The sequence below is a fragment of the Streptomyces sp. NPDC107521 genome (assembly GCF_055598485.1).
This window is the reverse complement of sequence record NZ_JBVKAT010000015.1, coordinates 171,475-216,368: the sequence shown is the minus strand read 5'-3', so window position 1 is coordinate 216,368 and position 44,894 is coordinate 171,475. Positions and strand designations below refer to the sequence as shown.

Sequence of the window (44,894 nt, the reverse complement as noted above, 5' to 3'; positions counted from 1 at the left end):
CCACCCGCTACGACAAAACCCGTGAATCATACGAAGCGGCACTCACTATCGCGTCACTCCTGATGTGGATATGACCCTTTGAAGACAGGCCCTAGCCCACCGCCTGGCAGGCCCGCTCCGTCTCCTCGAACGACTCGGCGACCGCCCGATCGATCCGGTCCCCGGCCCGCACGTCCACAACCCGCCCCCGGCCGTCTGACAGCCGCACGAAGAAGTCGGGCGCGTGCCAGCGCCGCCGCTTCCCGTCGTGCCAGTGCGGCCAGAACGGCTGCGACGCGATCCCGACCACCTCGGGATCGCGGTCCAGCAGGATCAGCCGATCCCGCTCCGACCATGACTCGTAGCCCACGTGGGCGCCCACCGTGGCCGAGTAGTACAGACCGGCGAAACTGTCCCCACCCTTGGCCCAGCGGAACTCCCGGACCGGATCGGCCGCCTCGAACCGACGGTTCCAGCCCTGGCCCAACGGCAGCCGACGGCGCTGCCCGGACTCGATAAACCCCAGCTCAAAGGCCGACAGGACGGCATCGCCGTACGCCAGCGCGGCACTAGCCACGGTCTCCCCCACCAGACGAGACCCACCGATCAAGATCAAGTGGCAGAAACCTACCGGTCGACAAGATCACTTGGCAAACGAGCAAGATCCCTTGTCAGAGGTCACCCGGCCCGGTCACGTCAGCGGTGACAAGGCTTACAGCTCCCGCCGCAATCGCCACTACCTGCGACGACGCCGCATCAGGCACACGATTCCCGAGCCGGAGGACCAGCGGGCCAACCGTCGGCGCAGAGGCAGCGCGGGCGGCAGGCCCGCCGGGTTCGACCGCGAGCGCTACCGGCGCCGCAACGAGGTCGAGCGGACCATCAACCGGCTCAAGAACTCCCGTGCTGTCGCGACCCGTTACGACAAACGGGCCTACGTCTTCCACGCCACGGCCGCCGCCCTGGGCGTCCGGGCACGCGGCCGGGACATCACCGCCCAGGCCATCCGCACGGCGTACGAGAAAGAGCGGAGCATCGTCCGCAACTGGTACCTGCGTGGCACCCTGCACGCCATCCCCAGCAACGACGCCCGCTGAGTGGTGCCATTGCTGTCCCCTCGGATTCTTGCCGCAGCCAACCGCCGCTACCAGCAGCTGGGTCAGGACGACGATCTGCGCCGGCGCGCCGACCATCTCATCCGGCGCGCTCTTGCCGCGCACGGACGACTCACCCAGGCCGAGCTGACCGAGCACCTCACCACCCTCAGCCGCTGCAGTGCCGCTTCACGCCGTAACGGGGCTGGAGATCGGCGACACACTCGAGTTCACCAGCGCGTCTCCCCGGCGAAGCACTTCGCGGCTTTCCGAAGAATCTCGCGTTCCTCCTCCAGTTCACGGACGTTCTTCCGTAGGTCGGCGCTCTCCGCTGTCCCCGGTGCCGGCGGCTGAGTCGGCTCCTGCGCTCGCCGTCCTGGGGACGGCTTACCCCGGCTGCCCTCACCCAGTTCCGCAGTGTCTCCGGGTTGATCCCCAGATCGGCGGTGACCGACCTGATCGTCGCCTCTGGCCGCGACTCGTACAGCGCGACCGCGTCCGCTGTGAACTCCGGCGGGTAGTTCTTCATGGCCAACGAGATGTCCGTTTTCACGTCCTCAGGATCCAGTGTCTCGTGTGCCCAGCATCAGGGGTCAAGGCCCAGTTGTTGTTTGGGGGGCATGTGTGGGGGTGGTGGGGGCGGTTGCAGGGGTGGCAGGGTCTGCCGTTGCCGTTGCCGTTGCCGTTGCCGGGGGGTCTGCATTCGCCGGTCGGGGTCGGTGTCGGGGTCGGTGTGGGGGTTGGTGTCGGTGTGGGGGTGGGTTCGGGGGTGGGTTCGGGGGTGGGGGTGGGTTCGGGGGTTGTTTCTGATGTGGGTTGGGGTGTGGGGCTGGGTTGGGGTGTGGCGGTCGGTTCCGGTGTGGGGGTTGGGGTGGGTTCCGGGGTGGGTGTGGGTTCGGGTGTGGGCGTGGGTTCGGGGGTGGGTGTCGGTTCCGGTGTGGGCGTCGGCGTCGGTTCCGGTGTGGGTGTGGGTGTTGGCGTCAGCCCTGGTGTCGGCGTCGGTTCCGGCGTGGGTGTGGGCTCCGGTGTCGGCGTCGGTTCGGGTGTGGGGGTTGGGGTGGGTGTGGGCGTGGGTGTGGGCTCCGGTGTCGGTGTCGGTGTCGGCTCGGGTGTGGGCTGGGGTGTGGGCTCCGGTGTGGGTTCGGGGGTGGGGGTCGGTTCCGGTGTCGGTGTCGGTTCTGGTGTGGGTGTCGGTTCCGGGGTTGTTGCGGCTGCGGCTGCGGCTGCGGCTGCGGTGGCGGTGGTGGGGGTGGTTGCTGGGGTTGTGGTGGGGGTGGTGGTGGGGGGTGTGGGGCGGGCGGCGGGTTGGTTGGGTGTGTGGGGTGTGGTGTGGGTGGTGGGGGGTGGTGTGGGTGTGGGGGGTTGGTTGGGGGTGGTGTGGTTGGTGGTGAGGGCGAGGGCGAGGGTGGCTGCGGTGATGATGGTGGTGGTGGTGAGGGTGGTGGTGGTGAGGGTGCGGCTGTTTTTCCAGGGGATTTTGGAGGGGGGTATGGATACCGGGGTTGCTGGTGCTGCGGGGGTTGCTGCCGGGGCCGGGGCCGGGGCCGGGGTGGGGGCGGGGGTGGGTGTGGGGGTGGGGGGTGGGCCGGGGGTTGCGGGTGCGGGTGCGGGTGCGGGGTTTGGGGTGGTTGGTGGGGGTTGGGCTGTGGGGGTGTGGTTTGCCGGTGGTGTGCCGGTGGCCGTGCCGGCGGTGGTGCCGGTGGCTGTGTCGGTGGTTGTGCCCGTGCCGGTGTCCGTGCTGGTCCCGGTACTTGTGTGTGTGGCGGTGTCTGCGTTGGTGTTTGCGGGGGGAGTTGCGTCTGGGTCGGTGCCGGTCGTGTCCGCGTCCGTGCCGGTGCCGGTAGCAGTGCCCGTGCCCGTGCCCGTGCCCGTGCCCGTGCCCGTGCCCGTGCCCGTGCCCGTGCCCGTGGCGGTGCCGGTGGCGGTGCCGGTGGCGGTGCTGGTGGTGTCTGGGGGTGCGTTGTTGTTGGTGTCTGTGCTGGTGTTGTTGCTGGTACTTCCGCTGCTGCTGCTGCCGTTGGTGTTGGTGGTGGTGTGGAGGAGGTAGGCGGTGGCGGTGGTGCCGAGGTAGATGGGGGGGATGGTGGTGCGGATGGTTGCGGTGAGGTCGGTGAGTTCGTGGTGGAGGGCGGTGCAGGTGGGGCAGGTGTTGAGGTGTTCGCGGATCTGGGTGTTCTGGGCGGGGGTGAGTTTGCCGCGGGTGTAGGCGCCGAGGCGGGTGGCGTGTCTGCGGCAGGTGTGGTTGCCGGTGGTGGTGATGTGGGCCTGGAGGTAGGCGGTGCGCAGGCCTTCGCGGGCGCGGTAGGCGAGGGCGGAGACGCTGTTGGGGCGCAGGCCGAGGAGGGGGGCGACGCTGGCGGGTGGTTCGCCTTCGACTTCGGTGTGCCAGAGGACGGCCTGCCAGCGTTCGGGCAGGGAGTGGAAGGCTTCGGTGACGGCCTGGTGGTCGAAGGCTTCGGTGGCGGGGTCGGGGGCGGGTTCGGCGGTGTCGTGGCTGTCCCAGGTGTCGGTGAGGATGGTGCGGCGCTGCTGGCGGGTGACGCGGAAGGCGCAGTGGCGGACGGTGCGGACGAGGTAGCCGCGGAAGAATTCGGTGGGGCCGGAGCCCTTGCGTATGGCGGCGAGGACGTTGGCGAACGCCTCGGCGACCAGGTCGTCGACGTCCGCTTCGCGGGTGGCGTACTGCCGGGCGCACAGGGCGGCGGCCCTGCGGTGGCGTGCGTACAGCGTTTCGTAGGCGGTGCTGTCGCCCTCGCGGGTGGCGGCGATGAGCCGGGCGTCGCTCGGCTCGTCGGACTCTTCGGGCTCCGGCGGGGGGAACGCGGTGTTGTCGCTCATGAATCCTCTACCGCGGCGGTACGGCCCTGGCCGGCCGGACACGGCGCTTACTGACGGTTACCAGTGCGCAACACATTAGATAGAGGGACAGTTGACACGTCAACAGATGTAACCAGGTACATACCTGCAAGTGATGAGATGGCGTGCGCCGCCGCCTATACCCGGAAATGATGTCATCCCAGGTGCCGGCGGGTCTCTGACCCGGTGTTTCTTCCTTTCACGGCGGGGGGTGGTGTGTCGACCGTGTCATAGATCACGTCGATCGGACCGTTCTGTCGCGTCATGGTTCGGGGGCCGGTGTCTCGGGACGGTGCCCGGTCAGCCGGCCGGGTGTGTCGCAGGAGAAGGAAGCCGCGGTTGAAGAGCGAACGTGCACGGGCACCTGTCAATTCGGTCCTGCCCTCGGAGGAGTTCCCCTTCCCGCTGGAACAGGTGGGGGACGTGTCGTTCAAGGAGCCCGCCCCCGCCCCCGCCCCCACTCCCGGCCCTGGCGCCCCCACTCCCGGCCCCGGCGCCTCGGGGGCGGCTTCTGGTGCGGGTGCTGGTCCTGTTGCGGGGTCTGTTCCGGTGCGGGGTCCGGCCGGGGGCGGGGCTGAAGGCCCGTCACCGGTCCCGCGGGCCGGTGACGGGCCCGTCCCGCACCGCCCCCGCGTCCCGGGGTCCGGCACGCAGGGCCCGGACGGCGCCCCGCGCGTTCCGGGGTCCGGCACTCGCGTCCCCGGCGGTGCCCGCCCTCCGGGAGCGGAGACGGGCGGCCCTGAGGGCGGCGCGGGCGGTCCGGGTGGCCCGGAGGACGGCTCCCTCGGCCCGGGTGGCCCGGACAGCACCCTCGGCCAACTCGGCCAACTCGGCAGGCTCGGCCAGGGTGGTCCGGGAGGCGGTCCTGACGGTCCGGATGATCCGGGCGGTCCGGGCGGTCCGGCGGGCATCCGGCAGGGTTCTGACGGTCCGCCCGGTCCGGCGGGTGACTCGTGTCCACAGGTTCCGCAGGACGGGCCGCGGGGCCCGGGCGGCCCGGAGGCCGGTCGGTACGAGCCGGGTGTCCTGGAGGACGGCCCGGGGGAACTTTGTGCCCGGGAAGGGCGTCCGGGCAGCCCACGCTCAAAGGGCGGTCCGGGGGACGGTGCGCCGGGTTCTGGTGGTCCGTACGGCGGGCCCGGCCCGGGAGATCCCGGAGGCGCTCCGCACGGGCCGCGCATCCCGGAGGGCGGTCTGTCCGGTCCGCAGGACGGTCCGCACCCGCATGTCCCGCAGGGCAGGTCGCAGGGTCCGCGTGCCGCGCAGGGCGGTCCGTACGGGCCGGGTGTCCGGGAGGGGCGTCCGGACGGCCCGCGTGGCTCAAAGAACGGTCCGCTGGGTTCTGGCGGTCTGCACGGCGGGCCCGGCCCGGGACATCCAGGAGATGCCCTGCATGGCCCGGGCATCCCGGAGGGTGGTCTGCGCGGTTCTGGCGGTCTGTCCGGTCCGCAGGACGGCCCGTACCCGCAGGTTCCGCAGGGCGGGTTGCAGGGGCCGCGTGCCGCGCAGGGCGAGCCGGGTGTCCGGGAGGACGGCCCGCAGGGGTCTCGTGCCTCTGGGCGTCCGGACAGCCCGAGCGGTCCGGAGAAGGGTTCGCAGGAGTCCCGTGCCCGGGAAGGGCGTCCGGACAGCCCACGCTCAAAGGGCGGTCCGGGGGACGGTCCGCCGGGTTCTGGTGGTCCGTACCGCGGGCCCGGCCCGGGAGGCCCCGGAGGCGCTCCGCACGGGCCGCGCATCCCGGAGGGCGGTCTGCCCGGTCCGCAGGACGGCCCGTACCCGCAGGTTCCGCAGGGCGGGTTGCAGGGTCCGCGTGCCGCGCAGGGCGGTCCGGGTGAGCCGGGTGTCCGGGAGGACGGTCCGCAGGGGTCTCGTGCCTCTGGGCGTCCGGACAGCCCGAGCGGTCCGCAGGGGCCCCGTGCCCGGGAGGGGCGTCCGGACGGTGCGGTGGAAGGTCCGCAGGGTTCTGGCGGCCGGCGCATCCCGGCGGGTGACTCGTGTCCACAGGTTCCGCAGGACGGGCCGCAGGGCCCGGGTGGTCTGGAGGCCGGTCCGCGTGGTCCGCGCGTCCGGGAGGGTGTCCCGGACGGCCCGCGCGTTCCGGGGGACGGCCCGTCCGGCTCGTCCGTCGGGGAGAGCGGTCCCGGTGGCCCGTACGGTTTCCGCGGTCCGGGGAGGGGCCCGGGCGGGTTGCCCGGCGCATACGCCCCGGAGAGCGGCCCGGGAGGTCCGGAGGGTCCGGAGAGCGGTCCGCACGCTCTGCCCGGTCGGAGCGGTCCGGCTGCGTCCCGTGTTCCGGGGAGCGGTGCGGGCGGGCCGCGGGTTCCGCGCGTTCCGGAGGGCCCGCGGGGTCTGCGGGGCGTGGAGGGCGGTACGGGTGCTGTGCCCGGCCCCGGTGTCCCGGGGGACGGCGCGGACACGGTGAGTGTTCCGCGTGTCCCGGGCGGCGGCGGGCGTGGTCCGGGTGTCCCGGGCGGCGGCCCGCTGGGTCCGGGTGCCCCGGAGGGCGGTCCGCACGGTCTTCTCGTCCCGGAGGACGACGGGGCCGGTCCGGCCGGTCCGGAGGGCGGTGTGCAGGGTCCGCACGCTCCGGACAGTGGTGTGCAGGGTCTGCACGTCCCGGACAGCGGTGCGGGCGGTGTGCGGGGTCCGTATGCCGGGGAGGGCGGTCCGCAGGGCCGTCGTGTCCCGGGGAACGGTATGGCCGGTCCGCGGGGCCTGCGGGGCCCGGGGGCCGGTCCGGACGGTGCGGGGGCAGTGGTGGACGGCGCGGGTGGTCTGCGCGGCCGGCGTGAGCCGGGAAACGACGCGGGTGGTCATGACGGCCCGCATGAGGCGGGGAGCGGTGTGACTGGTCTGCGTGGTCCGGGTGTTCTGAAGGATGACCCGGACGGCCGCCGTGGTCCGGAGGACGGCCTGTACGGCCCCTACGGCCCGCAGGACGGCCCGGACGGTGTCCAGGGCCCGGAAGGCGGCCCCGACGCCCTCCACGGCCCTCAGAGCGCCCCCGGTGGCCCCGGTGGCCCCGGTGGTCCCGGTGGCCCCGGTGGTCCCGGTGGTCCGTACGGTCCGGGTGAGCAGGGGAGCGGTGCGGGCGGTCCGCAGGCCCCGGGAAGCGTCCCGCACGATCAGGGAGGTGTCCCGGACGCTCTGCACGGTCCGGGGGGTGTCCCGGAGGGTGTTCCGGGCGGTTTCCATGACCCGGACGGTGTCCAGGGCCTGAACGGCGGCCTGGGCGGTGTCCGGGGCCCGGACGGTGTCGTGGGCGGTTTCCGTGACCCGGACGGTGTTCGTGGTCCGGACGGTGTCCTGGAGGGTGTCCGGGGTCCGGAGGTCGGTTTCGGTGGTGTCCGGGGCCCGGAGGGTGTTCCGGGCGGTCTCCATGACCCGGGTGGTCTCCATGACCCGGGCGGTCTTCACGACCCGGGTGGTCTTCATGGTCTGGGTGGTGTCCGGGGTCTGGGTGATGGTCCGGAGGGTCTGCGTGGTGGGGAGGGTGGTCCGTCCGGTCCGTTCGTGGTGGAGGCCGGCCCGTATGTCCAGGGTGCGGGGGCTGGTGGGGGCGGGTCCTGGCTGGGGGAGGTGACCGACCGGCCTCCGGGCACCGGCACCGGCCCCGGCCCCGGCACCGGCACTGGCCCCGGCATCGGGCCGGGTGTGGTGCACGGTGCCGTCGGCGGTCCCGTGGCCGGTCCTGACGGCGGTGTTGCCGCTGGTGCTGGCGGTGTTGGCTTTGCCGGTGCCGTCGGTCCTGCCGGTGCCGTTGGTCCTGCCGGTGTCGGCGCACGTGCCGGTGCTGCCGGTGCCGGTGTCTACGTCTCCGACGGTGCCGGTGGTGTTTCTGCCGGTGCCGGTGTCCCCGAGGGTGTCCCCGGCGGTGCTGATGCCGGTGGTGCGGGTCCGGTGGGGGTGTCCTCGGCGGTGCCGCGGCGCAGGGCGCCGCGGTCGGGGGGTGTGTCGGAGGTGCGGGAGTTCCGTGCCCGTCCGGTTCTGCCGGGGATGCTGGCGCTGTTGTGCGCGGTGCTGTGCTGTGCGGTGCTGGTGGCCCTCGCGGTCCGGCCGCGGGAGCTGGTGCGGTGGGAGGGGATGCCGCAGGCGTCGCCGCCGCTGCTGGCCGGGCTGGCGGTGGTGGTGCTGCTCGCGGTGGGGGGCCTGCTGCGCAACGGGGAGGGCCACGCGGTCGTGCTGACCCGGTGGGGCCGTTACCGGGGCACGGTGCGCCGTACGGGGCTGGTGTGGGTGAATCCTTTCGCCAGGCGGCACCGGGTGGATGTGCGGCTGCGGCACTTCCGGGGGGAGGGGGTGTCGGCGGTGGACCGTGTGGGGCATCCGGTCGTGGTCGGTCTGCTGATCGTGTGGCGGGTCAGGGACACGGCGCGGGCGGTGTTCACCGTGGATGATCATGAGGAGTTCCTGCGGGAGCAGGCGGTGGCGAGTGTGGCGGAGGCCGTGTCGCTGCTGCCCTGTGACCGGTTCGGGAGTCCCGGGCCGACGCTGCGTGACGGTGCGTGGTTCGGTGAGGAGGCGACGCGCCGGCTGGCGTCGGAGATGACCCCGGCGGGTCTGGAGGTCTACTCCGTCCAGCAGCTCTCCCTGGACTACGCGGCGGAGGTCGCCGACGCGATCCACCGGCTGCGCAGTGCGGAGCTCAACGCCGAGCTGCGCACCACCGTCATCGGCGACGCCGTCGACATCGCCCGTGCGGCCCTGGAGCGGATCAGGGCCGGCGAGGGCGAGGGCGGCGACGCTCCCTCGGGCCGGGACGCCGAGTTCCTGCGCCTGCTCGTACTGTCGCTGCTCAGCCCGAGCGCGAATCCGAAGGAATGGGGAAACCAGTGGCCCAGTCACCGAAGTTCGTCGAGCTGAACGCCGCCGAGGACTGCGGGACCTGCGAGTTCTGCACCGCTTTCGCGCAGCGGGAGAAGGGGGCCGGGCCCGTGCGCACCGCGGCTCATGCCCGTGCCTGCCGCCGCCGGACGGCGGGGGCGCTGCTGGCCATCGCGACCGGTGTCGTGGGCATCGAGGCGGGCACGGCCGCCCCGGCCAGCGCGCTGCCCGCGCCGAGCCGTGAGGGCTGGGACGGCACCCGTTACTGGTTCCAGTCCGGTGGCCAGTGGCGGTGGACCAGCCATCAGAGCGTCTACCTCCAGCGCACCGGCCGCGGCACCGCCCCCGCACCCGCACCCGCACCGGCCCCGGCACGCCCGGGGTCGGGGGGGAAGGTGTCGGCGGACGCCTGGCTGCCCGCGCCGAGCCGGGCGGGCTGGGACGGCACCCGTTACTGGTTCCAGTCCGGTGGCCAGTGGCGGTGGACCAGCCATCAGAGCGTCTACCTCCAGCGCACCGGCGGCGGGGGCACCGCCCCGGGCACGGGCGGCGGCGGGGGGAGCGGCGTGGTGCCGCCGAAGGCGGACTCGGGCTCGCTGGAGCCCGCTCTCTCCTACGCCCTGGCCCAGCTCGGCAAGCCGTACATCTGGGGCGGCAACGGCTACCTCGGCTACGACTGCTCCGGTCTGGTGCAGCAGGCCTACCGTCGGGTGGGGATCCAGCTCCCGAGGGTCGCCTCCGACCAGTACGGGGCCACCACCCGGATCACGGCGGGCAGCCTGCGCCGGGGCGACCTGATCTTCTGGTCCTCCAACGGCCGCCAGTCCGGTGTCCACCACGTCGCCATCTACCTGGGCGGCGGACGCTACGTGGAGGCCCCCCGGCCGGGCGTGAACATCAGGATCTCCTCGCTGTCCAACGGCTACGCGCCGAACCTGTTCGGCCGTCCCTGACCGGTCCTGGGCACCATCCGGGCCCGACCGCGTCATGAAGGAGCGGGTGGGGCCTCTCTTCAGATGTCACACACGGTACGGCGGCACCCGCCGCCCCGAGGAGGAGGCCCCGCCTTGCCCACCCAGCCCGTCCAGCCGCCCCAGCCGGCCCAGCCCTCCCGGCCGCCCAGGCCCTCACCGCCGCGGGAGCTGACACGACGCCAGGAAGAGGTGCTCTGGCTCATGCTGACCGGCGCCACCGCCGACCGGATCGCCCAGGAACTGGGCATCAGCAGAGCCACCGTGCAGACCCATCTGCGCGCCATCTACGCCGCCTTCGGCGTCCGCAGCCGCGCCCCGGCCGTCATCGCGGCCATCGAGCGGGGCTATCTGCCCGAGAGCCTGGACCGGGGCTGGAGCCAGGACCGGGAACGGGTGCTGCGCGCGCTGCGGCAGGCGTGGAGCCCCTGCTGGGTCCATCCGGCGCACACGCCGAGCTGTGCGGTGTGCGTCCGGGCGGCGACCCTGGGCCATGCCATCACCCTGGTCCGGGACCCGGGGGCGCCGGCCCATCCGCCGCCCGCGGCCGGCCCCCCGGGATCCGCCGCCGCCCCCCGCCCGGCCCCGGCCCGCCACCTGAGAACCCCGCCCCCGCCCAGAGCGGCCCCCGCCGCGGGCAACGGAGCCCCCCGGTGACCGCACACCCCACCCCCGCCGCCCCCGGCACCACCCCCGCCCCGGACACGGCCACCACTCCCGCACCGGACACGGTCACCATCGCCGCGCCGGGCACGGTCACGGCGGCCGCGCCGGTCACCACTCCCGCCCCGGCCCCGGTCACCACCCCGGCCACCGCCGCCGCGCCGGTCACCACCCCCGTACCGGCCACGGCCGCCATCGCCGCGCCGGGCACGGTCACGGCGGCCGTACCGGCTGCTGTCTCCGCACAGGCCCCGGCCACCGCCGTCGCTGTGCCGGGCGGCCCTGCCGCGCCGGACACCACCCCCGCCCCGGCCCCGGCCGCCATCGCCGCGCCGGGCACCGTCACTGCAGTTGCGCCGGCCGCCGTTCCCGCACCGGTCACCGCCGCCGCTGTGCCGGGCACCGCCACGGCGGCCGTACCGGCCGTCACCTCCGTCCCGGTCGCGCCGGTGACCGCCGCCGCTGCGCCGGGCACTGCTGCGGCGGCCGTACGGTTCACCGCTGCCGGGCCGGCCGCCGCCGTTCCCGCACCGGCTGCCGTCACCGCGGTCGTACCGGCCGTCGCTTCCGTCCGGGCCGCGGTGGCCGGTGCCGTGCCGGTCACCGCGGCCGGGGGCGGACCGGGTGCCGCCCTGGCGCCGGCGGTCGGCGTTGTGCCGGTCACGGCGGTCACCGTCCCCGTGGCGGTTGCCGGTCCCGGGCCGGCCGCCGCTGCCGGGCCGGCCGCCGCTGCCGGGCCGGCCGCCGCTGCCGGGCCGGCCGCCGCTGCCGGGCCGGCCGCCGCTGCCGGGCCGGCCGCCGTTTCCGTGCCGGTCATCGTTTCCGTGCCGGTCGTGGTGGCCGGGGCGGGGGTGCTACGTTCCCCGGCGTCTCAGGCGGGCGGGGAGGCTGGAGCCGGGGGCCGCGGCCTCGGCGGTGAGCAGCCGGCACAGGACGCAGCCGTCGAGGTGGGCCCGGATCTCCGTGGCGTGGTGCGCGGTCAGTTCGTGCCGTGCGTGGGAGAGGGCCGTCAGGTAGGACAGGTGGCTTCCCCGCGCTTCCACGGGGCCGGTGCGGCGCAGTCCCCGCCACAGGTAGGCGTCGGCCAGGGTGTCGAGGGCGGCCTGCAGGAGTGCGGGGGAGTGGCGGGCGGGGGGTTCGCCCTCCACGCAGACCGCCCAGAGCACGTCGGCGTGGTGGGAGGGGAGCGAGGCGAGCACGTCGTAGGCGAGGAGGGTCTCCTCGGCGCCCGGTCCGCCGCCGGTGACCTCGCGGTGCAGGGCGCGTCCGGCGGCGGACCGCCGCACGCCGACCCGGACCTCGCGGTCGAAGTCGAAGGTGCGGTCCTCCGGCGCGGTGTGCTGCAGTGCGCCGACGGCGCGGCGGCAGGCGTGGAAGAGCAGGGCCTCCGTGATCTCGCGCTGGGCCGGTCCGAGGTAGCGCCGGACGATCCGCTGCCCGGGCCGGGCCGCCCGTGCGCACAGCCGGTGGACGGCGCCGGGTTCGCCGAGCCGGGCCCGGTGCAGGAGGTCGGCCCGTTCGGGCGGGAGCGGGGGCAGGAGGGGCGGTCCGGTGGACAGCGCGTGCGGGAACGGGTCGGGGCCCAGCAGCGGGGGTCTGGGCAGCCGCAGGGTCTCCGGCTCGGCGGGCGCGGGCCGTACCGTGACACCCCGCCGGAAGGTGGTCCAGTCCCAGGTGGCCCTCCCCGCGGACCGTCGGACATCGCTCACGGCCACCCCGCCCCTCCCATAGGCATTCCCGGGGCCTGACGAACCGGAGCCCCGACCTTCCAGAGCCCCGCCCCCCGTTCCCATGACGCGGTCCCGGCCGCGTCCCACGTCACACCGCCCACGTCACACCCCCCTCCCCGGCCACGGCCCCACCCCCTCCCCGCACACCACCCCGCCCGGACCGGGCCCCTCGGACCGCCCCCGCCGGCCCCCTCGGACCACCCGAACCGGCCCCCCGAACCAGCCCCCGGAGCGGCCGGACGGCTCCCGGGCAGGACCCGGACCCGGAGAAACGCAGGGGAGGGAAGGCAGGGGAGCGGAGGGCAGGGGAGCGGAGGGCGGAGGAGCCTCCCCGCCCCCGGCCCTCACCCCGGTTCCGGCCAGCGCCCGGCCCGGTCCCGGCCCGCGCGGGCACCGCCCCCCGGCCGGCCCGCGTGAACACCGCCGGCGTGCGCACCGGGCACGGCACCCACGGACCCCCGCCCTTTCCCGCCGGGGCCTGCGCGTCCCCTGACGGCGGCCGGTCCTCTCCCCGAGCCGGCGGACGGCGGCCCGGCCCCCGGGGGCGGGCATCCGAGCCGGAGGACGCTGCTTCCCGGGGCGGCGAGCGACGGCCCGTCCGCCCGGCAGCGCCCCGGGCCGGTGGCCGGCGGTCCGGCCCGGAAGGCGGGCGCCCGCTCCGGAAGGGCAGCCGGCCCGGCCCGGTACGGCGCACCGGGCCCGGACACGGCCCCCCGCCCGCTACGGGGCAGAGGCCCGGCCCGAGGACGTCATCCCGGGTCCGGGGGAGCAGCGGGCCCGGCCCGTCGGCCACCCCGCCCCCCAGAACGGCGCCCGGACCGGGACAGCCCCTCAGGGGCCCCGGGAGCGGTGACCCGTCCGGCACGAGGGCGGTGCCCCCCCGGCCCGGGGAGGGCTGCCCCCGTACCCCCAGGAACGGTGGCCGGTCCCAGGGGCGGCGGCCCGTCCGGTGCCGGTGAACGGCCCGCGCCGCGCCCCGGGACACCCGGCTCCCGCCCGGACACCCGGCTCCGCCCGGACATCCGCTTCCGCCGGGACGACCGCCCCCCCGCCGGGATACGCCGGAACCCTGCCGGGGTGCCCCCTCCGCCCCGGTGCGCGGGAGTCCCCGGGGTGCGGGAGTCCCCGGGGTGTGCCGGAACGCCGCCGGGGTGTCCGGCCCGGCCCGGCCGGACGGGATCTCCGTTGGACGGGAGCCTGCCTGCCGGAGGGTTCGGTGGTGTCCGCTCCCGTCCGGTGCGCGGGGTGTCCCGTGCGCGGGAGCCCCGTCGGGGATGCCCGTCCCGCTCGGCGGGCGGGGCCCCGGGGGTGCCTGGCCCCGCCCGGCTGCGTGTCCCGGGACGGCCCCGGTCCTGTCCGCCAGATGTGCCCCCGGGTTGCGTCCCCCGGGGCTCAGCCCGGCGGGCGGGAGGCTGAGGGTGCGGCCCGGCCGCTCAGCCGCCGGGCCGACGGGGCCCCGGGGACGCCCTGCCCCTGCCTGCCCTTGCCCTTGTCCCGGTCCCCGGTCCGGCGTGCGGGATGCCGGGTGCCGGGTGAGGGTGCGGGTTCTCTGTCCGTGGGGCGCGGTTCGGTCCGGTGGGCGGGGTGTTCGGGCTGTGCTGCCGGTTCGGGGGCGGGCGTGGGGAACCCCGCTCGCGCCGGGGGGTTTTCCGGTGTGAGCGGGGTTCCTTGTGAGCGGCGGCCGTCGTCCCGGTGTGCGGGGGGTCCGGGGCGGCGGCCCTTGTGCGGGGCCGGTCTTGGGGGCGGCCCTGGTGTGTCAGGCCTGCTTGGAGCGGCGGCGGGCCGCCACGACCAGGCCGGTGCCGGCGGCGAGCACGACGACGGTGCCGATGACGAGCGGGACGGTGCCGCTGCTGCCGGTGGAGGCGAGGTCGCCGTCGGGGGCGGCGGCCGGGGTGCTCTGCGAGGGGGCGGGGGAGGCGCCGGGGGCGGGGGACTCGGAGGTCCCGGCGCTGGGGGTGGTGCCGTCCGACGGGGCGGGGGAGCCGGGGACGGCGGGCTCGGAGGCCTCACCGGTCGGCGTGACGGTGTCGGTGGGCGGCGTGGTCCCGGGGGAGGACGGCGCCGGCTCGGTGGTGGTCGGCGCCGGCGGGTCGGACGGGGGCGTGCCGGGCTCGGGCAGGCAGCCGGTGAACGGGTAGTGGTGGGTCTCCGCGCCGCCCGTGCCGCGCAGCGAGGCCACCCACACCGAGCCGTTGACCGGCGCGGCGCTGCCCAGGTCCAGGTGGGCGCCGGGGGCCAGGACGCTGCCGGGCCAGGCGGCCCTGCTGCTCTTGGCGATCTTCGTGGCGTCGGGGAAGTTCCAGAGGAGCTTGGCGCGGACGGCGCCGTCGGCGGCGCTCTGGAGCTTGTCGTCCAGGACGAAGTCCTGGCCGCCGGAGAGGAAGAAGCCGGTGGTGTTCGCGCCCGCCATGTCGTAGGCGCTGCCGCTGACGTTGACGATCGTGGTCGATCCGGCCGGGACCTTGAGGTAGATGTCCCTGGCCTGCTCGAGCTGGGCGGCGCTCACGTGGAAGACGTTGCGGGTGGTGTCGGTGCCCTGGAGGGTGAGGCGGGCGCCGTCCGGCGTCACCGTGGCCCCGGCGGTGGCGGGCAGGGCGGACAGCGCGGAGGAGTGGGCGCGCAGCTTGGCGAACTCCGCCTCGAAGTCGATCAGGCCGTCGTTCCGGCTGAAGGAGCCGTCGTGCAGGCTGACGGGTGCGCTGTCGACCTTGCCGCCGACGGCCGCGTTGCCCTTCATCACGACGGTGGACGACGAGCCGCTGACCAGGTCGCCGCGGACCACGAGGGAGGCCCGGCCGGGCAGGGCGGCGACCTGCCCCGCCGTCAGTTCGTTGGCGACGCTGAAGCCGCCGCTGAAGTCGGCGTCGCCGCCGACGGCCACGGCCCCCTCCGCGTCGGGGGAGTGGACGTTGTCACCGAGGACGAACTCGCCGTACTTGCCGGCGACACCGAAGGCGTCGGTGGCACACCCGGCGGAGTCGGCGGGTGCGGCCACGGCGGCCGGGACGGCCGTCAGGCCGAGGACGAGGGCTCCACCGAGCGCGGCGGCGGCGGCGGTTGCGGATATGCGCATGGGACTGGGTTCTCCCGCGGAGTGGCTGAGAAGATTCTGTGGCAGCTTTGGCCATGGATTTCACACAATGACACATTGGTCAAGACCAGTGCCCCATGGGCTGAGAGAGAGCCAGAAAACAGAAGGTTGCCCCTTATTACCGCTCTTGTGGGGTTGACAACCGGTGTGCGCAATGGATGACCCGTGATGGCCGAACAGGCGTCAGAACTCCGATAAATCCCCTGTGACCTGCGATGACCCTTCCGGGGAGGGTGCTTCGGCGCCCGGTTCCGGCCCCGGCCTCCCGGAAGCCCGGTTCGGAGGGTGTTGACCGGGTTCCAGGGCTCCCGTCACACTCCGTTATGGATTCATCTCATCTGTTTGTGGAGGACCCGAAAGCGGCGCGGGAGACCAGGCGGGGGAGCGGCGCGAGGGCAAGCGGGTATCCGGCCAGACCCGCCGCGCACCCGCCCGGGCAGCCCGCGGGACCGCCCGGCCCCGCCGCGCAACACACCCCGGCTGCCCACCGGTTACCAGCGGCAGCCGCGGACGCGGCATGGCCCGTAGCCGTAGCCGTAGCCGTAGTCATGTCGTGGCCCGTGGCCCGTGGCCCGTGGTCGGCCCGGTCCTGGCCGTGACCGTGACCGCAGCCGGCCGCGGCCGGTGCGGGGCGTGCGGCCCGGGCACTTCGCGTGGTGTGCCGGCTCCGGCCGCTCCGGCCGTTCCGCCCGGCCCGGGCTGTTCCCCCCGCCGCCGTGCTCCGGGCCGTCCCGGCCGTCCGCCCGCCGCGCCCGCGCCCGTGGGCGCCCGTGTCCGCGCCCGTGCGGCGGGGACGGGAGGCGGGGCGCCGGGCGGTGGCCGCCCGGGCGGTGGCCGGCGTGCCGGCGGTGGGCGCCGGGTGGTGACGGTGTGCCGGGCGGTGGGCATCGGTGGTGACGGGCGGTGGCGGGCCGGAAAGGGAGGGACCCGGGCCGGAAAGGGAGGGACCCGGGCCGGAAAGGGAGGGACCCGGGCCGGCCGTGGTGGGCCGGCCCGGGTCCCGGGGTGAGGTGGGGCGGGGTGGGGTGGTGTCAGATCATGCGCTGTCCCTTGCGGCGGGCCTCGGCCCATTCGCGGAAGAAGCTGCGGCTGATCACGAACAGGACGACGGCCACGAGGACGGGCCAGATCAGGACGTAGGCGCTGAGGGCGAAAGTGGTCACTGGACCTCCGGTCCGTTCTCTCTCACTTGCTGTTCGCGGCGGGTTCGGCCGCGTCGGGTGCGTCTGCCGCCGGCCGCGGGAGGGCGGCCCCGGCGGGGCTGTCGTCGAAGTCGCCGGTGCGGCGGGCGATGACGGCGAAGTCGAAGCGTTCGGTGTTGCCCGCGGACATCGCCCAGCAGATGACGGTGCTCACCGAGTAGGCGACCAGGGACCCGGACAGGGTCGCGTACTCGTGCAGCGAGCCGATCGCGAACGGTGCGGAGACGGCCGCGGCGAGCACGCCGACGATCTTCGCGGGGCGGACCCCGAAGAAGCCGAAGACCATCAGGCCGAGGACGACGCCGATGCCGATGACGGCCAGCACGTCGACCGTGATGCCGAACAGGCCGCCCGTGGGGATCCAGCCGAAGCGCACCGGCAGGAACACCGCGAGCGCGGCGAGCACCGAGGTGGTGAACGCCCTGCTGGTGACCTTCTCCCAGTAGAAGCTGGCCAGCACCGGGAAGACCAGGGCGCCCCAGAGCGCGCCGACGAACACCAGCAGGTCGAGGATGTTCAGGCGCAGGCTGGCGAAGGCCACGGCCGCCGCGGTCGCCAGCACCATCGTGATGCGCCCGATCAGCAGCATCGTGCGCGGGTCGGCCTTCTCCCGGCCCGCGACCGCCTGGCCGTAGATGTCGGTCATCGCGATCGAGGACAGGGCGCACAGGTCGGCGTCCGCGGTCGAGGAGAGCGCCCCGACGATCATGATGAAGAACACCGCCAGCAGCACCGGCGACAGATAGGTGGCGGCCATCTCCGGGATGAGGTTGTTCAGGTCGCCGCCGGTCGGCTCGAAGCCGGTGTAGAGGGCGAGGACCCCGAGCATGCCCACGCCGATCACCATGGCCCCGTAGCCGACGGTCGCGGTGACGAAGGTCGGCTTGATCAGGCTCTGCTTCACCGCGAACAGCCGCTGCGCGATGGTCTGGTTGCCGATGGCGTAGGCCAGGACCGCGGCGATGTAGGGGGCGCCCTGGTTCATGAACGCGTCGCTGGAGAAGAAACTGCCCTGCTGCGGCGTCAGGTTGTCCGCGCCGCTCTCGAACGCCGCCGGGAAACCGGCCGCGAAGAAGATGACCGGGACGATCACGGCCACCGCGCCGAGCATCGCCACGACCTGGATGAAGTCGGTCAGCACCGAGGCGCGGAAACCGGACCAGAGCGTGTAGAGCAGCACGCCCGCGGCCACCGCGAAGACGCCCTGGGTGAAGGTGAACGGCGACAGCAGCGAGATCAGCACGCCGCCGGCGATGAAGTTCGACATCAGGCTGATGAGGCTGCCCACGACGTTGGACCCGGCCAGCATCAGCTGGCTGGAGCGGCCGTGCCGCGCGTACATGACCTCGGCCAGTGTGTGCGCCTTCGGGGCGACCGAGCGGATGCGCCTGCCGAAGGGGTAGATGAACAGGATCATCAGGGCGCCCCAGAGCCCGTAGTGGATGGGGCCCGATATGCCGTAGGTGTAGCCCGACGTCGCCGACGCGTACATCGAGGCCGCCCAGATCCAGGTCGCCGTCATGCTCGCGGCGGAGATCCCGAAACCGATGTTGTTACCACCGGTCATGTACGCATCGGCGTTCTCGTCCTTCCGTCCGATGCGGGCCGAAATGAGAAAGGTCCCCCCGTAGAAGAGGACCAGCAGACCAACAATCACCAGGGCGCCGAACTGGGCTGTCTCCACCCCGCGCAATCACGCCACCTCCTGACGGTTCATGGAGCCAGGCAGCAGCCGCGCAGGCCGGCGCGCCGGCCGGGGGACCCGCGGGGCTGTCCCGCGCACACGGGCGGCAGGGAAACGGCTCCGGCGCCCCGGAACGGCGCTGTCGGCGCCGGAACCGGGGGCGTTCACGAAAAGGCAGACCCTTTGAGTCCGCAAAGCTTCGGCAGCCTAACATTTTTTCAGGCCATCGGGGCGGGCGGCCGGCCGCGGGCCCATGGACGCGACAACTCCGCGTTGTGCAGGGACGACAGGGAACGGGTGTCCGCCGCGGGATCGCCCGCCCCGGCCCTCTCCGAGTGAATTGCCCGTTTACAGCCCCTTCTTCACGGATCGCAACCGCGACGTGCGAGGAAGGCGCCGCCGGCCCGGCCCGGTTGGTCCGCCCCGCGCGGCACGGCCCCGTCGCACCGGCGCGGCCCGCCCCGCCCGGCACGGCGGACCCCTTGCACGGACCCGGGACCGGCCCCCCCGGGGGGCGTGCCGCCCGGCCGCTCCCGGGGAGGGGAGGGGCGGACGTTTCCGGCCAGGAGAACGGGGGAGGGAGGGGGAAGGGGGCCCGGTCTGCGCCGGGCCGGGAGGGGGATGCCGTGAAACGGCGCTGGGTGCGCGTGCTGGTCGTCGCCCTGCCCGCACTCGCGCCCGCGGGACTCGCCGTCGCGGCGCTCACCGTGCTCGTCACCGACGGCCCGTCGGCCCCGTTCTGGCTGCCCGCCAGGAACTCGGACAACACCTCGACCGCCCGGACCGCGTTCCTCGTCTACGCCCTTCTGACGGCCTTCGGGCTCATGCTCGCGCGGACCCTGGTGAGCGGCGTCGACCGCCGGGAGGCGGAGAGCCCCGGCGGGGACCCGCCCCCCGGCGGCACCGGCCCCTGACGCAACCCCCGCCGCCCCGCGGCCCGCCCCCGCACACACCGTGCCCGGCCCCCGGATCAGGCCCGCCCAGGCCCCGGCCCGCCCCCGGCCCCGGACGCTGCGGACCACGGGCAGCCCCGGGCCCCGGACGCCCCGGTCCCGTAGCCCCGGACGCCCGGGACGCCCCGGGGGCCCCGGACGCTCCGGCTCGCGGACTTCGCGGGCACCTCGCACCCGGGCACCTCGCACCCGGGTGCTCCGGGCTCCGGGCTCCTGGCAGGGGATGCCGGGCCCCTCGGCGCCGGGACGTCCCGCCCCCGGCGGCCCCGCCCCTGTCCCCGCCGGTTTCGGGTCGCCCGGCCCCGTGCCCCGGCCGCCGGGCGTCCGCCGCCTCCCCGGAGGGGCAGGGTGCCGCTGGGCCCGGAGGGTCACGCGGTCATGTCGTCCTCGGCGGTCGGCAGCGGTTTGATCCCTTCCCACCAGGGGTTCGTCCATCCGCACACACCGCACGAGTACCGGCCGTTGACCCCGGCGATCACCGTGCCGCACTGCCCGCACTGCGTGTGGGTGATCTCCTGGCCGGCGAGGAACGCGGCGGCCGCCTCCGCGCCCCGGGCGCCGCAGCCGGCCCGTGACGTCCGTCTTCTGCTCACCCGCCCGACCCTACGCGCGGCTCCCGTCCCGGCGCAGGCGATCGCCCCGCCCGGCACCCCCGCCCGCCCCGCACATCCGGCACACCCCGCGCCCACCCCGCCCGCCCCCGTACACCCGGCCCGCCCCGTGCCCCCGGCACACCCTGCGCCCGCCCCGGCGCACCGTCACACCGGAGCCGGAGCCGGAGCCGGAGCGGGCGACGGCGCACCCCAGCCGCGCCCGTGCACTCCCGCGCCCGTGCACTCCCGCGCCCGTGCACTCCCGCGCCCGGGCGCCCCCGTGCACCCGGCACGCCCCCGCTCACCCCGGGCCTCTGCCCGCCCCGCGTCGGCGAGCCGTCACCCCGCCATCCCGGCGCCCACTGCCCGCCGCCCCGGCCGCCCGCCCCCGGCCCCGCGTCCGGCGTCCGTCCCCGCTCCCGGCGTCCGTCCGGGGTGCCCGCTCCCGCCGCCCGCCGGCCCGTGCCGGGTCCTCTGGGGGGGGGGAGGGGCCGCGTGCACCGGCACCCGCCGGTGCCGCCCGTTCCCGGTCCGCGTCCGGCGCCCGCCCCCGGCCCCGTCCCTCCCGGCGTCCGTCCGGGGTGCCCGCTCCCGCCGCCCGCCCTCCGCTTCCGTCGGCGGCGCCGTGCCCCCCGGGGGTCCGCGCGTGCCGGGACCCGTGCGCGGGCCGGGATTCCGGCGGGTGCCCGCAGGCCGGCCCCGGGGCCGGGCGTGCCCGACCGAGGGGGGTGTTCCGTCCCGTTCCTCCCGGTGCGCGGAAGCGTTGACAGGTACCGCACCCCCTCCTAGTATCGCCCCCATCGATATCGCCCTAAGCGATACATGACGAGTTCTGAGGTTCACCGCGCCGCCCTTGCCGGCCGCGGGAAACAGGGCCGCCCCCAGCGTCATTCCAGCCCTTCCGAAAGGGATGCTCCATGGCTCTCGTCATCGTCGTCAGCGCCTTCGCGCTGGTCCTCGCGGCCGCCAGCCTGTTCTCACGCAGATACGTGAAGTCCGGCGAGGACTTCTACCTCGCCGGACGCCGTATGCCCTGGTGGGGGATCGGGCCCACCATCGCGGCCGGCCTCTTCGGCGGGACGTCCATGCTCGTCGTGGCCGGCAACTCGATGAGCTACGGCGTCAGCGCCGTCTGGATCCTCGCCGTGCCGTCGTGGATCGGCGCCTTCGTCGCCACCGTCTTCTTCGCCAGGAAGGTCCGCGGACTCAAGGGGGTCGCCTCCGTCCCGGACATCGTCGCCCTGCGCTACGGAGAGGGCACCCGCACCGTCTTCACCGTCGTCACCATCTTCTTCTACGTCGGGTTCACCACCTCCCAGCTCCTTGCCCTGGGCGTGTTCGTCAACGGCTTCACCGGCCTGCCGCTGCTGCCCGCGATGGGCGCCACCCTGCTCGTGGGCCTGGTGCTGGCCGGGGCGTCCGGGTTCCTCGGCGTGGTCATCACCGACGGCATCATGTGCGTGGTCCTCGCCGTCGGCGTCGGGATCCTCGCGGTCAGCGGCGTGCGGTGGGCCGGCGGCTGGTCCGCCATCACCGACACCCTGGCCGCGGACAGCCCCGGCCACCTCGACCTGTTCTCCCCCTCCGTCACCCCCGGCATCGCGATGGCCTACGTCGCGGCCTTCGGCCTCGCCCTCGTCCCCCAGCAGGACATCCTCCAGCGGTTCGCCAGCGCCCGGGACGCCGGCCACGCCCTGCGCGGCGGCCTGTTCGCCCTGCTGATCTTCATCCCGCTCTACCTGTTCCCCGTCGTCGCCGGCCTCGCCGCGACCGTGTGGCTGCCCCGGCAGGGCCAGGACGGGCTGCCCGCCGAGTCCCTCGTCTCCTGGACCGCCAGGACCATGTACTCGCCGTGGGTGTCGGCCTTCCTGTTCCTGGCCGTGGCCGCGGCCATCCTGTCCACCCTCACCACCACCATCAACTCCTGCGCCCTGAACATCACCAAGGACATCTACCTCCGGGCGACCGGGAACAGGGCCTCCCCCGCCCGCACCGTCGCCGTCGGCCGGATCTCCACCGTCCTGGTCGGCCTGGTCGCCCTGCTCTTCGCCACCGCCTTCGACTTCATCCTCGGCGCGCTCTACCTCGCGTTCTCCATCGCCTTCGCCGGCATGCTCGTCCCGTTCGTCGCCGCGTTCCACTGGAGACGCGCCAACGGCCACGGCGCCTCCTGGAGCGCCCTGTCCGGCAGCGGGTTCGTCATCCTCGACTTCGCCCTGCGCGAGCTGGGAGTCCCGGTGCCCTGGCCCGGCGAGCCCTACTCCCTGCTCATCGCGTTCTGCATCTCCCTGCTGGCCCTGGTCGCCGGGAGCCTGCTGACCGCGCCCCCGCCCGCCCGCACCGCCGACGGGTTCATGCGGCCGCGGCCCGCCCCCGCCGAGTGACCGGACGCCCCGCCCCCTCCCGCCTTTCCCTCCCCCCCTTTCCTTCCCCCCTTTCCTTCCCCCCCTTTTTTCTTCTTCCGTCCCCGTATCCGCCCGCCGCAGACAAGGACCCGCCATGGGCGTGCCACTGAGCCCCACCTACCGCAACGGACAGGTCTCCTTCTGGCGCGGGAGCGCCGGGCAGGCGTCCCCCCGTCCCCCGCTCGAGGGCGACCTCCAGACCGACGTGGCCATCGTCGGAGCCGGCTACACCGGCCTCTGGACCGCCTACTACCTCAAGACCGCCAGCCCCGGCCTGCGCATCGCCGTCCTGGAGGCACGCCACGCCGGATACGGCGCCTCCGGCCGCAACGGCGGCTGGCTCTCCGGCGAACTCGGCGGCTCACGCGAGCGGTACGCCGCCGAATCCTCCCGCGACGCCGTCCTGCGCATGCAGCGCGCGGTCATCGACAGCATCGACGAGGTGACCGGCGTCGCGGCGGCCGAGGGCATCGACGCCGACATCACCCGCAGCGGCCTGCTCTACACGGCACTGACACAGAGCCAGCACCACCGGCTCGCGGACATGGTCGCCCACCGGCGTACCTGGGGGAGCACCGAGGACGACCTGCGCCTGCTCACCGGCGCCGAGATGCGCTCCCGGATCACCGTCTCCGGCGCCAGGGCCATGGCCTTCAGCCCGCACGGCGCCCGGATCCACCCCTACCGGCTCGCCACCGGACTGGCCGCCGCCGTCGAACGCCTCGGCGTACGGATCTACGAGAACACCCCCGTCCACACCATCGCCCCGCGCACCGCGCGCACCGCCCACGGCACCGTCAGCGCCGACTACGTCCTGCGCGCCACCGAGGGATTCACCGCCGGCCTGCCCGGAGCACGACGCCAGTGGCTGCCCATGAACAGCGTCATGATCGCCACCGAACCGCTGCCCGAACACACCTGGCAGCGCATCGGCTGGAACGGCAGCGAACTCCTCGGCACCCAGGGCCACGCCTTCCTGTACGCCCAGCGCACCCGCGACGGGCGGATCGCCATCGGCGGCCGCGGCAACCCCTACCGCTTCGGCTCGCGCACCGACACCGACGCCGCCGCCCGCCCCGGCGACGTCCGCGCCCTCTGGACCAGCCTCACCGCGATGTTCCCCGACGTGGGCGACTCGGCCGTCGCCCACTCCTGGTGCGGCGCCCTGGGCGTGGCCCGCGACTGGTGCGCCACGGTCCGCCTCGACCACCGCAGCGGCCTCGGCACCGCCGGGGGCTACGCCGGACACGGCCTGGCCATGGCCAACCTCGCCGGCCGCGCCCTGCGCGACCTCGTCCTGCGGCACGACACCGACCTCACCGCCCTGCCCTGTGTCGGCCGCACCGTGCGCACCTGGGAACCGGAACCGCTGCGCTGGATCGGCGTACAGGCCCTCTACGCCCTGTACCGGCGCGCCGACCGCAACGAACTGCACGGGCCGGACACCTCGCGCCTCGCCCGGATCGCCGACGCCGTCTCCGGCCGCTGAACACACCGAAGAGAGATGAGACAGACCGTGGGAAACAACCGCATCGAGGCCATGTTCGACCGCGCCGAGGCCGCCGCGGAACGCTCCGGCACCCGGATCGAGCGCCGGGCCGAGGCCCTGCTGCGCCCGGGGGTGCCGACCTTCGCCGAGGTCGACCGCGTCACCCTCGGCGGACTGCGGGACTACGACGCCGTCTTCTACGGGATACCGTTCGAGGGCTTCGTGGTGAAGGACCCGCGGACCTTCTACCCGCAGGGCACCGCACCCGCCCCCGGCCACGACGTCTACTCCCGCCCCGGCGCCCACGAGGCACCCGAGGCGATCCGCCGGGCGTCGATGTTCTACTCCGTCGACCACTCGAACTGGCTGCTGCCCGAACGCGGCCTCGCCGTCGGCGACCACCTCAGGGCCGGCGACCTCGGCGACGCGCCGATCGGCGACCAGAGCCCCGAGGAGATCCTGGAATGGCTCCCGGGACACATCAGCGAGATCACCCGGGCCGGCGCCGTGCCCCTGATCCTGGGCGGCGACCACAGCGTGTCGCTGCCCGCCATCGCCGGCATCTTCGCGGCGACGGGCAGGAAACTCGGCGTGGTCACCTACGACGCCCACTACGACCTGTCGTGGTACCCCCGGTACTGGGCGGGCTCCCAGTGGGCCCGCGCCATGGAACTGGGCGCCCTCGAACCGGCCAACCTCGTCCACGTCGGCATCCGCGGCGTGCGCAACTCCCGCTTCTGGCACGCCGCGGCGGCCGAACTGGGCACCACCGTCCTGACCATCGACGACATCGAACGGCGCGGCATCGAGGAGGTGAGCGTCGAGGCCCGGGAACGGGCCCTGAGCGGCTGCGACGCCCTCTACGTCTCCATCGACGTCGACGTGTTCGACCCCGCCGCCCTGCCCGCCCAGAAGTACCCGGAAGCCGGCGGCCTGACCACCCGTGAGATGCTGCGGTCCCTGCGCACCGTGCTCGGCGACGGACGCGAACTGGCCGGGTTCGACTTCTCCTGCCTGGGACCCGCCTACGATCACCAGTACCACGGCGCGGCCGTGGCAGGACGGTGCTACATCGAGGTGCTCGCGGCGCTGGCGGCGGGCCGGAAGGGCTGAGGACGCCACGCATGGACCACAACGATCCGTCCGCGGTCGGCAGGACGATCCGGTCGCTGCGCGTGCGGCAGGGCATCACCATGGTGCACCTCGCCGGACGCGCCGGGATCTCGCAGTCCTACCTCAGCGAGATCGAGACCGGGAAGGCGTCACCGAGCCTCACCACCCTCTTCGCCCTCGCGGAGCAGCTCGGGATGACCCCCGCCGGCCTCCTGCGCCCCCCGGTGCGCGAGGACGAGATCGCCGTCGTCCGGGCCGGTGAGGCCGCCGACGCCTACCCCGTCAGCGACACCACCGGCCACGTCCGCTTCCGCGCCGTCCTGCGCCACGGGCCCCTGTCGGTGTCCGAGTTCGCCGCCGCCCCCGGCGACGACCTCACCGGCGACTTCAGCCACAGCGGCTACGAGGCCATCTACGTGGCCCACGGCAGCCTGAACGTCACCCTCGCCGGCCGCGAACCCGTCCTGCTCACCGCCGGCGACACCATGTCCTACCCCGGGGAGATCCCGCACTCCTGGCAGGTCGCCGGAACCGGACCCGTCCGCGTCCTCCAGGTCCTCGACACCCCCGCCGCCCACCCCCCGCACTGACACCGCCCCCGCACGAGCGGACGAACAGGGCCACGCAGCAGCGGCGGGGGGAGCGGGCGGGGGAGCGGGGGTCAGTCCTGCGACAGGAGGTCCCGCTCCAGCGCCCGCGCCTCGGTCCGCAGCACCTGCACCACATGCTCCAGGTCCCGCGGGTCGTAGCGGACACTGGGCAGCGACACCGACAGCCCCGCCAGCGCCGTGCCGTCACGGTCACGCACCAGCACACCCACCGCCACCAGCCCCCGCTCCGACCGCTCCCTGTTCACCGCGAACCCGTTGCGCCGCAGCCGCCGCAGATCCGCCCGCAGCCGCACCGGATCGGGCTGCCCCTCACCCGGCCGCTCACCCCGCCCGGCCGGGAAGACCTGCTCCAGCTCCTCCTCCGACAGATCCGCCAGCAGCAGCATCCCCGCCGTCGTACGGTGCGCCGGGAAGACCATGCCCTCCCGCGACCCCACCCGCAGCGCCTGCCGGCACTCCACACTCGCGATGAACCGCACCGTGTCCCCGGTCCGCACGATCAGATTCGTCGTCTCGTCCAGCAGCGCGACCACCCGCTCCAGCCGCGGCAGCGCCGCCGCCCGCAGCCGCGACACGAGGGACTGCGAATGCGCCGCCAGCTCCAGCACCGGACCCGCCCGGTACAGACGGTCCTCGTCCTGCACCGCGAAATCCCGGTAGACCAGCATCGCCAGCACACGGTGCGCCGTCGACCGGGCCACCCCCAGCCGCTCGGCCAGCCCCGCCACCGTCGTACCGCCCTCCATCTGCAAGATCGCCGCCGCCCGCAGCGCGTGGTCCACACTGGCGATGGGATACGGCGGCGGCGTCCGCAACGGCTTGTCCACCGGCAACCACCTCCAGGATTCTGCCCACCAGAATAGCCGTGTCCTCCCAGCGGACACGAGGCACGCTGGCCCTGTGACTGACTCCTCCCTCACCCCAGACACAGCCGCGGGCTCCCCGGTCCGGCTGAGCGCCGTCGCCGCGGAAGGTCAGCCCGAGGTCAGCCCGGCCCTCGAAGAGCTGTACCGGGGCTTCGAACGGGAACTGCTCGTCCCGCTGTGGACCGAGATCGGCGACCTCATGCCCGCCCACCCCCGCTCCCGCGCCGTCCCCCACCTCTGGCGCTGGGAACGCCTGCGCGCCCTGGCCGAGCAGGCCGGCGACATCGTGCCCGTCGGCCGCGGCGGCGAACGCCGCGCCATCGCCCTGGCCAACCCCTCCCTGGGCGGCCGGCCCTTCGCCACCCCCACCCTCTGGGCCGCCATCCAGTACCTGATGCCCGGCGAGGACGCCCCCGAGCACCGCCACACCCAGCACGCCTTCCGCTTCGTCGTCGAGGGCTCCGGCGTGTGGACCGTCGTCGGCGGCGACCCCGTGCCCATGAACCGCGGCGACTTCCTCCCGCAGGCCGGCTGGAACTGGCACGCCCACCACAACGCCACCTCCGAGCCCATGGCCTGGATCGACGGCCTGGACATCCCCTTCCAGTACGTCACCGAGGCCCAGTTCTTCGAGTTCGGCCGCGACGAGATCACCGACGCCGAACGCACCACCCCCGCCCGCTCCCGCTCCGAACGGCTCTGGGCCCACCCCGGACTGCGCCCCCTGTCGGCCGCCCCCGCCACCCCCGGCAGCCCCCTGCTGTCCTACAAGTGGCAGTACACCGACGCCGCCCTGCGCGACCAGCTCCTCCTGGAGAAGGAGGGCCACGGCGGCACCGTCGAGCCCGGCCACGCCGCGGTGCGCTACTCCAACCCGCACGACGGCTCCGACGTCCTGCCGACCATCCGCGTCGAGTTCCACCGCCTCGCCCGCGGCGCCGAGACCACGCCCGTCCGCGAGACCGGATCCTCCGTCTACCAGGTCTTCGACGGCTCCGGCACCGTCACCGTCGGCGACCGGACCTGGACGGTCACCCGCGGCGACCTGTTCGTCGTCCCCTCCTGGCAACCGTTCTCCGCCCGCTCCGAAGCCGGCGCCACCGACTCCGACTCCGCAGCCCTGGACCTCTTCCGCTTCAGCGACGCGCCCGTCTTCGAGGCGCTCAAACTCGACCGCACCCAGAAGGACGTCTGACATGAAGCTCGCCACCCTCCGCACCGCCGACGGCACCCGCGCGGTCCGCCTCGACGGAGACGTCCTCATCGAACTCGGCCACGCCGACCTGGGCGAACTCTTCGCCCGGCCCGACTGGCGGACCCTGGCCGCGACCGCCTCCGGCCCGGCCCACCCGGCCCACGGCGCCGACTTCGCCCCCGTCGTCCCCGCCCCCTCCAAGGTCATCTGCGTCGGCCACAACTACACCAACCACATCAAGGAGATGGGCCGGGAACTGCCCGAGTACCCGACCCTCTTCCCCAAGTTCGCCGACACCCTCATCGGCGCCCACGACGACATCGCCAAGCCCGCCGAGACCGACGCACTCGACTGGGAGGTCGAACTCGCCGTCGTCATCGGCGCCCAGGTCCGCCGCGCCGACGAGCAGCAGGCCGCCGACGCCATCGCCGGCTTCACCGTCATGAACGACATCTCCGCGCGCGACTGGCAGTTCCGCACCATCGAATGGACCCAGGGCAAGATCTGGGAGGCCTCCACCCCCGTCGGCCCCTACGTCGTCACCCCCGACGAGGTCGGCGGCGTCCGCCCCGCACTCCAGGTCACCACCACCGTCGACGGCACCGTCATGCAGCAGGACGACACCGGCACCCTCCTGTTCGACCCGGTCTTCCTCGTCCAGTACATCTCCACCGTCATCACCCTGCGCCCGGGCGACATCATCGCCACCGGCACCCCCGCCGGCGTCGGCAACGCCCGCGACCCCAAGGTCTTCCTCCTGCCCGGCCAGAGCGTGACCACCGAGATCACCGGCCTGGGCGCCTGCGTCAACAAGGTGGTCGAGGCGTGAGCACAGCCCCGCGGACCCACGCCCAGGCACAGGAATGGGCCCGCACCGGCACCGGCCTGTTCCTCGGCGCCGTCGCCGCACTCGACGACGACGCCTTCCACCGGCCCAGCGCCCTGCCCGGCTGGACCCGCGCCCACCTCGTGGCCCACCTCGCCGCCAACGCCGACGCCCTGTGCAACCTCGTGCACTGGGCCGCCACCGGCGAGAGGACCCTCATGTACGCCTCCGCCGGGGAACGCGCCGAGGGCATCGCCAAGGGCGACACCCTCACCCCCGGCGAACTGCGCACCTGGCTCCAGGAATCCGCACAGCGCCTGGCCCGCTCCCTGGACGCCCTCACCGACGACCAGTGGCGCACCGAGGTCCTCACCGCCCAGGGACGCACCGTCCCCGCCACCGAACTGCCCTGGATGCGGGCCCGCGAGGTGTGCGTCCACGCCGTCGACCTCGCCACCGGCACCGTCGCCTTCACCGACCTGCCCGACGGCTTCCTGACCGCCCTGGTCCACGACATCCGCACCAAACGCGGCCTGACCGACCTGCCCGACGGCCCCCTGCCCGACGTCACCGCCTGGCTGGCCGGCCGCCCCCACACCCTCGCCGACGCCCCCGCGCTCGGCCCCTGGCTCTGAGAGGTGAACCCCGTGACCCACCCCGATGTCCTCATCGTCGGCGGCGGCATCGGCGGCCTCGGCGCCGCCTACTCCCTGACCCGCCGGGGACTCACCGTCCGCCTCCTGGAAAGCGCCCCCGCCTTCGGCGAGGTCGGCGCCGGCATCCAGCTCGCCCCCAACTGCACCCGCATCCTCGACGACTACGGCCTCCTCGACGAGGCCAAGAGCCTCGGCGTCGTCCCCGACGCCATGGTCATGCGCGACGCCGTCGACGGCGGCGAACTCACCCGCCTCGACCTGCGCGACCTCGAGAACCGCTACGGCTACCCCTACCTCGTCATCCACCGCAGCGACCTGCACGGCCTGCTGCTGCGCGCCTGCCGCCGCGCCGGCGTCGACCTGGTCAACGACGCCCACGTCACCGCCTACGAGAACACCGACGGCGGCGCCCGCGTCACCCTCGCCTCCGGCGCGACCCACGAGGCCCCCCTCGTGATCGCCGCCGACGGCCTGCACTCCGTCGCCCGCAAACTCGTCGCCGACGACCGGCCCGTCTCCTCCGCCTACGTCGCCTACCGCGGCACCGTCCCCGCCGACCACCCGCGGGCCGCCGCCACCGACCTCAGCGAGGTCGTCGTCCACGTCGGCCCCGGCTGCCACTTCGTCCACTACGGACTGCGCGGCGGCGAGATGCTCAACCAGGTCGCCGTCTTCGAGTCCCCCAAGGCCCTGGCCGGACAGGACGACTGGGGCACCCCCGACGAACTCGACACCGCCTTCGCAGGCACCTCCGGCTTCGTCCGGGACGGCCTGCCCTTCATGTGGCGGGACAAGTGGTGGCGGATGTTCGACCGCGACCCGGTCATGACCTGGGTCAGCGGCCGCATCGCCCTCCTCGGCGACTCCGCCCACCCCCCGCTCCAGTACATCGCCCAGGGCGCGATCATGGCCCTCGAGGACGGCTGGGTCCTGGGCGAGCACGCCGCCCGCAACCGCCGCGACGACGGCACGGTCGACTGGGAACGCACCCTCGCCGCCTACGAGGCCGTCCGCCCCGAACACTGCCGCCGCGTGCTCACCACCTCCCGCGCCTGGGGAGAGCTCTGGCACCTCGACGGCCTCGCCCGCGAACAGCGCAACACCCTGCTGCGCGCCCGCGACACCCACGACTACTCCTTCGTGGACTGGCTCTACGGCCCCACCGCCCTGACCCCGGACCAGGAACCGCCCATGTTCACGCCGATCCCGCTGGCCTCGGCGGACACCGGCACCGGACAGCGGCCCCCGCAGGCCGACGCAGCCTGACCCCTCCGCCGCCGCCCGCCCCGCCCCCCCCCGCCCGCGGGCCGGGGCGGGGCGGGAATCCCGGCAGGCCCGGGGAGCGGCCCCGGGGACGGGTCCCCGGGCCCGTCCCCGCCACCGGCCGCCCGCAGGACCGCCGCGCGGCCACCGCGTCACGGCCACCGCGCCACGGCCCGCTCCCGCATCCGGCGGACGCCGCCGCGCCCCGGCGGGACGGCCGCCTCCAGCTCGTCCGCCCCGTGGGCGCGGCAGACCCCCAGCGAGGGGACGGCGACGACGTACCACACGGCCGGATAGGTGTCACCCGGGTCCCAGCCCGGTTCCGCGTGGATGACGGTGCCGGTGTGCGGTTCCCCGGTCACATGGACCGCGGAGCCGGAAGGGTGGCCGCTCTCCAAGCCCCGCCGGGCCGGTTCCGCGGCGAAGCACCGCGCCTCCCGGCGGCGGAACCGCAGATGCCTCTCGTGGTCGTAGACATCGGCATGGGTCCTGCGCAGGTGGATCAGCGCGAGGACGAGATCACGCGCCTCGCGCCGGCCGCCGGGCACGGCCGCGGCACCCGCCGTGACGGTCTCGAAGAGCTGCCTCTCCAGCGAGGCCCGGGACCGCCCGTCCAGGGACGCCGGCCCGGCCCCCGCCGCCGCGGCGGTGCGCGCGGGAACGGACGCCACGTCAGAGCCTGATCTCGTACACCGCGCTGCGCGGGGTCTCGGCCGCGCGCCGCCAGCCGGTGAACCCGGCGGTCCCGGCGAGTGAGCGCAGCGCCTCCTCCCCGGCGTGGTTGCCCAGCGCCAGGGGCCCGCGCTGGGCGACGGCCGCGGGCAGGCACAGCGCCGTGGACAGGCTCATGAACAGCCGTCCGGTGGGATGGGTGTTGCGGGCCGGGTCGGCTTCCGCGTTGGGCTCGACGAGCATGACCGCCCCGTCGGGCTCCAGGATCCGCCGGGCCCCTTCCAGGGCCCCCAGCGGATCGCCCATGTCATGGAGGCAGTTGAAGAAGGTGACCAGGTCGTACCGGCCGACGTCGGCGGCGTCGAGGCCGGCGGCGGCCAGGGTGCGGAAGGAGGCCCGGTCGTCGAGCCCGCGGTCCTCGGCGATGACGCGCGCATGGTCGACGGACGGCTGGTGGCAGTCGTAGCCGTGGAAGACCGAGCGGGGAAAGGCCCGGGCCATCAGGAGCGTCGAGTAGCCGACCCCGCAGCCGATGTCCGCGACCCGGGCCCCGCTCTCCAGACGCCGTGTCATGCCGTCCAGGGCGGGCAGCCACTTGTCCACGATGTTCGCCCGGTAGGCGGGGCGGAAGAAGCGGGCGATGGCGCGGAACATCTGGGGCGGGTACTCGCCCCAGTCCACGCCGCCCCCGGTGCGGAAGCAGTCGGCGAGCCGGTCCTCGACGTGGTAGAGCGTCCTCAGGGAGGCGAAGATGCCCACCCCCGAGGTGGGCGCGTCGGAGTCCGCGAGGACCTCGGCGTGCGGGTCGGGGAGCAGGTAGGCGGGCCGCCCCCCGGCCGTGTCCCGCGTCTGGAGGACGTATCCCGAGCCGACCTGGGTGTGCAACCACTCCTGGACGTAGACCTCGTGCGTGCCCGTGCGGGCGGCGAGCAGGGCGGCCGTCATGGGGCCGCTGCCGGCCAGCGCCCGGTACAGGCCCAGGCGGTCACCGAGGGAGACGGCCAGTCCGGTGGCGGCCGTCGCGGCGTCCCCCAGGACCCGGTCGAGGAACTCGGCCGCCCCGGACGCCGCCCCGGACGCCGGGGCGGCACCGGCCGCGGCCGGTGCCGCGGGGCGGGGCAGCTCCCGCGAAGCCGTCTCCTCCTCCTTCCCGGCCGCCGGCCCGCCCGGCTCCGGGACCGCGTACAGGGCGGGTTCGGCGAGCTCGGCCAGGGCACGGACGAAGGTGTCGACCTCGTCGGTGGTCGTGTACGCGTAGAACGAGGCCCGGGTGGTGGCGGGCAGCCCGAAGCGCACACAGGCGGGCCGGGCGCACAGGTGACCCACCCGGATGGCGATGCCGCGGGCGTCGAGGAACTCCCCGATGTCCTCGGGGAACCGGTCGGGCAGGGCGAAGGAGAACACCGGCCCGCGGTCGGCGGCGTCGCCCGGACCGACGATGCGCAGGCCCTTGACGGACCCGAGGGCGTCCAGCGCATGGGCGGTCAGACGCTCGCCGTGCCGTGCGATCTGCCGCATCCCGACGCGGTCCAGGTAGGCGCAGGCCGCGCCGAGCCCCACCGCCTGCGCGATGACGGGGGTGCCGGCCTCGAAACGCTGGGGCGGTGCCGCGTAGGTGGAGCCCTCCATGCTCACGGCGTCGTTCATCTCGCCCCCGGTCAGGAACGGGGGAAGGGCACGCAGCAGGTCCTCGCGCCCCCACAGCACCCCGATCCCGGTGGGCCCGCACATCTTGTGCCCGGAGAACGCCAGGAAGTCGACCCCGAGCGCGGTGACGTCGACGGGGAAGTGCGGCACCGACTGGCAGGCGTCCAGGACGGTGAGCGCGCCGACCTCCCTGGCCCGCTTGACGAGCACGTCGACCGGGTTGACCGTGCCGTACACGTTGGACTGGTGGGTGAAGGCGAACACCTTGGTCCGTTCGTTCACCACCTCGTCGAGTTGGCCGAGGTCGAGGCGGCCCTCGGGCGTGATGGTGAGCCAGGCCAGCTCGGCACCGGTGCGGCGGCACAGCTGCTGCCAGGGCATGAGATTGGAGTGGTGCTCCATCTCCGTGATCACGACCCGGTCGCCCGGCCCCAGGGCCAGCGAGCGCAGGTCCCGCTCGGAGCGGTTCGCGTTGCCCAGCGCGTAGGCGACGAGGTTGAGGGCCTCGGACGCGTTCTTGGCCAGGACGATGTCCTCGGCCCGCGCTCCGACGAAGGCGGCGATACGGGCCCGGGCCGCCTCCAGCAGCCAGGTCGCCTCCCTGGCCAGCTGGTGGTGGCTGCGGTGCACGTTGGCGTTGTGGAGGGTGTAGAAGTCCCTCTCCGCGTCGAGGACCAGCCGCGGCTTTTGCGAAGTGGCCGCGCTGTCCAGGTAGACCAGGGGCCGGCCGCCGTTGACGGTGCGCTCCAGGATGGGGAAGTCGGCACGGACGGCCTGCGGATCGAAACCGGCGCCGTGCGGGGCCGGCCCCGCGGGCGCGAGCGCGGTGTGCGCGGTACAGAGACAGCCGGGTGTTTCGGCGGGATCGGGCGTCATGGGTCCTCCCTCGGTCTTCACGAGCCCTTCCAGTGAGTCCGACCCCCTTCCCGCGGCGGAAGGCCCGGGCACGGCCGGGGCGTGAACGCGTTGAATCCCGCCCGCGCCGGACGGTCCGCCCGCGCCGGACGGTCCGGCCCGCCGCGGCAACGGCCGCGGTCACGCCCCGGTCAGTACCGGGGCGGCCGGTCCGGGAAGGAGCGGCCCCGCTCGATCAGCTCCACGGCCTGGCGCTGCCGCGGGAAGCTGCGGGCCTGCCGGAGCATCCGGGCCAGGGCGCGCCCGGCCGCGTTGGAGCCGGCGACATGCGGATAGTGGTCGAGGAAGACGTCCCAGTGCGCGCAGGCCGCCTCGAGCCGGCCGTCGGCCACCAGCGCCTCCGCGAGACGGGCCTGGGTGAGGGCGTAGGAGCGGTGCTGGCCGGGGTCCCGGTGCTGGACGGAGGACCGGAAGGCGTGGACGGCCTCCTCCGGGCGCCGCAGCACCTGCAGTGTGCGGGCCCGCCGGTACTCGATTCCCGCCCGCGGGTAGGACGTGAACGCGCCGCCGCCGGGGCCGTCCGCCCGGCGGTGGGCGTCACCGCTCGCCTCGAGGTCGCTCAGCGCGCCCTTCTCGTCGCGGCAGGCCGCGCGTGTGTGGCCGCGCTGGGCGAGGACGAAGGCCGTCACCGCCGGGTCGTCCCGCCCCGCGTGGCGGACGGCGGAGTCGGCGAGGCTGTGGGCCCGGCGGATGTGGCCGAGGCTGAGGGCCTGGGCGCTCATGACGCGCAGGGTGATCGCGTAGCCGGCCCGGTCACCGCTCTCGCGCGCCAGCTCCAGGGCCAGCGTGTAGTACTCGTGGGCCAGGCCGTGGTGCGCGGTGTCGGCCGTCATGGAGCCCAGCAGGTGCGTCAGCCTGCCGCAGTGGCCCAGCACCCGGGGGTCGGCGGCCTCTCCCGCCGCAACGGGCGCCAGCCGGGCCGCGTTGTCCGCCAGACAGGCCGCCAGGGCCGAACGCAGGCGGGCACCGCCGTGGGTCCGCACCAGACCGGCGAAGAGCTCCACCATGGTGCCCAGGAACTGCTCGTCCGCCGACGGACGGGAGGTGTCCCGCGGGCCGGGGCGGGGCGCGTTTGGCACCCGGCCCGGGGGAGGGCACGCGGCCGGCGCGTAGGTGATGCCGATGAGGGACGCCCGCTGCCCCGGGTCGGCGTCCTGGCCGCACAGCGCGACGAGCCGGGTGATGCCTCCGCCCGCCTCCTCCCCGGCACCGGGCGGGGGCACGTCGGCGCCGGGCAGCCCGCCGGGCCGGGTGAGGCCGGTCTCCTCGGCCGGGATCAGCCGGCCCGCCCGGAGACTGAGCGCCTGGGCGACCAGATCGGGCACCGGATCACGGGGCCGCGAACCCCTGAGCCAGTGCGCCACGGCCGTACGGTCGTAGCGCAGCCGCAGCCCCTGGGCCGCCCCCAGGGAGTTCACCGCGCGGGCGAGGTCCGCTGCGCTCCAGGAAGTGGCTTCGAGGAGGACGGCGAGTCGCCCGTTGGGAGCGCGTTGCGGCATGACGGTCCCCTTCCGCCCGCACAGGTGACGTACCCGCACCCGTACATCCCACTGGATACGCGAACCGGACGGGCGGCGCACCGCCCACGCCCATATCCGGTCACGGCCCGGCCGCCGCCCCCGGGCCGCCCCCGGGCCGGGCCCGGCCGCCGGCCTGCGGCGGGCGTGCGCCGGCGCGGGGGGACGCCGTCCGCGCCCCGGCCGCGCACGGGAAAAACGACGCAAAAGAGCGCATGCCCGGGGCATATCCCCGACGGCCTCCGCGCAGCCCGCGCGACCGGCCCGCCGCCGGGCACCGCACCGGCGGGCCGGCACCGGGCGTGAACGCGTTGAACGCCGTCCGGGCACCCCCGGGCCGCGCGGACGGCAGCGCCGCGGGCGGACGCCCGGACCGCTGCGGGACGTCTCGTCCTCCGCGGCACCGCGTGCTACAGGTGGCTGATGGACGATCCGTTTGCCCTGAGCCCGGTGCGGGCGGCCACAGACCCGGCGGACCCCGGCACCACCGACGCCCCCGGCGTTCCCGATGCCCCCGGCGGCCCCCGCCCCGCCCCGGCCGGGACGGGCCCCGTGCGCCCGGACGCACCTCCGGACCCTCCGGACCCTCCGGACCCTCCGGACCCTCCGGACCCTCCGGACCCTCCGGACCCTCCGGACCCGGCGGCGGACGGCACCGTGCCGGCCGGCGGGCCGCTCCCCGTCCGGTCCGGCACCGGGGATCAGACGCCCAGCACGGCCTTCGCCGTCAGGAAGTAGATGATCAGACCGGTGGCGTCCACCAGCGTCGTCACCATCGGCGCGGAGATGACCGCCGGGTCGATCCGCAGCCGCCGGGCCAGCAGCGGCATGGTCCCGCCGATGGTCGCCGCCCACCCGCACACCACGATCAGCGTGATGCCCAGCACCACCGCGATCCCCCCGCCGACGAACACCGCCCCCACCGCCAGCCCCAGCACCGCCAGCAGCGACCCCAGCACCAGACCCACCCGGCACTCGCGCCAGACCACCTTCATCAGGTCCGAGCCCCGCACCTCGCCCACCGCCAGGGCCCGCACACAGGCCGTCGCGGCCTGCGCGCCGGCGTTGCCGCCCGCCCCGATGAGCATGGGAATGAACAGGGCGAGCGCGGCCACCTCCTCCAGCGTCGCCTCGAACACCCGGGTCACCCCGACCGTGAGGGTCGCCGCGACCAGCAGCAGGCTCAGCCACAGCGCCCGGTAACGGGCCAGCTGCCACACCGAGGCCGCCATGTAGTGGCCCGCCCACGGCGCCGCCCCCGCCTGCCGGGCGACGTCCTCCGTGTCCGCCGCCTCGATGACCTCGACGGCGTCGTCGATGGTCAGCAGCCCCACCAGCCGGTCCTCACTGTCCACGACGGGCAGGTTCAGATCGTTGGTCTCCTGCATCAGCCGGGCCGCGGACTCGGCGGAGTCGGTGGCGTACGCGCAGGCCGGCTCGGTCACCACCAGATCGCACACCATCGTGTCCGACGGGTTCAGCACCAGCTCGCGCAGCTCCACCACACCGGTCAGCCGCCGTCCGGAGTCCACCACCGGAAGCGTGTACACCGTCTCCGCCTCCCGGCCCTTGGCCCGCACGGTCCGCAGCGCCTGCGCGACGGTCAGCGCCTGCGGCAGGGCGACCACCTCGGGGGTCATGCAGCGGCCCACGGAACCCTCCGGATAGCCCAGCAGCGCCGAGGTCATCCGGCGCTCGTGCAGACTCAGCCCCGCCAGCACCCGCTTGACGACCTTCGCGGGCGCCTCCCGCAGCATCCTGGCCCGGTCGTCCGGCCCCATGCCCTCGATCAGGTCCCGGAAGGAACGGTCCCGCAGCCCCTCCAGGATCGGCTGCTGGTCGACCGGCTCCAGCTCCTCGAACACCTCCAGCGCCCGGTCCTTGGGCAGCAGCCGGAACGCCACCCCGGCGGTCACCGCGTCCATCCGCGCCAGCTCGTCGGCGATCACATGCGGCGCGCGCCGCTCCAGCCACTCCTGCGCGGCCTCCAGACGCCGCTGCCCGACGGCCTCCCGCAGGGACTCGGCCGGCTCCGCGCCGGACTCGGGGGAGGGGGACGACTGCGACATGACGGATCCTCGGGGGGACGTTGCCGGACGGGGGACACCGGAACGGACCGCGTGCGCGGCAGGGAACCGCCCCCGCCCTAAGGCAGCGGGCGCCGCACGGCACACGGACCGGGAGAATCACCGCTCATCGCGGTACCACCTCCTCGGCTCCGGAACCCGTCAACGGCACACCCCGCCCCTTGACGGGCGACGCGTGCGCACACTACCGCGCACGGCCCGCCGCGGGCGAAGCCGCCCTCACCCGCGCACCGGGCGGCCACCCCCCGCGCCCGGGACCGGCCCGTACCCGCCGCCGCGCCCGCCCGCGCCGTCACGGCCCGCCGCCGCGCGCCCGGGCGAACCGGGACGGGGGCATCCCGAAGACCCGCGTGAACGCGGCCGTGAACGCGGCGGGGGAGGCGTAGCCGAGACGGGCACCGACCTCGCTGACCGGCGCGGTCCGCAGCAGCGGCACCGCCGCGAGCAGCCGGACCCGGCCCCGCCAGGCGGCCGGGCTGTCACCGGTCTGCGCGCGGAAGCGGCGGGTGAGGGCCCGCTCGCTCATGGCCGCCCGCGCGGCCCACGCGGCATTGGTGACCCCGGCGTCCGGCCCGGCCAGATACGCGCGGCACAGCGCCGCGAGAGCGGCGTCCGCGGGAATCCCGACATGGAACGGGAGCGGGGTCAGCCCGGCGATCTCGTGCAGGAGGAGGGCGGCCACGCACCCCTCCCGCCCGGACAGGCTGTAGTCGGCCCCGAACCCGTCCGCCGCCCGCAGCAGTTCCCGCAGCAGCGGCGGAACGTCCACCACCGTGCACACGGCCGGCCACCAGGGGACGGCACCCGGTTCGACGTACAGGCTGCGGGTGCTCACCCCCAGCATCCGCACCCGGTGCCGGGTGGCCGCCGGGACCAGCACGGCACGCTCGGGCGGAACGGTCCAGGTGCCCTGGGCGGTCTCCACGACCATGACCCCGGTGGCGCCGTGGAGGAACTGGGCCCGCCGGTGTTCGTGCCAGTCCAGCAGATGACCGGGCGGATAGTCGGTGCCGACCGGCAGGACGGCCCGGTCGGCGTGGTCGACCTCGGCCAGGGACACGTTCCTCACCCCGCCACCCTACGGGCCGGAACGCGAAACAACGGGGCCGGGCATCGCATGCGGGACCCCCGCCGGGCCTGGTGGGGTGGACGACGTGGACATCGTGTGGGCCGCGGACATCGCGGCACTGGCCGGGATCGGGCTCCTCACCGGGGCGACGACGGTGCTGTTCGGATTCGGCGGCGGATTCGTCACCGTGCCCGTCGTGGTCTGGGCGGACGCCGCGCTCGGCGCGGACGCGATGCCGGTGGCGACCGCCACCTCGGCCCTGGTCATGCTGGTCAACGCGGGCTTCGCGACAGCCGTCACACCCCGGCGGACCCTCCGCGCGCTCCGCGGCGGCACCCCTCTGCTCCTCCTGCTCGGGGCCGGCGCCGCGGCCGGCGCGTCCGCCGCGCGCCTGGCCCCCGCCGCCCCGGTCCGCTGGGCCTTCATCGCCTACGTGACCCTCACCCTCGCCGACGTCCTCCTGCGCCCCGGCTTCCTGCGTCCGGACGCCCCCGCCGGGGCGGTCCCGGGCACACCCCGGCGTCCCCTGCCGGCCGCCCTCGGCGCACCCGTGGGCGCCCTCGCGGCCCTCCTCGGCGTGGGAGGCAGCGTCCTGACCGTCCCCGCGATGCGCAGGGCCGGGCACCCGATGCGCGAGGCGACGGCGCTGGCCAACCCGCTCACCCTCGCCATCGCCCTGCCGGCCACCGCGGTGTCCCTGGCCGCCGCTCCCGCCGCCGGGCACCCGCACCTGGCCGGCCTCGTCGACCTCCGGGCCGCCGCCGCTCTGCTCCTCGGCGCCCTGCCGGTGATCGCCGTCCTGCGCCGCCGCCCTGTGCGGATCACCGACCGCGCCCATGCCCGGGCCTACACCGCGCTGCTCGTCCTGGCCGCGGCCGCCATGCTGCCCCCCGCCGTCTCAGCGGCGGGTGCCGCCGCGGTCCCCGACGGCCAGCCGGCTCGCCACGATGTCCGCCGCGAGCAGCCCCGCGTGCGCCTCCAGCCGCCCGCCGCCGCTGAACAGGTCGATGCCCAGGCGCTCCTCGACCTTCCTGATCCGGTGGTACACCGTCGCCCGGTGCAGATACAGGTCGGCCGCGACCTGCTTCACGTTGCCCGCCGTGGTGAGGTACGCCCGGAGCGTCTCGACGAGCGCGGCGGCCGACTCGTCCTCCAGCAGCCACCTCAGCGGCGGGCTGACGAAGTGGTGCGCCAGGATGTTGGTGGGCACCGCCGCGAGCCCCGCCATGTGCCCGGTGCTGTCCCAGCGGATCACCTGGTGCTTCCAGCCCAGGCTGTCGCCCAGGTCCAGGCTCTGCCGCGCCTGCCACACGGCCGCGCTGGCCCGGCCCGAGACCACGGTGCTGGCCGCGACCAGCCACGGCACGTCCACGCCCTGGGGCCGTGACCGGAAGACGAGGTCCGCGGCCTTCGTCGCCAGCAGTTCGGGCAGCGCGTCGTGCACGTCGCGCGGATACGGCGCGAGGAGCGCGAAGCTGACCGACCCGCTGAACGCGATCAGGCACCGGTTGCGCGGATGGGCCTCGGCGAACCGGTTGGTCAGCGCCGCCAGGCGCCCCCGTGTCGCGGGGTCGGCCGACCGGGCGTCGATCGCGGCGGGCATGGACAGGGCGAGGCAGACGAAGGCGTCGTCGTGCTGGAGCCGGCCCTCGCGGATCGCCCGGCCCAGCAGCACGTCCAGCGTCTCCAGGTCCCCCGTCGCGAAGGCCCGCCCGACGTGGTCGTCGGCCCACTCCGGCGGGACGAGCAGCCCGGCGCCCTCCAGGGCGTGCACGCTCGCCTCGGCGATCCGGCTCACGCTCTCGACCCGCTCGGAGGACAGCGGCCCCCGCGCACAGGTGATCCAGAGCAGCAGCGACGGCGCCGACCCCGGCGAGCTGACCGGGAGCACGAGCGTCGACGGTATCCCCAGCTCCACACTGCCGCCGATGTACACCGGCACGGAGATCCGGGTCACCGCGCGGGTGCTCAGCCCGAGATGGCGCGGTGAGACCGGCTCGGCGCGGACGTCGTCCGGGGAGGCGTTCGGCACGGACCGGGCGACGCGGTGCAGATGGAGGTCGGTCAGCTCCACCGGGACGTCCAGCGACGCGGCCAGCGACTGCACCAGTTCCTGGAGATGCTGGGCCAGGAGTCCGTTCACCTGGGTTCCTCCCGTCCGCGGGGAGAGCCCCGCACCGCTGACGCCATCCTCAGCCCCCGTCCACCGCGTCCTCCGCCGCCCCGGCGGTCCCGGCGGCCGCCGGGACGGCGGGGGCCGTGGACGGGACGGCGGGCCGTATCCCGCCCGCGTGGATCTGCTCGGCCCAGTGGCAGGCCACCCGGTGCCCCGGGCCCGCCCCGGGCACCTCGACCGTCCGCAGCGCGGGCCGCTCGCTGTCGCAGCGCGAGGGCTGCTTCCACGGGCAGCGGGTGCTGAAGCGGCAGCCCGGCGGCGGGTTCTCCGGGCTGGGCAGGTCGCCGTGGAGCAGGATCTGCTCCCGGCCGTCCTCCTGGCGCGGGTCGGGGTGCGGCACCGCGGACAGCAGCGCGCGGGTGTAGGGGTGCAGCGGCCCCTCGAACAGCTCCCGCGACGGGGCCTCCTCGACGAGCCCGCCCAGGTACATCACCCCGATCCGGTCGCTGACGTGCCGGATCACGGCGAGGTCGTGCGCGATGATCAGATAGGTCAGCCCGAACCGCTCCTGGACGTCCTCCAGCAGGTTGATCACCTGGGCCTGCACGGACACGTCCAGCGCGCTGACCGGTTCGTCGGCGACGATCAGCTGCGGTTCGACGGACAGGGCCCGCGCGATGCCGATCCGCTGGCGCTGCCCCCCGGAGAACTCGTGCGGGTACTTGCCCAGCGCGGTCCGCGGCAGGCCCACCGAGTCCAGCAGTTCGTGCAGCCGTGCCGGGGTGCCCTCCCCGGCCAGCCGGTGGGCCCGCATCCCCTCGCGGAACATCTGCTCCACGCTCTGGCGCGGGTCCAGGCTCCCCAGCGGGTCCTGGAACACCATCTGCAGGTGCCGGCGCTGCCGCCGGAGCGCCTCGCCGCGCAGGGTGCGCAGGTCCGTCCCGCCGAAGAAGATCTCCCCGGCGGTCACGGGGGTGAGCTGGAGCACGGCCCGGCCGAAGGTGGACTTGCCGCAGCCGGACTCCCCGACCAGCCCGTAGGTCTCGCCCCGGCGGATCAGCAGGTCGACGCCGTCCACCGCGTGCACGTGCCCGACCGTGCGGCTGAACAGGACACCGCGGCGGATCGGGAAGTGGACCTTCAGCCCGCGCACCTCCAGGAGCGGGTCCCCGGACGGGTCCGGGTGGGCTCGGGGGGTCTGTGCCGTCATGGGGCCTGCTCCTTCGGTCCGGTCGTCGGTGCGGCCGTCGCCGCCGGGAGGGGGTGGTGGCAGCGCAGCCGGTGCCCGGCCTCCCCCGACCACACCGGGCTCTCCCGCCGGCACAGCCCGGTGGCGGCGGCGCAGCGCGGCGCGAAGGCGCACCCCTGCGACCAGGGGATGTTGTCCGCGACGGAGCCGGGGATCGAGTGCAGGCGCTGCTGCCCGCCGTCCAGCCTCGGCACGGACGCCAGCAGGCCCCCGGTGTAGGGGTGGCGGGGCGCGTCGAACAGGTCGTAGCGGCCGGCCCGTTCGACGATCCGCCCGCCGTAGAGCACGTTGACCGAGTCGCACAGGCCCGCGACCACGCCCAGATCGTGCGTGATCATGATCAGTGAGGTGCCCGAGCCGACGACCAGTTCCTTCAGCAGCGCGAGGATCTGCGCCTGGATGGTCACGTCCAGGGCCGTGGTCGGCTCGTCGGCGATCAGCAGCCGCGGCTCGCAGGCCAGGGCCGTCGCGATCAGCACGCGCTGGCGCATGCCGCCGGACACCTGGTGCGGGTACTCGCGCATGCGGCGGCCCGGGTCGGGGATGCCGACCCGTTCGAGCATCTCCTGCGCGCGGCGCAGCGCCTGCGCCCGGCCGGTGCGCCGGTGGCGCCGGATCACCTCCGCGACCTGGGTGCCCAGCGGCACCACCGGGTTGAGGGAGGACAGCGGGTCCTGGAAGATCATCGCGAGGTCGGCGCCGCGCCGGTCGCGCAGTGCCCCGTCCGACAGGGTGAGCAGGTCGGTGCCGTCGAACACGGCCCGTCCCCGCACCCGTGTCCCGCGCCGGGGCAGCAGCCCCATGACGGCGAGCGAGGTGACCGACTTGCCGCAGCCGGACTCGCCGACCAGGCCGACGACCTCGCCGGGCGCCACGTCGAAGCTCACCCCGTCGACCGCGGTGAACGGCTCGGCCCCGGGCCGGGTGAAGGTGACGGAGAGGTCCTCCACCGACAGGAGCTTGCCCCCGCCCGGGGAAGGGGCCGTGTGTGTGCCTGGGTTCGTCACCGCTACCTCCGCGTCCGCGGGTCGAGGGTCTCGCGGAGCGACTCGCCGGCGAGCGTGAAGCCGAGGGCCACGACGATGATGCACAGCGCGGGGTAGATCGCGAGATGGGGATAGGAGTTGAAGTACTGCTGCGCGCCGCCGAGCATCTGGCCCCACTCCGGGCTGGCGTCGTCGGGGTTGCCCAGTCCCAGGAAGGACAGGGCCGCGGCGTCCAGGATCGACACGGCCAGGCTCAGCGTTCCCTGGACGATCACCGGGCCCATGGCGTTGGGGACCATGTGGCGGAAGACGACCGCGGTGGGCCGCACGCCCAGGGCGCGGGCCGCGAGCACGTGGTCGGTGCCGCGCTGCACGAGCATCGAGCCGCGCATGAGGCGGGCGAAGACGGGTATCTGCACGATGGCGATGGCGATGATGAGCGTCCACTCGTTGGGCCGCGCGAACAGCGCCGCGATGGAGAAGGCCATCAGCAGCGAGGGGATCGCGAGCATCACGTCGACCACGCGCATCACCAGGGTGTCGGTCTTCCCGGCGAACACCCCGGCCAGGAGGCCGAGCGCGGCCCCGCCCAGCAGCCCGCCCAGGGTCGCCAGGACCCCCACGATCAGTGTCTGGCGGGCCCCCACCAGCAGCCGGGACAGCAGGTCCCGCCCGGCGGGGTCGGCGCCCAGCGGGAAGCCGTCCTGCGGGCCGGGCACCGGGTTGGCCTGCGCCCGCACCTGGTCCAGCAGCAGCGGCGCGGCCGGGTCGTGCGGTGCCAGCAGCGGGGCGGCCACCGCCAGGACGACGAAGACGCAGGTGATCACCGCCCCGACCACGAAGGCCGGCTGGCGCAGCAGCCGGTCCAGGGTCCGCGTGGACGAGCGCCCGGCCGGCACCGCCCGCGCCCCCGCGTCCGGCGCGTCCCCTCCTCGGGCCGACGTCATTGCATCCTCACTCTCGGGTCGCACAGCGCGTTGGTGATGTCGACGACGATGTTCACGAACAGGTAGAGCACCGCGACGGCCATGATCAGCGCCTGGAGCACGGCGTAGTCGCGGGTGGTGAAGGCCAGTGCCATCGACTGCCCGAGCCCCCGGTAGTTGAAGACGGTCTCGGTCAGGACCGCCCCGGCGAACAGCCCGCCCGCCTGCAGGCCGATCACGGTGATCACCGGCAGCAGGGAGTTGCGCAGCACGTGGCGCCCGGCGATCGTCCGGTTCCGCAGGCCCTTGGCCGTCGCGGTGCGCACGAAGTCCTGCTGGAGCGTCTCCGCGACGGAGGCCCGGGTCAGGCGGAAGATCACGGCGAACGGGATGATCGACAGCGCGACCGTGGGCAGCGTCAGGTACCGGACGCTCTCCAGCAGGGCGGCCCCGTCCCCGGCGAGCAGCGAGTCGAACAGCGTCAGCCCGGTCGGTGTGGGGATCACCCCCTGGAGGTCGGCCCTGCCCGACGGGGGCAGCCAGCCGGCCCGGACCGCGAAGACGTACTTGAGGACGAACGCGGTGAAGAACACCGGCACGGCCAGCCCCAGCACGGAGAGGCTGAGGAAGGCGAAGTCGAACACACCGCGCCGCGTCGCGGCCCAGTAGCCCACCGACACACCGAGGACCGTGCCGATGACCAGGGCGCACAGGGCGAGTTCGGCCGTGGCCGGGGCCCGGGTGAGGAGCACCTCGGTCACCGGCGCACCGCGCCACACGCCGGTCGACACCCCGAGGTCGCCGTTCCAGAACCGTCCGAGGTAGCGGACGTACTGCGTCCAGATCGGCTCGTCCAGGCCGAGGGACTCGACGAGCTTCGCACGGTCCTGCGGACTGGCGTTCTCACCGAGCAGCGCGTCCAGCGGTCCGCCGGGAAGGCTCCGCAGCCAGACGAAGAGGATCGCCGTCAGCGCCAGGAACGTCGCGCCCGCCTGGACCGTCCTTCGAAGGATGAATCTGTACATGTCTGTCCAATCGGTGTGGGGCGTACGCCGGGCGTACGCCCCACATCGGAGTGGGGCTACTCGCCGAAGGTGGCGGTGGCCAGCGGCTCGCCGCCGACCGGGCTGGCGACGACACCGTGCACCCGGCTGCTGAGCACCAGGGCCGAGGGACTGCTGGCGATCGGGATCGACGGCAGCCAGTCCTCGGACATCCTGCGGTTGAGCTCCAGGTACTTCGAGGTCCGCTTCTTGGGGTCGGCCTCGCGGTCCGCGGCGTCGAGGTCGTCGACGAGCTGCTGTCCGAAGCCGAGCAGTCCGGTGGCGAAGGCGTTGTCCACCGCCCCGAACAGGATCCCCAGGAAGTTCTGCGCGCTGTTGTAGTGGCCGGTGGTGCCGAGCAGGTAGACCGGCGCCTCGCCGGCCTCGCGGCCGCTGAGGTAGCCGCCCGCCCAGGGTTTGGCGACCGGCTCCACCTGGATCCCGACGGCTTCCAGGTCGGCCTTGATCAGATCAAAGAAACGTTTCGGCTCCGGCATGTACGGCCGGGTCACCTCGGTGGGGTACCAGAGCTGGATCTTCAGCTTCGGATGGCCGGCCTCGGCGAGCAGTTCGCGGGCCTTGCCGGGATTGTACGGATAC

Annotated in this window: 32 protein-coding genes and 2 pseudogenes (1 of these 34 running past the window's edge); 14 read left to right on the top strand and 20 right to left on the bottom strand. The window is 74.7% G+C overall.

The features are described from left to right. Positions 1–91: 91 nt before the first annotated feature. Complete coding sequence (locus ACZ7LB_RS22575; RefSeq protein ID WP_471470628.1) at positions 92–595, bottom strand: TnsA-like heteromeric transposase endonuclease subunit; 504 nt, start codon at positions 593–595, stop codon at positions 92–94. 64 nt (positions 596–659) lie between these two features. On the opposite strand from ACZ7LB_RS22575, the pseudogene ACZ7LB_RS22570 reads away from it, so the two are divergent. Beyond that, positions 660–953: pseudogene (locus ACZ7LB_RS22570) on the top strand (transposase); the annotation flags it as partial. Between the two features lie 289 nt (positions 954–1,242). On the opposite strand, the gene ACZ7LB_RS22565 reads toward ACZ7LB_RS22570, so the two are convergent. Both ACZ7LB_RS22565 and ACZ7LB_RS22560 read right to left on the bottom strand, forming a co-directional pair. Continuing rightward, the gene (locus tag ACZ7LB_RS22565; protein ID WP_471470627.1) at positions 1,243–1,626 is read right to left on the bottom strand and encodes a transposase; all 384 of its coding nucleotides are present in this window, start codon (positions 1,624–1,626) and stop codon (positions 1,243–1,245) included. After that, positions 1,623–3,911 carry a sigma-70 family RNA polymerase sigma factor gene (locus tag ACZ7LB_RS22560; RefSeq protein ID WP_471470626.1) on the bottom strand — a complete coding sequence of 763 codons (2,289 nt, stop codon included), beginning with the start codon at positions 3,909–3,911 and terminating at the stop codon, positions 1,623–1,625. Before ACZ7LB_RS22560 ends, ACZ7LB_RS22565 begins: the two co-directional genes overlap by 4 nt. Positions 3,912–7,925: 4,014 nt before the next feature. Here ACZ7LB_RS22560 and ACZ7LB_RS22555 point away from each other — a divergent pair. The 3 genes from ACZ7LB_RS22555 to ACZ7LB_RS22545 all read left to right on the top strand — a co-directional run bounded on the left by ACZ7LB_RS22555 (position 7,926) and on the right by ACZ7LB_RS22545 (position 10,381). After that, positions 7,926–8,792, top strand: a complete 867-nt coding sequence (locus tag ACZ7LB_RS22555; protein WP_471470625.1) for an SPFH domain-containing protein — start codon at positions 7,926–7,928, stop codon at positions 8,790–8,792. Next, the gene (locus ACZ7LB_RS22550) at positions 8,762–9,706 is read left to right on the top strand and encodes a C40 family peptidase (protein ID WP_471470624.1); all 945 of its coding nucleotides are present in this window, start codon (positions 8,762–8,764) and stop codon (positions 9,704–9,706) included. Before ACZ7LB_RS22555 ends, ACZ7LB_RS22550 begins: the two co-directional genes overlap by 31 nt. A 114-nt stretch (positions 9,707–9,820) precedes the next feature. Continuing rightward, on the top strand, positions 9,821–10,381 hold the full coding sequence (locus ACZ7LB_RS22545; protein WP_161226096.1) for a response regulator transcription factor: 561 nt from the start codon (positions 9,821–9,823) through the stop codon (positions 10,379–10,381). Between the two features lie 860 nt (positions 10,382–11,241). Here the strand turns inward: ACZ7LB_RS22545 and ACZ7LB_RS22540 are convergent. From ACZ7LB_RS22540 to ACZ7LB_RS22525, 4 genes are all read right to left on the bottom strand, one after another. Beyond that, positions 11,242–12,096 carry a hypothetical protein gene (locus ACZ7LB_RS22540; protein ID WP_471470623.1) on the bottom strand — a complete coding sequence of 285 codons (855 nt, stop codon included), beginning with the start codon at positions 12,094–12,096 and terminating at the stop codon, positions 11,242–11,244. A 1,777-nt stretch (positions 12,097–13,873) separates the two neighbouring features. Beyond that, positions 13,874–15,193 carry a choice-of-anchor A family protein gene (locus ACZ7LB_RS22535; protein ID WP_471470622.1) on the bottom strand — a complete coding sequence of 440 codons (1,320 nt, stop codon included), beginning with the start codon at positions 15,191–15,193 and terminating at the stop codon, positions 13,874–13,876. A 1,049-nt stretch (positions 15,194–16,242) separates the two neighbouring features. Continuing rightward, entirely contained in the window at positions 16,243–16,374 is a 132-nt protein-coding gene (locus ACZ7LB_RS22530; RefSeq protein WP_471470621.1) for a putative transporter small subunit, read from the bottom strand. A gap of 22 nt (positions 16,375–16,396) precedes the next feature. After that, the gene (locus ACZ7LB_RS22525; protein WP_471470619.1) at positions 16,397–18,097 is read right to left on the bottom strand and encodes a sodium:solute symporter family transporter; all 1,701 of its coding nucleotides are present in this window, start codon (positions 18,095–18,097) and stop codon (positions 16,397–16,399) included. Positions 18,098–18,723: 626 nt separating this feature from the next. Between ACZ7LB_RS22525 and ACZ7LB_RS22520 the strand changes: the two genes are divergently transcribed. Further along, complete coding sequence (locus ACZ7LB_RS22520; RefSeq protein ID WP_471470617.1) at positions 18,724–19,011, top strand: hypothetical protein; 288 nt, start codon at positions 18,724–18,726, stop codon at positions 19,009–19,011. Between the two features lie 407 nt (positions 19,012–19,418). Here ACZ7LB_RS22520 and ACZ7LB_RS22515 read toward each other — a convergent pair whose 3' ends face one another. Beyond that, positions 19,419–19,643, bottom strand: coding sequence for a hypothetical protein (locus ACZ7LB_RS22515; RefSeq protein WP_202550953.1), 225 nt, complete (start codon positions 19,641–19,643; stop codon positions 19,419–19,421). Between the two features lie 917 nt (positions 19,644–20,560). Here ACZ7LB_RS22515 and ACZ7LB_RS22510 point away from each other — a divergent pair. From ACZ7LB_RS22510 to ACZ7LB_RS22495, 4 genes are all read left to right on the top strand, one after another. Continuing rightward, entirely contained in the window at positions 20,561–22,027 is a 1,467-nt protein-coding gene (locus tag ACZ7LB_RS22510) for a sodium:solute symporter family protein (RefSeq protein ID WP_471470616.1), read from the top strand. Positions 22,028–22,142: 115 nt separating this feature from the next. Further along, positions 22,143–23,537, top strand: coding sequence for an NAD(P)/FAD-dependent oxidoreductase (locus ACZ7LB_RS22505; RefSeq protein ID WP_471470615.1), 1,395 nt, complete (start codon positions 22,143–22,145; stop codon positions 23,535–23,537). A 15-nt stretch (positions 23,538–23,552) separates the two neighbouring features. After that, positions 23,553–24,650 (top strand): agmatinase family protein, encoded by a 1,098-nt coding sequence (locus tag ACZ7LB_RS22500; RefSeq protein ID WP_471470614.1) that lies wholly within the window; start codon positions 23,553–23,555, stop codon positions 24,648–24,650. An 11-nt stretch (positions 24,651–24,661) separates the two neighbouring features. After that, the gene (locus ACZ7LB_RS22495) at positions 24,662–25,240 is read left to right on the top strand and encodes a helix-turn-helix domain-containing protein (protein WP_161226103.1); all 579 of its coding nucleotides are present in this window, start codon (positions 24,662–24,664) and stop codon (positions 25,238–25,240) included. A 71-nt stretch (positions 25,241–25,311) separates the two neighbouring features. On the opposite strand, the gene ACZ7LB_RS22490 is transcribed toward ACZ7LB_RS22495, so the two are convergent. Further along, entirely contained in the window at positions 25,312–26,088 is a 777-nt protein-coding gene (locus tag ACZ7LB_RS22490; RefSeq protein ID WP_471470612.1) for an IclR family transcriptional regulator, read from the bottom strand. 73 nt (positions 26,089–26,161) lie between these two features. Here ACZ7LB_RS22490 and ACZ7LB_RS22485 point away from each other — a divergent pair, with 73 nt between their 5' ends. The 4 genes from ACZ7LB_RS22485 to ACZ7LB_RS22470 are packed head-to-tail and all read left to right on the top strand — an operon-like array spanning position 26,162 to position 30,070. Further along, complete coding sequence (locus tag ACZ7LB_RS22485) at positions 26,162–27,322, top strand: cupin domain-containing protein (RefSeq protein WP_471470610.1); 1,161 nt, start codon at positions 26,162–26,164, stop codon at positions 27,320–27,322. A 1-nt stretch (position 27,323) separates the two neighbouring features. Continuing rightward, on the top strand, positions 27,324–28,151 hold the full coding sequence (locus ACZ7LB_RS22480; protein ID WP_471470609.1) for a fumarylacetoacetate hydrolase family protein: 828 nt from the start codon (positions 27,324–27,326) through the stop codon (positions 28,149–28,151). Continuing rightward, entirely contained in the window at positions 28,148–28,783 is a 636-nt protein-coding gene (locus ACZ7LB_RS22475; protein WP_471470608.1) for a maleylpyruvate isomerase N-terminal domain-containing protein, read from the top strand. The genes ACZ7LB_RS22480 and ACZ7LB_RS22475 overlap by 4 nt, the downstream gene beginning before the upstream one ends. Positions 28,784–28,786: 3 nt before the next feature. Then, positions 28,787–30,070 carry an FAD-dependent oxidoreductase gene (locus ACZ7LB_RS22470; protein WP_471470606.1) on the top strand — a complete coding sequence of 428 codons (1,284 nt, stop codon included), beginning with the start codon at positions 28,787–28,789 and terminating at the stop codon, positions 30,068–30,070. Positions 30,071–30,219: 149 nt separating this feature from the next. On the opposite strand, the gene ACZ7LB_RS22465 is transcribed toward ACZ7LB_RS22470, so the two are convergent. From ACZ7LB_RS22465 to ACZ7LB_RS22445, 5 genes are all read right to left on the bottom strand, one after another. After that, positions 30,220–30,738: a hypothetical protein gene (locus ACZ7LB_RS22465; RefSeq protein WP_471470604.1), complete on the bottom strand. Its 519-nt coding sequence runs from the start codon at positions 30,736–30,738 to the stop codon at positions 30,220–30,222. Between the two features lies 1 nt (position 30,739). Beyond that, complete coding sequence (locus ACZ7LB_RS22460) at positions 30,740–33,262, bottom strand: SufS family cysteine desulfurase (protein ID WP_471470603.1); 2,523 nt, start codon at positions 33,260–33,262, stop codon at positions 30,740–30,742. 170 nt (positions 33,263–33,432) lie between these two features. Next, positions 33,433–34,800, bottom strand: a complete 1,368-nt coding sequence (locus ACZ7LB_RS22455; protein WP_471470601.1) for a tetratricopeptide repeat protein — start codon at positions 34,798–34,800, stop codon at positions 33,433–33,435. Between the two features lie 719 nt (positions 34,801–35,519). Continuing rightward, positions 35,520–36,887, bottom strand: a complete 1,368-nt coding sequence (gene mgtE, locus ACZ7LB_RS22450; protein ID WP_471470600.1) for a magnesium transporter — start codon at positions 36,885–36,887, stop codon at positions 35,520–35,522. A 310-nt stretch (positions 36,888–37,197) separates the two neighbouring features. Beyond that, on the bottom strand, positions 37,198–37,974 hold the full coding sequence (locus ACZ7LB_RS22445) for an AraC family transcriptional regulator (protein ID WP_471470598.1): 777 nt from the start codon (positions 37,972–37,974) through the stop codon (positions 37,198–37,200). Positions 37,975–38,068: 94 nt separating this feature from the next. Here ACZ7LB_RS22445 and ACZ7LB_RS22440 point away from each other — a divergent pair. Further along, positions 38,069–38,857 (top strand): annotated as a pseudogene (locus tag ACZ7LB_RS22440) (sulfite exporter TauE/SafE family protein); the annotation flags it as partial. Between the two features lie 15 nt (positions 38,858–38,872). Here the strand turns inward: ACZ7LB_RS22440 and ACZ7LB_RS22435 are convergent. The 6 genes in view from ACZ7LB_RS22435 to ACZ7LB_RS22410 are tightly spaced (at most 59 nt apart) and all read right to left on the bottom strand, a layout consistent with a single transcriptional unit that may run on beyond the window. Then, complete coding sequence (locus tag ACZ7LB_RS22435) at positions 38,873–40,117, bottom strand: PucR family transcriptional regulator (RefSeq protein WP_471470596.1); 1,245 nt, start codon at positions 40,115–40,117, stop codon at positions 38,873–38,875. A 49-nt stretch (positions 40,118–40,166) separates the two neighbouring features. Then, positions 40,167–41,300, bottom strand: a complete 1,134-nt coding sequence (locus tag ACZ7LB_RS22430) for an ABC transporter ATP-binding protein (protein ID WP_471470595.1) — start codon at positions 41,298–41,300, stop codon at positions 40,167–40,169. Further along, positions 41,297–42,289 carry an ABC transporter ATP-binding protein gene (locus ACZ7LB_RS22425; RefSeq protein ID WP_471470593.1) on the bottom strand — a complete coding sequence of 331 codons (993 nt, stop codon included), beginning with the start codon at positions 42,287–42,289 and terminating at the stop codon, positions 41,297–41,299. Before ACZ7LB_RS22425 ends, ACZ7LB_RS22430 begins: the two co-directional genes overlap by 4 nt. 59 nt (positions 42,290–42,348) lie before the next feature. Then, complete coding sequence (locus ACZ7LB_RS22420; protein WP_471470591.1) at positions 42,349–43,272, bottom strand: ABC transporter permease; 924 nt, start codon at positions 43,270–43,272, stop codon at positions 42,349–42,351. After that, positions 43,269–44,276: an ABC transporter permease gene (locus ACZ7LB_RS22415; RefSeq protein ID WP_471470590.1), complete on the bottom strand. Its 1,008-nt coding sequence runs from the start codon at positions 44,274–44,276 to the stop codon at positions 43,269–43,271. The genes ACZ7LB_RS22420 and ACZ7LB_RS22415 overlap by 4 nt, the downstream gene beginning before the upstream one ends. 56 nt (positions 44,277–44,332) lie before the next feature. After that, positions 44,333–44,894, bottom strand: partial view of an ABC transporter substrate-binding protein gene (locus tag ACZ7LB_RS22410; RefSeq protein WP_471470588.1) — the 3' portion only. It continues 1,112 nt past the right edge of the window; the window shows 562 of its 1,674 coding nt (coding positions 1,113–1,674); its start codon lies beyond the right edge, outside the window — the gene reads right to left on this strand; its stop codon occupies positions 44,333–44,335.

What these genes read in the sequence shown, in the direction of transcription:
- ACZ7LB_RS22560 (WP_471470626.1), bottom strand. Translation starts at nt 3,911, where the DNA reads ATGAGCGACAACACCGCGTTCCCCCCGCCGGAGCCCGAAGAGTCCGAC.
- ACZ7LB_RS22555 (WP_471470625.1), top strand. Translation starts at nt 7,926, where the DNA reads ATGCTGGCGCTGTTGTGCGCGGTGCTGTGCTGTGCGGTGCTGGTGGCC.
- ACZ7LB_RS22535 (WP_471470622.1), bottom strand. Translation starts at nt 15,193, where the DNA reads ATGCGCATATCCGCAACCGCCGCCGCCGCCGCGCTCGGTGGAGCCCTC.
- ACZ7LB_RS22510 (WP_471470616.1), top strand. Translation starts at nt 20,561, where the DNA reads ATGGCTCTCGTCATCGTCGTCAGCGCCTTCGCGCTGGTCCTCGCGGCC.
- ACZ7LB_RS22505 (WP_471470615.1), top strand. Translation starts at nt 22,143, where the DNA reads ATGGGCGTGCCACTGAGCCCCACCTACCGCAACGGACAGGTCTCCTTC.
- ACZ7LB_RS22500 (WP_471470614.1), top strand. Translation starts at nt 23,553, where the DNA reads ATGAGACAGACCGTGGGAAACAACCGCATCGAGGCCATGTTCGACCGC.
- ACZ7LB_RS22495 (WP_161226103.1), top strand. Translation starts at nt 24,662, where the DNA reads ATGGACCACAACGATCCGTCCGCGGTCGGCAGGACGATCCGGTCGCTG.
- ACZ7LB_RS22480 (WP_471470609.1), top strand. Translation starts at nt 27,324, where the DNA reads ATGAAGCTCGCCACCCTCCGCACCGCCGACGGCACCCGCGCGGTCCGC.
- ACZ7LB_RS22460 (WP_471470603.1), bottom strand. Translation starts at nt 33,262, where the DNA reads ATGACGCCCGATCCCGCCGAAACACCCGGCTGTCTCTGTACCGCGCAC.
- ACZ7LB_RS22455 (WP_471470601.1), bottom strand. Translation starts at nt 34,800, where the DNA reads ATGCCGCAACGCGCTCCCAACGGGCGACTCGCCGTCCTCCTCGAAGCC.
- mgtE (WP_471470600.1), bottom strand. Translation starts at nt 36,887, where the DNA reads ATGTCGCAGTCGTCCCCCTCCCCCGAGTCCGGCGCGGAGCCGGCCGAG.
- ACZ7LB_RS22430 (WP_471470595.1), bottom strand. Translation starts at nt 41,300, where the DNA reads ATGACGGCACAGACCCCCCGAGCCCACCCGGACCCGTCCGGGGACCCG.
- ACZ7LB_RS22420 (WP_471470591.1), bottom strand. Translation starts at nt 43,272, where the DNA reads ATGACGTCGGCCCGAGGAGGGGACGCGCCGGACGCGGGGGCGCGGGCG.
- ACZ7LB_RS22415 (WP_471470590.1), bottom strand. Translation starts at nt 44,276, where the DNA reads ATGTACAGATTCATCCTTCGAAGGACGGTCCAGGCGGGCGCGACGTTC.